Raw genomic sequence first — 55,402 nt, forward strand, 5'->3', positions numbered from 1 at the left:
TGACGAGGTCAAACGCCACGTAGCCGCCGCCCGAGTGGCCCAAGACGTCGAATCCGCCGACCTCAGCGGCGTCTCCGGCACTCCTACTTTCTTCGTCAATGGCCAACGCCACTACGGCGCGTACGACGTAGAAACCCTCAAAACCGCCATCAAAACCGCCCGAGCCCAAGCCAAGATCAAGAACACGACCCTCCCGCCCTTGGTCCGCCGCCGCCGAGCTCCCACCCCCTAACCCCCGAGCCTCCGCCCGCCCCTCAACCTCCGCCCGGCCCTCAACCTCCGCCCGGCCCTCAACCTCCGCCCGGCCCTCAACCTCCGCCCGGCCCTCAACCTCCGCCCGGCCCTCAACCTCCGCCCGGCCCTCAAGCTCGTCCCGTCCCGTCCCGCGGCCGCGGCCGCTCGCACGCCTGCCCCGCCCCCGCCCTCGCGCCTGCATGCACGCTCCGCCCCGCGGTCGCATGCATGCCCCGGCCGCCTGCTCGGTCGCGCGCCCAATCGCGCGCCCAATCGGGCGGCCGTGAGTGGGGCTTGGCGGTAATTGGTTGTGGTGGGTCTTTTCTGCCACTGGTCTGGTGGGGTGGGGGTCGGGGACGCTGGGGGCTCCAGGAGGTTGGGCGACGAGGGGAGTGGAGATGTCGACTGTGTTGGAGACTCCGCCTGCGGTGCAGGACGAGGCGATTGAGTACTTTGCGGGGAAGCTGCGGTTCGAGACGGATCCGTCGGATGTTGCGGCTGATATCGGGGCCGGGGTGACCGGGTGGGTGCTGGTCGACAGCCGGAGTCAGGAGAGCTGGGACCAGGGGCATGTTCCGGGGGCGATTCATCTGCCGACGAGGGAGATCGCGGCTCGGGCGGCGGACGTAGTACCGGCTGGTCTTCCGGTGGTCACGTACTGCTGGGGGCCCGCTTGCAATGGCGGTACTAAGGCGGCGCTGGAGTTCGCCAAGCTTGGTTATCCGGTCAAGGAGATGATCGGCGGCTTCGAGTACTGGACCCGCGAAGGCCTCCCGGTCGAGACGGCAGACGGCATCACCCGCCGCCAGTCAGACCCCCTGACAGCTCCCACCGGCATAGCCTGCGCCTGCTGACCCCACCGGTATCAGGTGCGCATGCTGACCCCCACCAGCCACCACGCCTGGCGATCCCTACGGCTTCCCGTCGACCCGCTCCGGTAAGCCCGTCCACTCCCCACCGAGCCGAACCCGGCGACCTTGAACACGATATGGCGGGCTTGAACATGTCAGAGCTTGTGCAAGGTCACCGCTAGATGTTCAAGGTGTTCGCTTGTTTCAAGCGGTAGCGGGGCGGGGCTCGAGTTAGGCGTGGGGGTTGGCCAGGTATTCGGCGTTGCCTCGGATGGCGGCTTCGTAGCGTTTGAGTTCGGGGGTGTCGATGCGGTCGGCGATGACGAGGAGCAGGGTTGCCAGGGCCTTGTCGTGGTGGCCGGCGGCGTGGTGGGTGAGGGCTTTGAAGACTCTGAGCGAGTCGGATTCGGGGAATTCCTGGCTGGCGGCCTTGAAGACCTCGAGCGACTCGTCGAAGCGGTCGAGGTTGCGCAGCGTGCTGCCGTACTGGAGCAGGCAGCGGCGTTTGATGTCGCCGGTCAGGCCGGGGAGCGCCTGCTCGTAGTACGGGAGTGCCTTCTCTTCCTGGCCGGCCGTGTCGTAGGAGCCGCCGACCTCGTAGAGCACATACGGGTTGCCCGGGTGCTTGGTCAGCAGGTCCTCGAAGAAGTCGATCGTCGGCTGCATGTTGTCCCGGTCCCGCCGGGAGAACGCCTCGTCGATGGTCGCGGCCAGTTCCGGCGTCAGGTCTTCGCTCACCCTCCCATCATGCCGCGCCGGAATGTCGAGCCTCGCGCGGCCGCTCCGACGTGGCGGGCATCGGATCGATCGAGAAGGAGTCAGCGATGACTGAAGCAGCGATGACTGAAGCAGGGTGGCCGCGGGGGATCCAGGCGATCACGGTGTTCGTGGAGGACCTGGCCGAGTGCAAGCGGTTCTTCGGGGAGGTGTTCGGGCTGCCGGTGGTGAACGAGGACGAGGAGTCGGCGCTGTACGCGTTCGGGGAGATATTCGTGAACCTGCTGGTGGCGTCGGCGGCGCCCGAGCTGATCGCCCCGGCACCGGTCGGTGGCGCCGACGCGGGACGGCGCTTCCAGTTCACCATCCCGGTCGATGACGTCGATGCCCTGTACGCCGAACTGGCGGGGCGCGGCGTCAAGTTCCTAAACGGCCCGCTCGACCGTCCGTGGGGAATCCGCAGCGCCGCCTTCGAGGACCCAGCAGGCCACGTCTGGGAACTAGCCGAGCCGAAACCGAAGCCGGAGTAGCTGCCAGGACCTCACCCGACTGCGGCCGGAGCAAGCGCCAGGACCTCGCCCCGCCGCGGCCGCAGTAGGCAGCAGCAGTTGGAGTAGGAGTAGGAGCTCAGAGGTCGAGGACTACCTCGCTGGCCGGTCTTGCGCAGCAGGGGAGGATCTGGCCGGCGGGGGCGGGTTCCAAGGGCTCTGGGCTGTAGGTCACCTCGCCGGAGATCAGTGGGGTGACACAGGTGTGGCAGACGCCCGTTCGGCAGGACCAGCGCGTCGGTACATCGCAGGCGTCGGCCAGGTCGAGCAGAGACGGCTGGCTGTCCGACCACGGCACGGACAGGCCGCTGCGAGCGAACGTGACCAACGGGCCGGTACCGGGCGTGCCCTCAGGTGGATGAGGCGGCACTGCGCGGCGGTCGGTGATGCCGGGGTTGATCGCTGCCAGTGTGCCGAACAGCTCCGTGTGGATCCGATCGCGCGCAATCCCCAAGCCGGCAAGGGTTTCTGTCATCTCGGTCATGAAGCCGGCCGGTCCGCAGATGTACGCCGTCGCCTCAGCCGGCAACCCGAGCTCCGCAAACTGATCAGCAGTCGGCCGCTTGCCCGTTGCCGTGTAGAACACCCGCTGATGCGCCAGCGGAAGACCGCTCAACAGCTGACCCGCCTCCGAGGCAAACGCCTGCTGAGCCTCGTCCCGCGCCACATGAATCCACCAAACTGCCCGGCTGGAGCTGGCTGGGGCGGCTGACTCGGCGGCGGCCTGTGGGTCGGCTTGTTCGGTGGCGAGGGCGTGGAGCATGGCTAGTACTGGGGTGATGCCTACGCCGGCTGAGACGAGGATGACTGGGCCGGGGTCGGCGGTTAGTACGAAGTCGCCGCGGGGTGCTGCTGCGTCGACCGTCATCCCGGGCTTGAGGTGGTCGTGGATGTAGCTGCTGACCAGGCCGTCGCGCTTCACGCTGATCCTGTACTCCGCAGCGCCCGGCGCTGACGACAGCGAGTAGCTCCGAACGGCCGGGAGAGCGTCGGAACCGGCCGCGAGCCGCAGCGTCAAGTACTGGCCGGCCTGGGCGGCAGGCAGCCCACCAGAGCCGTCCTCCGGCTGGAAGCAGACCGAGATGATCGAGCTGCTCTCCGGCACCACCGCAGTCACCCGCAACGGCCGGAACCCCGGCCAACCGACCGAGGAAGACTCCTCAGCCGCAGGCGCAGTGGCGTACTGGGCGGATAGGTCGCGGAAGGATTGTTGCCAGCCGGGGCTTAGGGCGGAGATGTTGAGGGAGCGCTGGAGTTTCGCCTCGTCGCGATTCGGGAGATAGAGCAGCGCATCGACATCCGCGACGCTCAGCGCCTCCGGGCCGACCTGCGTCCGGATGATCTCGTCGCCCGCCTCGACGCGACCCTCCTTGATCACCCGGAGGTAGAACCCCGGCCGGTGATGAGCGACCAGCAGCGACGGCAGCTCAGGCTCGCCGAGACGCATGCCAACGCGATAACACGTCACCCGCGGCTGCGTGACCTCGAACTCCGCCTCGCCGATCTGATACCGGTCACCGATGCAGACCTCGTCATCCGGCAACCCATCCACGGTGAAGTTCTCGCCGAACATCCCGTACGTGAGGTCCTCGCGCCCGAAGTGCTCCTTCCAGTGCGCGTACGAATCGAGCTGGTAGACCAGCACCGCGCGCTGCTCGCCACCGTGCCCGCCGAGATCGCCCTGCCCATCGCCGTCGACGTTCAGTCGACGAACCATCCGCGGCCCATCGACAGGCGCCTTGAAGACACCCGTATAGACCGTCCGGTCGTGCCAAGCCACGTCCTTCGGCAGACCGACGTTCAGAGACCGCAGCGTCGCCATCATCAGCTCCAGCTGTTGAGTACTGACCGAGTCGGATGGAAACGGACCGCCCGGCCCGTCTCGCCTTCCGCGTTCCAGTCGATTGTCGCCGTACCGGACAGATGCAGCGCCGTACCGGTCGCGAAGTCGAGGAAGAGCAACGAGGTAGTCGGGTCGACCGAGATGTTGCCGAGGCTGTTGAACATGTTGTTGCCCGGGAAGTCCGGCCACCACAGGTCCCCACCGTCGATGCGCACGAAGCCGGGTTCGCCGCCCTTGTGTGAGGTGTCAGCGCCGCGCGTGGGGTGCGCAGTACCGAGGAAGAAGGTATCCGCCGCCTCGATCAGAGCCGCCGCAGCCGCACTGAGCGACCCGTCGGTCACGATCGGCAGCGTCGCCGCCGGCTGGGTGACCTCGTGTGGATGGATGTACTGCGGACAGTTCCCGTAGGCCTGCTCCGCCGCTATCTCCAGCTCCCCGTCCGTACTGCGAACCAGCTCCCCATTGATCCGAACCCGTCGCCGCAACGCCAGATCGATCACCAGTACGCCGACCGGCTGCCACGCCGGTACTCCGTGCAACGGATCGCCCGCCCCAGGCGCAGCACCGATCGTCAATGTGCTCCCACTAGAAGCGAGAAACCCAGGCTGCCCGGAAAGACCGCTCGTCCACAGCCGCCCATCGCCGTCGCGCGCCGTGATCGCCACGAAGTCGCGCTGCGCCAGGAACTTCTGAGCGCCACCCTCGAGCGACGCCGGCCGCAGCATTCCCTCCAACCGGGCCGCGTCGTGGGCGACTCCGGCCTTCTCCTGGACCGCCAGCTCACCCTCGTGGAAGCCGATCATGACTGCCTCGTCTTCTCGTAGTGCCTGGCGACCCGAGTGCGGTTGCCGCACCGGCTGCCGATGCACCACTGCCGCCGCTTGTGCTCGGCGAGGAAGAGCATCGAGCAGTTCGGGTTCGCGCATCTCCGGAGCGTCTCCAGCCGGGCCGGATCGGTCATCAGCTCGATCGTCTCGCGCGCCATCATCGCGAGCGCCGCGTTCCCGCCGTACTCCGGATGCCAGCGCGTCTCGGCCTGCAACCCCTCGCCAGAAGCCACCATCCGCAGGCTCTGCGGCGCCCCGGCGACGGCCGCGTTGAGGTCGTCCACAGAGGTTGCCGACGGCAACCGATCGGTCAGGTGCGAGTCGAGCACCTCCCGTACTGCGGCCCGCAACCGGCGCACCGCGGCACCGTCCGGCACCGGTCCAGCCGGGAGCCGGCCCGCCTGCAACGACCACCAGCTCGCCAGCTGCTCCGGCGTCTCGATCAGATCCACCGGCGGACTGACTGCCAGTAGCTGCGTGTCCACCAGGTCGAGCGCCGCCAGCCGCTCGCCGCCCATGGCGAACCCGGCGGCCAACAGGTCGTCAACACTCGGACTCATGCTCATGAGGACATCTTACGCATTAGCTACGCCACAGATCAACCCTGTGCTTGGGGCTTGCGCAAACCAAGCTAACGGTTTTAACTTCATTTCAACATTAGCAACGAACGGAAGTGGAGAGCGATCATGGGACTGTCCTGGCAACAAGGACCACTGGGTGGCGGCGCGGTCGGTCGCTTCCTGACGCCGGAACCGCTGCCCGAGCGGCTGCTGTACGCCGAGCGTCTGCGGCGGCGGATGCGGGTCCGGTTCGGTGGCGAGTGGATCGCGGACAGCGAGGACGTGGTCCTGCTGCACGAGCCGGGGCGCTACCCGGTCGCGTACTTCCCGCGCCGCGACGTTCGCGCCGACGTGCTGTCGGGTGGCGAGCGGACGACGCAGCACCGCGACTTGGGCACGACCGCCTGGTTCACGGTGGGCGGCGGCGGCCGTGAGACGCAGCGGGCGGCTTGGGAGCACATCGATCTGCCCGCGTACGCCGGGGATCTGGCCGGCCGGGTCGCTTTTGCGTGGCGGGCGATGGATGCGTTCTACGAGGAGGACGAGCGGATCCTGGGGCACGCTGCGGACGCTTATCACCGGATCGACATTCGGAGGACGTCGCGGCATCTCGTAGTACGGGATGGGGATCGGGTGATCGCTGAGACGTCGCGGCCGGTGGTGCTGTACGAGTCGGGGTTCGCGCCGCGGTGGTACGTGCCCCGCGAGGACATCGTGGACGGCGAGCTCACGCCGGTCGACGGGCAGACCTTCTGCCCGTACAAGGGGTTGGCTGACTACTACGACATCGGTACTGCGAAGCGCGCGGCCTGGTCGTATCGCGAGGCCTACGACGAGGTCGGCCGGGTGTCGGATTTCGTGTCCTTCGAGGCCGACAAGGTCGAGGTGACGCTGGACGACGTACGGCTGCAGCCGGAGCCGGGGCAACAGGTCAAGCCGCACGGCATCGACCGCGGGCTCGACACCGACGAACTCATCTCGGTCGACTGAAAGGGATAGCGCGATGTCATTGGAAAACAAGACCGTGTTGGTCGTCGGCCGCGGTAGCGGGATCGCCCGGGCGACGGTGACGGCACTACTCGCGGCGGGTGCAAAGGTCGTGGCTGCTGGTCGCGATCAGGAGGTGCTGGCGGCGGCGTACAAGGGAACTGCTGTCGAGACGGCGACGGTGGATCTCAATGACGAGGCGTCGATCGCCGCGCTCGCCGAATCGATCGAGGTCGACCATGTTGTCTCCACTGCGTCGGCGCGGGCTCGCGGGCTGGTCGCTGAGCTGACGCCGGCCGCGATGCTCGGGTCCTTCCAGACCAAGGTGATCGGCCCGATCCTGCTGGCCAAGCACTTCGCGCCGCGGCTGCCGACCGACGGCTCGTTCGTCTTCTTCTCCGGGCATTCCGCACGTAAGTCGCACCCCGGGATGCTCGCGGTCGGCGCGACCAACGCGGCCGTGGATGCGGTCGCCCGATCGCTCGCGGTCGAACTCGCGCCGCTCCGCGTGAACGCCGTCTCGCCCGGCACCATCGACACCGGCGCGTACGACGGCCTCGGCGAGGCAGCCAAAGCCGAGCTCTTCGCCCATCGGGTCGCAGAGAACCCCGTCGGCCGCCTGGGCACCGCGGAAGACGTCGCCGGCGCTGTCATCTTCGCCCTCACCAGCACCTTCGTCACCGGTACTTCGGTAGCGGTCGACGGCGGCGAACCGATCGTCTGAGGAGACCCAGCCATGTCCCACGAACCCGCAGTCATCGTCGGCGAGATGCTCTTCGAACTGGTCCCGTTGCCGGTCACTGACATCGACCGAGCCAAAGCCTTCTACGGCGACCAACTCGGCTTCGAGCTGGACGTCGACGTCAGCCCGGTGGACGGCGTACGGATCGTCCAGTTCACCCCGCCCGGCTCGTACTGCTCGATCAAGCTCTCCACCGGCATCCCCGAGGTCGAGATGCCCGCCGGCTCCCTCCGCGGCTTGCACCTCATCGTCGCCGACATCGAGGCAACCCGCGAGGCGCTGATCGCCCGAGGCGTCGATGTGAAGCCGATCGAAGAGGTGCGCGGCGTCTACTTCGCCTACTTCTCCGACCCCGACGGCAACACCTGGACCCTCCAGCACCTGCCGTGGCGCAAGTGAGCGTCGCGGTGGTCCCGATCGACAGGTAGTGCACCGCCGAGACGCCGTACGCAGCGAGTCGTTTCAGTCTGGGGGTGCACTAGCTGATCGGGACTACGTCCTGTCGACCGGGACAAAGTCGTCCGCCAGCCCGCCCTGTCGCCGAGTCGGGAGCCGGCGGAGAGCCGCGTCAGCTGAGTTTCGAGACCTGGTAGTGGGCGATCTTCCAGGTGTTGTTGTTGCTGTGGGCAAGGATGCTCAGGTTGACGTCTAGTGTGGGGCGGTCGACGAAGGAGAAGGCGACTTTGAGGTAGCCGAGGATGAGGTCGTCTGAGAGTTGCCTGGTCTCGAGGATTTCGTAGTCGGCCTTCATACCGAGGGGTTGTGACGCGTAGTACTCGGCTACGCCGGCGGGACCGACGCTGTACGGGTGCAGGCCTTGGAAGATTGCGTCGTCGGTGAAGACCTTGGCGACGGCGTCCGGGTCGTGGGCGTCTACGCCGGCCTTCCACTGGTCGAGGACGGTACTGAGGATGCTGCTGGTGTTCATGCTTGGAGCTCCTTGAGGTGAACCCGGCTCGGTAGCGGGCCGAGGTGGTGCGGGAAGTGGTGTCTGAGGGCGCCGGCAGCGACTGCTGCCAGTGTGACGATGGCGGCGGCGATGAGTAGCGCCTGGTGGTAGCCGTTGTGGAGAAGTGGTGTGACGGCCAGCGGGCCGATGATCTGTCCGATGCTGTAGCCGGTGGTGAGGATGGCGACGGCGCGTGGAACTTGGAGATGTGCGCCGATGGCCAGAGTCATGCCGCAGATGCCCAGGAAGGTTGCCCCAAACAGCGTTGCTGACAGCAATGCTGGGATCGTGCCGCCGCTCAGGACGGGCAGGGCCAAGCCGATGGCCTGCAGGATCAGAGCGGTGACGAGCAGGGTCGGGCGCGACCAGGTGCGGCTCAGCCAGGCCCAGAGTGCAGTGGACGGTATGGCGGCGAGGCCGACCAGGACCCAGGCGGTGCTGCCGATCGGGCCGGTGGTCGTTTGGTTGATAGCGGCAACCAGAAACGTACCGGCGATGACGTAGCCAACGCCTTCGAGGGAGTAGCTCACGAGAAGCGCTCCGAACCAGCGCGGACTGTTGGCGGCGACCTGTGACGGTTGGGTGGTTTCGCCCGACGGACGGAGTTGCCAGGCCGGAACGGCGATTGCCAACGAAAGTGCTGCGGCTGTCCACCAGGCGTCTTGCCACGTATGGATGATGAGGACGGCAAGGCCCGACAACGCGATCCCTGCGCCGATTCCGCCGAGTGCCCAGCCGATCAGGTGATGCGCCGGGCTGTGGAGGAGTGCGCTGGTGGCGATCACGAAGATGAGGGCACTGGCTATTCCTGCCAGCAACCTCAGTACGAGCCAACCGCCGGCCGGCATCAGGGCGAGTGTTGCGATCAGGGTCAGGAGCGCCAATCGCAGTACGAGCTGGGACCTGGGCACCACGATGGCGATGAGAGCCCCGATCAGGTAGCCGACGTAGTTGGCGGTCGCCAGGTGGGCGCCGGTTGTCGCCGACATCCCCGCCTGCGCCTGCATCAGCGGCAGGATCGGGGTGTAGACGAACCGCCCGATTCCCATCCCGACCGCCAATGCCGCGCCCACCTGGCCCGCCTTCATCTCGCGCTTCCTCTCGAGGTCAGTGTCCGGCGCTCTGGCCGCCGTCGACGTGCAGGATCTCGCCGGTCACGAACGGCGCCTCTTCGAGGTAGGTGACGGCCCCGACGACGTCGGAGATCTCGCCCATCCGGCCGACCGGGTGCAGGCCCGCCAGTACTTCGTGAGTCTCTTCCGGATGCATCGGCGTCCGCATGATGCCGGGGGAGACCGTGTTGACCCGGATACCGCGACCGGCGTACTCGATCGCCAGGGACCGCGTGACGGCGTTGAGCCCGCCCTTGGTCAGCGATGCGAGGGCGGACGGCACGTTGGAGTTGGCGTGGTCGACCAGCGCCGTCGAGATGTTCACGATGTGGCCGCCGTCTCCGGTTGCGAGCATCGCCTGGACAGCGCGCCGGGTGAGCTCGAAGAAGCCGCGCAGGTTCACGCCGGTGACGAGGTCGAACTCCTCGTCGGTGTAGTCGGTGAACGGCTTGGCGATGAAGACGCCGGCGTTGTTGATCACGGTGTCGATCCGGCCGAACGCCTCAAGGCCCTGCTCGATGATCCGGTTGCCGACGCCCGGGGTGGCGATGTCGCCGGCCACGGCCAGTACCAGCGGGTCGTCGGAGGGCTGGATGGAGCGCGAGTTGGCCACCACGGCGTACCCGAGCTTGCGGTATGCGGTCACCAGCCCCGCGCCGAAGCCCTGCGATGCGCCGGTGACGACTGCGACTTTCTGGGTACTCACAGCTTGCTCTTCTCTCTGTGTTCTTCGGGGAGAGCGATCGTTCTCCGTGCCTCGATACTGGCTCGGCGCCAGCGGCGTTTCCACGACTTGTTGCCTCCCTGCTGGGAGGCAACGCCTACGATCGAGGGATGGAACTGCGACAGCTCCGCTACTTCGTCGCGGTGGCCGAGGAGCTGAACTTCGGCCGCGCTGCCGCCACCCTGCACATCGCCGGCCCGTCGCTGTCGCAGCAGATCAAGGCGCTCGAACGCGACCTCGGCATCAAGCTGTTCGACCGCGACCGCCGCTCGGTCACCCTGACCCCGTCCGGCGAGGCGCTCGTGGCGCCGGCCCGGGACCTCCTCAAGCAGGCCGATGAACTCCGCCGCTCAGCTGTCGGCCTGGCCAAGGCCGAACCGGTCCGCCTCGGCTACGTCAGCTGGCATCCGCCGGACCTGATCACCCGCGTCTCCGGCATCGCCCAACTCCGCATCGACGCCTGGGTGCTGCCGTCGCACACGCAGGCCGCCCGGGTCGCCGACGGCAGCGTCGACCTGGCCATCGCCTGGATCAAGACCTCCGCCTTGGCCGAGCTCAACCTCGAGGCCCGCTTCCTCGGCGCCGACCGCCTGTACGCCGTATCGCCAGGCGCCGACGATTCGCCGGTACTCGCGAAGGACGTCATCATCCTGGTGGACTCCGACATCGCCACCTGGTCCTCGTGGAACGACTACGCGGAGGAGCTCGCCCGAGCCACCGGAGCCCGACTCGAGTACGTCGACGACGGTGGGATGACCGGCCCGGCCTTCCACGAGCACGTCCGCCGACTCCGCCGCCCCGTCCTCAACAACCCGAAGCGCACCACCACCCCAACGCCGCCCGACCTCACCGAACGCCCAGTCACCGACCCGGCCCCGTACTGGACCTGGTCCCTCCTGTCCCGCGCGTCCGACCCCCGCACAGCGGTCCAATCCACCATCCACGCGCTGACGGATGACGTCCCACCGCTCTGCGCCGACCTCTCCGCGTGCTGGCTCCCGGTCGAGGATCCCTACCGGTAGGTCCGTACGACGGAGTGGATCTGCAGGATCTCGGTGCCGGGTGGCAGGGCTGTGTGGAGGTCAGGCACTCAGGGTGGGTTCGTCGGGGGCCGAGAGGCTGAGGACTGCGCCGGCCACCGCGGGGGAGGCGCTGATTTTGGCTTCGAGGGCGCGGAGGCGGACGGCTACATGCGACTCGGTGTCGTCGCCGGTGAGGTCGACGTCGCCGATCACCGAGATCATCCGGGGGCCGACGATCTCCAGGCGGAGATAGGTGACCCGGGCAACTTCCGGGGCGGCGAGGATTGCCTGCAGGGCGGCTTGGCGGACCTTCGGATCGGCTTCCTGACCGACCAGGAAGCGGCGGTTGCGGTTGATCAGGAGCAGGGCGACCCAGGCGAGCAGCAGGCCGACGAGGATCGAGCCGATGGCGTCGGGGATGGCTGAGCCGGTCAGTTGGTGCGCGAAGAGGCCGGCGGCCGCGATGACGAGTCCGCCCAGCGCGGCGGCGTCCTCCACGAACACTGCCCTGAGTGTCGGGTCGGAGGTGGCGAGTACGTGCTCGATCAGGTCGCGGTCGAGGGTGGCGGCCTCGCCCTTGGCCTGACGGGCCGATTGAGCGAACGAGATGCCTTCGAGGACGAAGGAGACGCCCAGTACGACGTACCCGATGACGAAGTGTCCGGCCGGTTCCGGCGTGATGAGCTCCTGGACCCCGTGCGTGATCGACACCGCGGCGCCCGCGACGAACAGCCCGAGCGCGGCGAACAGCGACCACACATAGGCCTCGCGCCCATGCCCCAACGGGTGCAGCTCATCGGCTGGCTTGTGCGCCCGCCGATTCGCGATCAACAGGAAGATCTCGTTGCCGGCATCAGCCCAGGAGTGCGCCGCCTCGGCCAGGATCGAGGCCGACCCGGTCGCCAGCGCGGCCACCGACTTGGCGATCGCGATCAGCACATTGGCTCCGAAGGCAACCAATACCGTCGTCAGACTCTCGCCACCACCGGTCGCCGCGCTCCCAGGCACCTCCGCCAGCAGATGCCGCCCGTCCCCGTCTCCATCCACCATGAGGCAGTCGTAGCACATTCCGCTTGCCACAACCTGCAACTCAGGGTGCGTTGACCAGCTCCCAGGTGGTCGGATAGCGTCTGAGGGAGCGTGGTTGGGGCCGCGTCGAGACTCGCCGGAAGGCTGGAAGCCACCCCAGGTTCTCCTCATTGGCTAGGGCATCGTGCTCCTTGTGGCCTGTGCGAGTCCGGGCGCGAGAGGACACGTTGTGAGATTTCTGCCTGACAAGCCGAGCCTGGGGTTCCTGCGCAAAGAGGCGAAAGACCTCTTGGCCGCACTCCGCGAATCCGACCCGACAGCATCCTTGACCGACGCGCAGCGCGCGCTGGCGGTCGAGTACGGGATGCGTGATTGGGCCGAGCTGAAATCCGAGGTCGAGCGGCGGGCTGCCGCAGTACCGGTTGCTCCTGAAGGTCTTGCCGAGGGGCTGGCTGCTGCCTTCGGTCTGGGGGCTGTCGTCGGGGTGCCGTCACCTGTTTCGTTCACGCCGATGGGGCGTTGCTGGTCGATCGCCACCGACCGCGGTCGCTGGCTGGCTGTCACCGTCTACGACTGGATCACCTCCGAACAAGCTGAGGTTGGCTCACGCTTGCGCGAAGCCGCCGTCGCCGCGGGGGTCGCCGCTCCGGCGCCGGTACGCAGTCCTCGCGGCCTCCTGATCGAGCCCGTGCAAGGACAGAACTGGCGGGTCCACGAGTGGCTCGAGGTCGGCCCGGCACCGGTACTCCCGACGCCATCAGCAGTCGCGCGCCAGGTCGGTACGACGTACGGGATCCTGCACTCGCTGGCCATCCCGAGCGAGTCCCCGATGAGCTGGTACCTGACCACGCGCAAGTCCAGCGCCGACTGGTCCGACCTCCTCGCCCGAGCCCGCGCCGCTCAGAAACCGTGGGCCGACCTGCTGGCCGAATCCCTGCCAGCAATAGCCGATCTCAACCGGATCGAACTCGAAGCCGACCCCGCCGACTTCATCCTCTGCAACAGCAACCTGATCCCCGAACACGTCCGCATCGGCCACCACGACGAACTGGTCGTCACCGAGTGGGACTTCGCCGGCTCCATGACCCCCGCCCTGGAAATCGGCGCGGCTCTCGGTCAATGGACCCTCCGCCCAACCTTCAACGAAAAGGCAGCAATCGCCTTCCGCGACGGCTACGTGGAATCCGCCGGCACCTGGCCCAACCTCACCCTCTCCTCCTTCGGCGTAGCCGTCAGCGGCTGGCTCAACTGGACCTACAACTGCATCTGCGAAGCCATAAACCCCTCAGACGCAGACCAAGCAGACACCACCGAACGCGGCACCCTCGACCTCCTCACCTACCCGATGACCCGCGCCTCCCTCGAAGAACTGCTCGCGGTCACGGCCTAGCCGACTGGCCTGTCACACCGGCAAGGCCTGAGCTGTCTGTATTTGGACATCGATCGGTTGGAGGCAGGTATGACGGAGCAGAACGGGTTTCCCGCGCCGGAGCACGGATTGGTGGTGACTCACTTCTTGACCGTGCGCGACGTTCAGGTCTCGCGTGAGTTCTACGCGGAGGTGTTCGGCGGGGAGGTCGTACTGGCCGAGAATCCCGCCACCGTCCGGGTCGCCAACACCTGGATCATCATGAATCCAGGTGGCGGCCCGACTCCTGACAAGCCGGACGTCACCCTCAGGGCGCCCGAGCCCGGCGACCCGGTATCCGCGTTCCTGAACGTCCGAGTCGCCGACATCGCCGCCTTCTACACCGCCGCCCGGGCGAAAGGCGCCCACTTCCTCACCGAGCCCCAGGACCGCGGCGCAGAGATCCGCTGCTACCTCCGCGACCCCGACGGCTACCTCATAGAAATAGGCCAAACCACAGGCCTGCTCCACGGAATCACAGCAACCTAAGGTGGGCTGGGTCGCCGGGAAGGTTCCGCGGCGACCCAGCCTGTCGCGTTAGGCGGGTACTGGCACGTGGGCCTCCAGTAGGGCTTTGTCGAGGGCTGCGGCGAGGGTAGGGACGTTGGGTGGGCGCATGAGGGTGTAGTGGTCGCCGGGGACCGGGTAGTGGTTCAGCGGGCCCATGGCGATCTGGGGCCAGCGGGCGATGGCGGCTTCGGCGTTGGGGGCGTCGGTGGCGCAGAAGACGGCCACTGGGCTGTCGTACGGCTTCAGTCGGTGGTCGCAGACTGCTCTGGCGAAGCTGTCGAAGACCGCCAGGAGTCGAGCGACCTGAGGGCCTGCAGTGTCGGCAGGGACGACTCCCTGGGCGACCGCCTCGGCTAGTACCGCGTCGGCGAGGTCGGGGCCGGTGAGGTGGCGGATCTCGTCCGGGTCGATCTCCAGGTCGCGGTTGACGGCACGGCCGAGTTCCCAGGCGAACCAGGCAGCAGTCGTTGCCTCGTCGCCGTGCTGGACCAGTGCGTCGACATCGGCCGGCCCGCCGTCCAGTGCAGCCAGCAGCGCCACCTCTTGGCCCTCCTCGCGCAGTTGCGTAGCCACGACGGTCGCGATGATGCTGCCGGCGCAGTACCCGGCCAGGTAGTACGGACCCTCCTCCTGGACCGAGCGGATCGCGTCGAGGTAGATGTGGCCCAGCTTGTCGAGGTTCGGCTCGGGGGTGGTACCGGCGTCCAGGCCGGGTGCCTGTAGGCCGTAGACCGGCAGGTCGTCCGGGAGGTGCGCAGCCAGGTCCACGTAGCTGAGCGCGTTGCCGACCGCGGGTGGGAAGCAGAACAGCGGCGGCCGGGTCCCGTTGGCCCGAATCGGCACCAGTGGCGACCACGGGAGCGAGTCCGAGCGCCGGAGTTCCTGGGCCAGCCGCTCGATCGTGCTGCCGCCCGTGAACATCACCGCGACCGGCAGTTCGATCCCGTGGTCGGCAGTGATCCGGCTCAGCAGGCGGATCACGTGCAGCGACGTACCGCCGAGGTTGAAGAAGTCGTCGGTGACACCGATGTTCCGCCGCTCAAGCAGCTCCTCCCACAGCGCGGTCAGGGCCAACTCGAGCCCGTCCCGGGCAGTCACCTTCGGCCCGTCGTCACCCGAAGCCTCGCCAGGTGCTGGCAGCTTCGAGCGATCCACCTTGCCGTTGGCGGACAGCGGCAGCTCATCGAGCCAGCAGACCCGCGTCGGCACCATGTACTCAGGCAGTACTCCGGACAGCTCGGCCCGCAGTTCAGTTGTGGTCACCCCGTCGCCAACTACATACGCGAGCAGCTGGTTGTCCCGGCCAACCACCACGGCATCGCGGACACCAGTCACGGCCCGTACTGCGGCCTCGACCTCACCCAGCTCGATCCGGAACCCACGCAGCTTGATCTGGTGATCCAGCCGACCCAGGAACTCGATCACCCCGTCCCTGCGCCATCGGGCCAGGTCGCCGGTCCGGTAGAGCCGCCCACCGCGCCAGGGGTCCGCCACGAAGTGCCGCTCGGTCAGCTCGGGTCGATTGAGGTAGCCCTCGGCCACCTGGACCCCACCGATGTACAGCTCGCCCGGGACGCCCACCGGCACCGGCTCGCCCCGTGAGTCGAGCACGTACAGCTGTGTGTTGGCCACTGGTCGACCGATCGGCACCATGGCGGCCTCGTCGTCCACACTGCAGGTCCAGTGGCTGACGTCGATCGCTGCCTCGGTCGGCCCGTACAGGTTGAACAACTCGCGGCCAGGCAGAGCTTTGAGAAAGCGACGAGCCACCTCACCGGACAGCGCCTCGCCACTGCACACCACCCGCCGCAGCGACGTGAGACTGCTCAGCTCAACCGCCTCGCTGAACACAGCAAGCATCGACGGGACGAAGTGGAGGGTCGTGACCCCCTCGGCCTGGATCAAGCCGGCCAGGTACGCGGGGTCGCGGTGCCCCTCCGGCCGTGCGACCACGAGTCGCGCCCCGGCCAGCAACGGCCACAGGAACTCCCACACCGACACATCGAAGCTGAACGGCGTCTTCTGCAGTACGACGTCCGAGCCGTCGAGCCGGTACTCGCGCTGCATCCACTCGAGCCGGTTCACGATCGCCCGATGCGTCGTCGGCACGCCCTTCGGCTGCCCGGTGGAGCCGGACGTGTAGATCACGTACGCCCCATCACCAGCCCCGGCAGTAGCAGCTACGTCGGTACTGGCCGGAAGCTCAGCGTCTAGCCGCACCACTGTCGGCCCGGCCGGCACCCGGTCGAGTGTGGCGCCGTGCGCGAGCACCACCTCGATCCCTGCGTCAGCGACCATGAACTCGAGCCGGCGATCCGGGTAGGTCGGGTCCAGCGGGACATAAGCCGCACCGGCCTTCAGAATCCCCAGCAACCCAACCACCAGCTCCACCGACCGCTGCAGACAAAGACCAACGCGCGAACCAACCCCAGCACCAGCTAGCACTCGCGCTACCTCGTCGGCCCGCCGGTTCAACTCCGCGCCGGTCAGCTGCTCGCCCTCGAAGACCAGCACCACCTCGTCGGCCCGCCCCCGCAGCGAGCGCTCGATCAGCTCATGCACCGGTACGTCGTCGTCGAACTCCACCGCAGTGTCGTTCCACCCGTTCAGGATGGTCTCCCGCTCGGCAGCCGACAGCAGCTCGATCTCATCCACCCGGACCGCAGGATCAGCCGCCACAGCAGCCAGCACCCGGACCAGCCGATCGGCCAGCCCCTGTGCGGTATCGGCGTCGTACAGATCGCACGAGTACTCAAGATTCCCGTCGATCCCCGTAGTGCTGCCGTCCGCATCCAGCGACTCCGCGAACGCCGCAGTGAGGTCGAACTTGGCCACGTCGTTGCGTGCCCGCTCTGCGTCGACCTCCAGCCCAGCCAGCTCCAGCCGGGCCGGGGCGTTGCTCTGCAACACCATGCTCACCTGGAAGACGGGGTGCCGGGCCAGCGCCCGCGGCGGGTTCAGTACCTCGACCAGCCGCTCGAACGGCAGGTCCTGATGCGCGTACGCCGCCAGGTCGGTCTCGCGGACCCGGTCCAGCAGCTCAGCGAAGGTCGGGTTGCCCGAGGCATCGGTCCGCAGCGCGAGCGTGTTGACGAAGCAACCGACCAGGTCCTCCAGCCCCTCGTCGGTGCGCCCGGCGATCGGCGTACCGACGACTAGGTCGTGGCCTGCGCCGGATCGGGACAGCACTGTGAGCAGCGCGGCCTGCAGCACCATGAACAAGGTGGCTTGCCGGCTCCGGGCCAGCTCGCGCAGAGCCTGTACCGGACCAGGGCCGAGCTGGAACTCGATCAGGCCGCCCTGGTGTCCCGGCTGGGCCGGACGCGGGCGGTCGGTCGGTAGCGCCAGTTCCTGCGGTGCGCCGGACAGTGTCGTTGTCCAGTACTTCAACTGCTCTGAGATGACACTGCTCGGGTCGTCCTCGCTGCCGAGCAGGTCACGCTGCCAGACCGTGTAGTCGGCGTACTGGACGGGTAGAGGCGACCACTGTGGCGCAGTACCGCCGCAACGCGCCTCGTACGCGCTGGTGAGATCGCGGACCAGCGGGGACATCGACCAGCCGTCGGTCGCGATGTGGTGCAAGACCAACAGCAGAACGCTTTCCGAGGGGCCGAGGACGAACAGCACCGGCCGCAGCGACGTCTCGGTGGCGAGGTCGAACGGCTTGGTGAACTGCTCGGCCATGCGATCGGACAGCTCGGCCTCGGTGCACTGGACGATCGTCAGCGACGGCGCACCGGCCGCTGGGTCTAGGACCAACTGGTGGGCGGTACCAGCGGTCCCATCAGTCATCGGGAAGACGGTACGCAGCGACTCGTGCCGCGCGACCACGTCGTACAGGGCCTGCCGGAGCGGGTCCACCTGGACTTGTCCGCGCAGCCGCAGCGCGAGGGTGACGTGGTACGCGGTCGATCCGCGGTGCAGCTGTTCGAGCATCCAGAGGCGGTGCTGGGCATAGGACAGCGGGATCATGAGGTCTCCTGAGTTCTGGCGCGCGGGCGGAGCGTCGGGCGGGCCTTGGCGGCCTGGGTGAGCCGCTCGGCCAGCTGGGCGACGGTCGGCGCCTCGAAGATGGTGCGGATGGACAGCTCGGCCTGCAGTACCGACCGGACCCGGCTGATCAGCCGGGTGGCGAGCAGCGAGTGACCGCCGAGCGCGAAGAAGTCGTCGTCGATGCCGACCTTGGGCAGCTTGAGCACGTCGGCGAACAGCTCGCACAGGATCTGCTCGCTGGGCGACCTTGGCTCGCGTCCGGCCGCGGTGGGCGTGAAGTCCGGATCGGGCAGTGCCTTGCGGTCGAGCTTGCCGGTGGAGGTACGGGGCAGGGAGTCCACTACGACGACAGTGGCCGGCACCATGTGCCGGGGCAGCCGCTCGCCGGCGAACTGCCGCAGCCCAGCCGGGTCCACCCGCTCGCCCGGCGCTGCTACGACGTAGGCCACCAGGAGGCGACTACCCGAGTGGTCCCGGGCAACCACGGCGGCCTGGCCGACCGCGGGGTGCTCGAGCAGGCTGGCCACTACCTCGCCGGGCTCGATCCGGAAGCCCCGGATCTTGATCTGGTCGTCCGCGCGTCCGGCGAACTCCAGAACTCCGTCCCTGGTCCAGCGGCCGAGGTCGCCGGTCCGGTACATCCGCGCACCCGGTGCCCCGTGCGGGTCGGGCACGAACCGCTCTGCAGTGAGCGACGGCCGGTCCAGGTACCCCTGGGCTAGCCCGGACCCAGCTGCGTACAGCTCGCCGGTCACCCCGACCGGTACCGGCCTCAGGCGCTCGTCGAGGACGTACATCCTCTTGTTTGCAACAGGTTTCCCGATCGGTACCGCCGTCTGCCCGGCCTCGTCGCGGCTGATCTGGTGGGCGGTGGTCAGGCCCATGCTCTCCGCCGGGCCGTAGCCGTTGAGCACGCGCAGCGAGGGGTGCTCGCGCAGCGCCCGGTGGACGTGGATCGGCGAGGCCGCCTCACCTGCCGTCATCGCCCGGCGCAGTCCCTTGAAGACCTGCGGGTGCTCGTCCAGCATCACGTTGAACAGGCTGGCCGACATCTGCAGCATGGTGACCCCGTGCTCGGCGGCCAGCTCAGCGATCGCATGCGGCTCCGGGTTCTGTCCCGGCTGCAGCACACAGGTACCGCCGCACAGCAGTGAGCCGAACAGCTCCAGCACGAACGCATCCCACGACACGGGCGCGCACTGGAGGAACACCTCGTCCGGCCCGAAGTCGACGTACTCCTGGCCGCACACAGTGGCCACGATCGCCCGATGCGGCGCCAGTACTCCCTTAGGCCGGCCAGTGGAGCCAGAGGTGAACATGACGCAGGCAAGGTCGTCCGGCACGACCGGCAGCCCTAGGTCTGAGCTGTCCAGCTCCTCTGTGACGGCCAGGATCACCTGCTTGGACGGCAGTCCGACTGTGGTCGCGTGGCTGTCCGTGGTGACTACTGCGACGGTGCCTTCGGCAGCACGCCGCAACCGCTCGGCCGGGAACGCGGGATCGAGCAGCGTGTAGCCGGCGCCCGCCTTCAGCACGGCGAGCAGTGCAGTGACCAGCTCGGTACTGCGGTCCAGCAGTACGCCGACCAGGCCGCCCGACTGAATCCCCTTGCTACGCAGGTGTCTGGCCATCCGGTTCGCCGCAGCGTTGAGGTCGGCGTACCGGACCCGGCGGTCGCCGTCGATCAGGGCGATCGCATCCGGGGTCTCCCGGGCCCGCTGCTCGAACACCTCGTGCACCGGCCGCTCGGGGACGTCGACGGCGGTGTCGTTCCAACCGCGCAGTACCTGCTCCCGCTCGGCGTTGGGCATCACCTCGATGGACGCGATCGACGCCAGCGGATCGGCGGCCACAGCGGTCAGTACTGCCGTGAGCCGCCCGGCCAGCTGCTCGATCGTCTCCTTGTCGAACAGGTCCTCGGCGTACTCCAGCCAGACGTTGATCCCGCCCGGGGTGCCGTCGGCGGCCTGCTCCTCCTCCAGCGTGAAGGTGAGGTCGAACTTGGCCACACCGAGGTCGACCGGCTCGTCGGTGACCCTGAGCCGGGGCAGCTCCATGCTTGCTGCGGCGTTGTTCTGCAGCACCAGCATGACCTGGAACAACGGCTGGCGTGAGGTCGAGCGGACCGGGTTCAGGATCTCCACGAGCCGCTCGAACGGCATGTCCTGGTGGGCGTACGCGGCCAGGTCGGTGTCCCGCACCCGGAGCAGTAGCTCTTGGAAGGTCGGTTCGCCGGACGTGTCGGTGCGTAGTACCAGGGTGTTGACGAAGAAGCCGACCAGCTCGTCCAGTGCCTCGTCGGTGCGCCCGGCGACCGGGGTGCCGAGCGGTACGTCGGTACCGGCGCCGGATCGGGTCAGCATCAGCGCCACGGCGGCCTGGGCGACCATGAACAGGGTGGCCCGGTTGCGCCGGGCCAGACCGGCCAGCTCGGCGTGCACGCTCGCGGGGATCCGTGCCTCGACCAGGTCCCCGCGGTAGCTGGAGACGGACGGGCGCGGTCGGTCGTAGGGCAGCCGCAGCTCCTCCGGTACTCCGGCGAGCGCCTCCTTCCAGTACGCGAGCTGGCCGGCGGCCAGGCTGTTCGGGTCGGTCTCGTCGCTGAGCAGCTCGTGCTGCCAGGCGGCGTAGTCGGCGTACTGCACCGGCAGCGGCTCCCACTCCGGCCCGTGCCCACCCAGCCTGGCTGTGTAGGCCGAGGACAGGTCGCGCATCAGCGGGCCGAGCGACCAGCCGTCGCTGACGATGTGGTGCAGCACCAGTGCGAACACGTGCTCGGTCGGGCTGACCCGCAGCAGCGTCACCCGGACGGGCAGCTCGCCGGTCAGGCTGAACCGGTACCGAGCAGCCTCGGACAGTGCAGCCGGCAACTCCTCCGCTGTGCAGTCCTGGAGCTCGAAGTCCACCGCTGCGTCAGCGGCGTCGACTATGAGCTGGTAGGGCACCCCGTCGGCCGACGGGAACATCGTGCGCAGGGCCTCGTGCCGCGTGACCACGTCGCCGACGGCGGCGCGTAGTGCGGAGTGGTCGAGCTCGCCGCTCAACCGGAGTACCAGCGGCGCGTTGTAGGTATGGGTCGCGCCTTCGAGCTGGTCCAGGAACCACAGGCGCTGTTGGGCGAACGAAAGCGGAATCATCGGATCTCCTTCGGGGCGGAGCGGGGACGCAGGGGCGGACGCGCCTGCTGGGCGTCGGCCAGTCGTCGGGTCAGATCGGCCACCGTGGGTGCTTCGAACAAGGTGGCCATGTCGATCTCGACGCCCAGCGCCGAGCGGACCTGGCTGATCAGCCGGGTGGCGAGCAGCGAGTGCCCGCCGAGGTCGAAGAAACTGTCGTGGTCGCCGACCGTGGTCACACCGAGCACCCCGGCGAAGATCCTGCGCAGGACCCGTTGCTCCCGGCTGGAGGCCTGCTTGCCTCGCCAGGGGGCGGTACCACCGGCAGCGAACGGATGCGCGGTGGCTGGTTGGGGTCGCAGCGTGTTGAGCCGTCGCTGTGGGTCTGCGGCGACTGCGTTGAGCAGCTTCGCGAACTGGTCGGCTAGTCGGCCTGCTGTGGTGGCGTCGTAGCGGTCGGCGGCGTACTCGAGCCAGCCGGTCAAGCCGCTGGGGGACTCCGTGAGGTCGACGGTGAGGTCGAACTGCGCGGTACCGGTGTGTAGCCGCTCGACTGCTGCGCCTAGCCCTTCAGTAGCGGCATGGACGGCGAGCATGGCCTGGAACAGCGGATGGCGGCCGGCCCGGCGTTCCGGGTTCACCGCTGCCACGACCCGGTCGAACGGCACTGCCTGGTGGTCGAATGCCGCCACGTCCGCGGCCCGGGCGCGGTGCAGGAGTTCTACGAAGGGCGGGTCGCCTGCGGTGTCCAGGCGGAGTACCACGGTGTTGACGAAGAACCCGATCACGTCGTCGAGTGCCTCGTCCGGGCGGTTGGCTACCGGAGTACCGATAGCCAGATCCGTCGTGGTGCCCGACAGGAGTGCGGCTAGAGCGGCGTGCAGCACCATGAAGAGAGTGCTGTCCTCTTTGTGCGCCAGGTCGGCCAGTCTCTGGTGCAGGTCGGCATCGATGGCTAGTGGCACGATCCCGCCGGTAGTGGCACGCCTTGCCGGGTAGGGGCGTGCTCCGGGCAGGTCGGTCTCACCAGGGAGGCCTGCCAGCGCCTCTGTCCAGTACGTGAGGTCGTCCTGGTTGTTGAGTTGCTCCTGCCAGAGGGTGTAGTCGGCGTACTGCGCCGGGAGCGCCGGACGGTCGGCGAGACGTCCGGCGTACGCAGCAGAGAGGTCCTGCAGCAAGGGCGTCATCGACCAGCCGTCGAAGGCGATGTGGTGCAGTACAAGGACTAGGACTGCATCGCCTGTGGACGGGACCAGCAGACTGGCGTGCAGTGGTGGGTCGACGGTCAGGTCGATGGTCCACCGGGCCGCCTCTGCCACGGCTTGGTCCAGCTCTTGCGGCCGTACTACGGGCAGTGGGACCTCTGCTGCGTCCAGTACTTGCTGTGTGGGCTCGTCATCCTCGTCGGCCGGGAACACCGTGCGCAGGATCTCGTGCCGGGCAACCAGGTCGTTGAGTGCTTTGTGCAGCGCCTCCTGGTCCAGCTCTCCGGGCATCCGGATCGCCAGTGCCACGTGGTACGCCGGTCCGCCGCCGGTAGTCCGGTCCAGGAACCACAGCCGCCGTTGGCCGGCGGACAAGGGGAGCTGGTCCGGTCGGTCGACCACTCGCCGCAGCGCGGGAGTAGCGGCCGGTGCGGCGTCGATGCGCTCGTCTAGTCGACGGACAGAGCGGGCGTCGAGCAGTGTGCGCAGGTCCACCTCGCGGCCGAGGGTGGTACGGATCCGGTTCGCCAGCCGCGCGGCCAGCAGGGAATGCCCGCCGAGCGCGAGGAAGTCGTCGTCCAGCCGGATCCGATCTGCGGTGGTTCCGAGGACGTCGGCGAACAGGCCGCGAAGCAGTTCCTGCCTCGGTGTTCCTTTGCTGTCAGCAACTACTTCTACGGGAGTTGGCGCTGGTAGCGCCGACCGGTCGAGTTTGCCGTGGTCGTTGAGCGGAAGCTCGGTCAGCAGTACTACCGCCGCTGGGATCGCGTGCCGGGGCAACACCTTCTCCGCGTGCCGGCGGACGGTCGCCACATCGAGCTCTCCGGCCGGTACTACGTACGCCACCAGCCCTCGACCGCCGGGTGCGTCGTCGCGGACGACCACGACGGCGTGGGCGATCGCGGGATGGCGTTCGAGCGCGAACTGGAGTTCACCGGGTTCGAGCCGGAAGCCGCGGACCTTGACCTGGTGGTCCGCGCGGCCGCAGTACTCCAGTAGTAGTCCGTCCGACCGCCACCGACCCAGGTCACCGGTGCGGTACATGCGATCACCCGGTGCTCCGAACGGGTTGGCGACGAATCGGCTGGCGGTGATGGCCGGCTGGTTCAGGTAGCCGTGGGCCAGGCCGACGCCGGCGATGTAGATCTCACCGGTCGCTTCCGGTGGTACTGGGTTCAGTGCTGCGTCGAGCACGTAGACCTGCTTGCCCTCGACTGGTCTGCCGATCGGTACTACCGGGCTGGTGGTGTCCTGGACGGTCAGTACCTGGGCTGTGGCGACGATCATCGTCTCGACCGGGCCGTAGCCGTGCACGATGCGCAGCGCCGGATGGCGACGCTGCAACTCGGCCAAGTGGCTCGAGGACGCGGTCTCCCCGCCGGTGAGGACCTGATGCAGACCGGTGAAGGTCTCCGGGTGCTCGTCGATCAGGTGGTCGAGCAGGCGGGCCGAGGCGAACATCGCGGTCACCGGGTGCTTGGCGACCAGCCTGGCGATCGCTGCTGGCTCGGGAGATGAGCCGGGCTGCAGGATCGCAGTACCGCCGCATAGCAGGGTGCCTAGGAGTTCTAGGACGAAGCCGTCCCAGGAGACGGGTGCTGACTGCAGTACCACCTCGCCGGGGCCGAAGCCGCCGAACTGCCTGCCTACAAGGGATCCGACGATCGCCCGGTGAGAGGCGAGTACTCCTTTCGGTCGTCCGGTCGAGCCCGACGTGAACATCACGCAGGCTGCAGCGTCTGGGCTGGTGGCTGCGGGCCGTGCTACGGCGTTGGGCTCGGGAGTCTCGCTGAGGTTGAGGGTGGGCCAGTCGCCGACCGCTGGCGTGGCGGCGATCACCAGGGCCGGCCGGACCTCGGCCAGCTCGGCGTCGCGGCGGGCGGTTGGGTAGGCGGGGTCTAGTACGAAGTACCCGGCGCCTGTCTTCAGTACGGCGAGGATGCCGGCTACGAGTTCGACCGAGCGCTCGAGGTGGATCCCGATCAGCTGACCCGGCCGGACCCCGCGGGCGCGTAGCCGGCCGGCGATGCGGTCGGCCTGCGCGTCCAGGTCGGCGTAGGTCAGCCGCTGGTCACCAGCGACCAGCGCTGGTGCCTCAGGCTGCTCGGAGACTCGCAGCTCGAACAACTCGTGTACACGCAGCGAGGTGAGGTCAGGCCGGGTCGTCGAGGCGACGGTCATCCTGCACCGCCGCCGGTCGCGTCCCGGCTCGCCAGGGCGGGCCGCAGGTCGGTCCAGTTCGCCTCGACGTGGTCCAGGCAGGTCTGGCGGGACGCCGGGCCGAGTGCCGACGACCAGCCGGCCGGTACTGCGATCGACGTCGGCCACAGGCTGTGCTGGCCGAGTTCGTTCACCAGTACCAGGTAGGTCGCGTCGGTGTCCTCGAACGGGTTGGTGATCTGCTCGCTCATCGGTCGGCTCCGTCCGTGGTCGTGACGGCTGCATCGATGGTGGCGGCATTGGTGACGGCGTCGGACTCGGCCTCGGGCTTGGCGTCGTCGGCCGGGGTGGACGGGTAGTCGGGGTGCTCGGTCGGCAGGTCGCGGGTGGACTTGAGCGGGCCGATCAGCAGGATCAGCTTGCCGACGCAGCCCAGCCCCAAGACGATGAACAGCGCCTCGCGGACTCCGATCGCCTGGCCGAGGAAGCCGCCGCCCAGGGCGCCGAGCGGGATCAGGCTGAAGCTCACGAAGCTGCCGCTGGTGGCGACCCGGCCGAGCATGTCGGGCGGGCAGTAGGCCTGCCGGAACGAGCCGCCGATGATGTTGTTGGCAACGATGCCGATCGACGGGATGAGCAGGCCTGCGGCGAACAGTGCGACGCCAGTACCGCCAGTAGCCAGGGGGATCAGCAGGCCGAACGGGGTGGTGACCAGGGACCAGGTCAGGAGCGCCCGAGCGGTACCGATCTTCTTTGCCAGCTTGTTGGCGACAGTAGCGCCGAGCACTCCACCCAGGCAGTCGAACGCCATCAGGACGCCGACCACTGTCGGGTGCAGGTCCAGGGTGCGTACCAGGAAGACGACCAGCAGGGCATGCCCGCCGGCGAGGAGCAGGTTGTCCACTGCGGCGCCACCGGTCAGTACACGGAGGTACGGGTCCCGGACGACGAAGCGGATGCCTTGGGCGATCTCCTGCCGCAGTGTGGTGGTACGCGGCTCCGGCTTGGTGGTCTCACGCGGTTCGCGCTTCTTGATCCCCAGCAAGCAGATGAAGGACACCACGAACGTGGCGGCGTCGAGGATCATGCCCAGGATCGGGCCGAAGATCTGGATCAGCCCACCACCGGCACTGCTGCCCGCGACCACGGCCGCCTGCGAACTGCCTTGCAGCTTGGCATTGCCCTCCGGCAGGTCGTCCTTGTCGAGTAGCGATGGGAGATACGCCCCGTACGCCGGGCTGAAGAACACGCTGACCACGCCGCCGAGCAGACAGACCACGATCAGCTGGGTGAGGGTGAGTACCCCGAGCCAGGCAGCCAGCGGCACACTGGCGACCAGCACGAAGAAGGCGATGTCGCAGGCCAGCAAGGTACGGCGGCGCGGCAGCCGGTCGATCCATGCACCGGCCGGCAGACCGACCAGCAGCCAGGGCAGCCAGGAGGCGGCGTTGATCAGGCCCACCGACGATGCACTGGCACCGAGGGTCGTCAGCGCGATCACCGGGACCGCGATCCCGCTCATCGCGTTGCCAAAGGTACTGGTGGTCTCACCGATCCACAGCCGCCGGAAGTCGCCCTGCCTGAGCAGCCCCCAGCGGGACTTCTTCTGGGGCGGGTCACCCGGGTCGCCCTGCCCGTTCGGCTCGCTCGGCTCGTTCGGCGGGGGAGTCTCGCTGAGTACTTCGTTCAGCGGAGCGAGGTCGGGGCGCTCCGCTGCGATCTCTGTGGTCATGCCGATGTCGCCTTCCGTGGGGTTCCAGTGGGAATGTGCAACTGCTGCGCCGGTACGGCCGACGCGATGAAGTCGGTGGTTGCCCCGAGGCCGGTGGCGGCCCAGGAGTCCGTGGGGGCCCAGAGGTCGTCCGGGCTGAGTGCTGCTGGGTGGTAGTGGCCGAGGGCGCTGATCAGTAGGCCTAGCTCGACAGTCAGGCAGTCGACGAGCCGGATGAGGCCCTCATCGCGGTCCTCGTCTACGGCGAGCAGTGCAGCCCGGCCGAGACCAGCTGCCGTGGCACCGAGCGCCAGGGCCTTCACTGCCCGGGTGCCTTCCCAGATCCGGCCAGTAGCCATCAGACAGCCGCCAGGTCTAGCCCATGCGTGGTGCTGTGCGATGCGGTACAGGCATTCGGCGAGGGGTAGGCCGACGTGGTCGAGCGAGGACAGCGGTGCCCAGCCGGTACCGCCCTCGGCGCCGTCGACGGTGACTGCGTCGGCTCCGGCGGCCCAGGCGACCGATGCCGCGTGGGCAATGTCCCGGCCGGGGTGCAGCTTCACCCAGACCCTGGCGCGTGGGTAGTTGTTGCGCATCAGGCGGATCTGCTGCCGGAGGATCTCGTCGGTGAAGGTCCCCGGGCTCGCACTACGCAGCCGGTGGCTGGGGTCACCCAGTACGTCGGAGATCGAGTACCGGTCGGCCAATGCGTCCGCCTGCCCGGTGCCGAGGACAGTCATGCCGCCCAGACCGGGTTTGGCGCCCTGGCCGACCTTGAGCTCGAACGCGAGCCGCCCGGAGTCGAGCAGCCGTTGGGCCGCCGGGTCGCTGTAGGCGAGATTCCACACCTCGGCGTCGGCGTCCTCGGTGCTCTGCTGGACGGCAACCCCGCCCAGACCGTCGGGGACGTTGTCGGCGTACGCCGTGATCCGCGCCAGCAACGACCGCTGAGCAGGAGCATCGCTGTCACGGCCGTACCCGCTGACCGGTACGACGTTCTCGCCGATCACCATCGGGAGGCCGAGCCGCCCGGCCTGACGACTGAGCGCGACGCCCAGTTCCCCGCCGCTGTCCGTCGAGCCGAGCGCCGAACAGAACACCGGTACCGGCGAACGAAACCCGCCGATCGTGGTACCGAGCTCAACGTCACCAGGCATCGGCTCCCGCCCGAGATCGATCAGCTTCTCCAACCGCTCCGGCATGAACACCGGCGGCACCAACCGCAACCGATCAAGCGAATCGTTGCTATTGGCAACCGGATCGGCACCGAAGACAGCCCGCCCGTACGCCCCGACCGGCGGGAACAACTGAGCCGACCCGACGCGGGCCCGAGCGCGTACGGCATCTGCGGGGAACCCGTCGGCGGCCAGCCGGTCGGTCCGCGCATCGGCGTACGGGATCTCGGTGGTCATGCCGACACCACCCCGGGCAGTTTGGGGAAGGCGCTGGCCTGCCAGGCGGTTTCGAGGCCGGCGATGTAGCGGGTCAGCCGCTGCAGGCCGAGTCCGAAGCCGGCGCTCGGCGGGATGCCGTCCTTGGCCATCTGCAGGTACCACTCGTACTTGGCCGGGTTCTCGCCGGTCTCCCGGATGCGGGCGACGATGCGGCGGTACTCGTGTTCGCGCTCGCTGCCGCTGGCCAGTTCGCCGTACCCGTCCGGAGCGAGCAGATCGAAGTTCCGCAGCGTCCCCGGCGTCGACCGGCTCTCGCGGTCGTAGAAGCCGCGTGACCCCTTCGGATAGTCCGTCACGAAGAACGGCCGCTCGGTCGCCTTGGACAGGACCTTCTCGGCCTCCCAGTCGATCTCCGCGTCCGGGCTCTGCGTGTGCCCGGCGACGGCCAGCCGCTCGACCGCCTCGGCGTGACTCATCCGGTCGAACGGACCGTCGAGCAGTGCGCCGAACGCCGCCGGATCGCGCTGGAGGGTGGCGAGGTCGTCGGGCAGGTCGGCAAGTACGCGTTGGGTGGCCGCCTTCACGATGCTCTGCAGGACCTCCATCGCGTCCTCGCGGGTGGCGTTGGCGATCTCGATGTCGAGCTGGTGGAACTCGGCCAGGTGCCGGCCGGTGAAGCGGGTCTCCAGCGGCTCGAGGCGGACGTTCGGCGCGACGCAGAAGATCTTGTCGAACGCGGTCACCGCTGCCTGCTTGTAGAGGATCGCGCTCGTCATCAGCTTGTAGCGGTGGCCGTAGAAGTCGATGTCGACCTGCTTCGACCCGCGGCCGCCGGGGTCGGTGACCGGGCCGATCATGGGTGGCAGCAGCTCGACGAATCCCTGTGCACGCAGCTCTTGCCGGGCGGCGTCGAGGATTCGGTCCTGGATCCGGATGGCGGCCTGGGTGGCCGGCGCGGCCAGGTGGACGGGCAACGCGGGCAGGTCCGGGGTGGTACCGGCTGTACTGGCTGTAGAGGTACCGGCCTCGGGTGCGGCCGGTGCGGGCATGGTCTGGGTCATCGGGGCTCCTGGTGGCCGACAGCAACGGCGTACTGCTGGCTGTCGTAGGTCCTGCGGATGTAGTTGAGTGATTCGAGAAGGTCTGGTGCGGTGGTCCTGCGCCCGGTCGGTCCGGTGGGCCGGATGGGCATCGAGCCGGTACGTGTCCAGCGCAACCGCCCGTCGCCGCCCACCTGGCCGGTGGCTCGGCCGGCGTTGTCGGGGTGCAGGCAGTAGGGGATGTCCAGGTAGCCGCGCTGGAGTGCGCTGATCAGGGCTGCGCCGATGTCGTCGTCGAGGTCTAGTACCGCGTCGACGAGCGCCCGTGCCTCGGCGTAGGTCTCCGAATCGACGTACGGGTCCGGTGTCGCTGTGGGCCCCGCCGCAGCGGCTGCTGTCTCCAGGGCGATCACGTTCTCGGCGATGGTCGGGATGCGGAACGCCTCGGCCGTGGTCTTGACTATGAGCCGGGCAGCGCCGGTACGGGCGGTCAACCGGGCTGCTTCCTGGAGCAGCCTCGTCGCGCCGTCACCTGTCAGCGGGTAGACGCCCATGTAGGCATAGACCACGACATGCGACTGGACATCGGGCAGTAGCTCGGCAATGAGGCGGCGCATCGCTAGTACTGCCTCAGTGTTCTGCTCTGCATGGGTTTGCTGGGCATAGCTCAACGAGATCGACCGCAGCCCGTGCTGCCGGAAGAACAGCGCCTCAAGGGTGCTCAGGGCAACCAGTAGTCCTGGCGGGCAGAGCTGGCCCATCATGCAGCCGCCGAACGTCTCCAGATGGGCCTCCTGCCCGTTCCCCCGGCACAACTCGACCAGTAGCTCGGTACTGCGCTCCCACTCGTGCACGGACTCCCGCACCGGCACCCGGCTGTAGGGGAGGCAGTACGAGATCGGACCGCCCTCTGTGGCGTGCAGGCCGGCTGCGGTGAGCGCCCGGATGATGTGCTCCGGCCGGGCCGATCCATGCCGGACCTGTACCGGAGTACCGGCCTCTCCGATCACCTGCTGGGTGAGCTCGGCCGGATAGGTGGCGATCGGGTAGCCGTTGAGCGCGACCCCTGCGGCCAGCGCCTTGTCGGCGGCCGTGAGGTCGTTGACCCGTGTGTAGCTGTCGACCGTGATCGTGCCGACGGTGGTCGCGGAGGCATGACGAACCGCGGTCAGACCGGCGTGCATCGTCTGCGGATGGGAGAAACCCATCCGCGGCTGCACCACGATCTGCCCCGCCGCCCTTGCCTGCGCGACGAATTCACCGAACGACCACGGAGACCGGGTGATCACCCCACGGCCGCGAGCGAACGCTGCGCGGCCTTCTCGTTCGTGACGGACTCGAGGAATCGGTAGAAGCGGCCCATGTCGGCGTCGTCGTCGAACACGGCATCGAACCCTGCGGCCAGCAGCTCCTCGGCGGCCGCTTTCGAGTTCCCCTCGATGCCAAGCTTCCCCCCGATGACGATCGGTGTGCCGGCCAGTTCCTTCTGTGCACGCAGCAACCTGACGACGCGAGCGCCGTCCTGGGCGCCGTGGCCGTTGACGGTACTGATCACCACGAGATCCGGCCGGTCGGTCCGTGCCCGATCAACCAGCAGCTGGTCGGGCACACACGCGCCGAGATTTCCGACCCGGTACCCGCGGTCCTCGAGCACGAGCTGCAGATACACCAGGTTCCAGGTGTGCGAGTCGGACGAGACGGTACTCAACAGGACGTTGAACACAAGAATCCCCCCAGATTGTCAGCGAACAATGGCGGTATCAAGAATTGGAATCGTTATTCCAATGCCGCCATTTCCCTGGCTGACCATCGAAGAAATCAATGGAAAATAGTCCTCAGGGACCCCGAAGGTGCCTCACATTGCGACCAGGGGCGGCGGCCGAGAAACAGTAAACCCCCGGCTACCTGGCGAAGTCAACGATCGGCCACTACCCAATTTCGCAAATGCAGAATTACCTATAATTACAATATTCGTTACCTATGTTCATAAGCCGCACTACCCACATTCGACCCACATTGACATTTATCAAATCCTGGGGGGCGACCGGGTAAATGTCAGTACCACCTGATTCAAGCGTTCGTCCCTCTACTCAGGGGATGAGCACCCGAGCAACCGGCCAGGCCCCAGGAGAGGTGTTCGACAACACCGTCCAGGTCGTCCCGGACGCCGGCTCATGCACCGACTTGAACGAAACCCCGGCATCGGCCCCGACCAACATCACCCTGTCGGACCGCTCATCCAGCCAAAACCCAAGCCCATACCGCCGACCTTGCTCCAGCACATCCACTCGAGCCCGCACAACCTCGTCCACCGACCCCACGATGCGGCCGCCGAAGAAAGCCCGCCAGAACTTGGAGATGTCCCCGGCCGTGCTGTGGATCCCCCCGTCCCCACTAGCCATCACCGGCAAATGAAACACATTCGACCGATCCACCCCATCGATCGGCAGATACCCCACCGCCGCATCCCCCGGTAACTCATCGGCTCTTAGAAAGTCAGTCCTGTCCATCCCAGCCGGCCGAAGCACCCGCTCCCGCACCAACTCGTGATACCCCACCCCACTGGCCCGCTCCGCCAATAAGGCCAACACCACAAACCCACCATTGCAATAACTGAACCGCTCCCCAGCCCCGAACTTACTGACATGCCCCGCCAACAACGGCAAAAACGCCTCCGTCGACGTCAACTCATGCGCCGCACCGACAAAATAGTCAGTGATCTCCCCGCCTGCATCTTCGTCGAGATAATCCCCGATCCCCGAAGTATGCGTCAGCAAATGCTCAACCGTCACATCATCCGCAATCAACGGCAGATCATCACCAAGCAGCGATCGCGCAGTGGTCCCCAACTCCAGCAAGCCCTCCCGCACCAGCGAAACCACCGCCAACGCAGTAAACCCCTTGCTCCCACTGGCAATCCCGAACCGCGTATCCACGCCGTTGGCAACCCGATAGGCCCGATTCGCCAACCCATAAGCCTCAGCAAACTCGACCTCACCACCCCGGTCGACCCACACCACCCCAGAGAACCCAGTCTCCGCAGCAACCGCATCAATCTCCGCCTCCACCATGGCCGCAGATTAAGCCTCAATCCCAACCATCGACGACGCGGACGCACCGGCGTCTCGTTGACGTGGGTTATTTCTCGAGGGGTGGTGAGTCCGAGCCGATCCTCACGGTCTCCTCGGCGACGACCTCGATGATCCGCCCCCTCACTTCGGGGTCGAGATCAGGGGCCAGTTCGTACTTCACCCGAATGGTCCGGGCGACGACCGGTGCTGGCGGAGCGACGGACTTCTTCCGCAGATCGGTGTAGATGGTCCATCCGAGACCGGCAATGCTGACGATCAGAGCACCGATGGATACCGGGTCGATGTACTGGTCGGGCGAAGTGGACCGGCCGTCGGCGGCCAGGGCCTGCTCGACTTCGGTCACGAGTCGCGGACCCAACGCCTGCTCCTGAGCCAGGCGAAGCGCGGCAGCGCGGGCGATGATCTGCTGGTCGTCAGTCATGGGATAGGTCCTGTTCGTTGTCTTCTAGTTCGCGATATTGACCCACGAGGGCGCGGACTTCGCTGGGAAGGGCTTCTTCCAGCAGGTTCATCCACACTTGTTCGAGCAACGGTTCACCGAATTTCGCGCCAAGATGCCCGAACACGTACAGCGTCGTATGCGATGGGGGTTGGCTGAGCTGAAAGGTGATCGCGAGGCTTCGAACAATCCATTCGAGCGCTTCCTCGGCTCGGCCGTACTGCTCTGCGATCAGCGCGAGTTCCCGATAGGCCGTGGCCACGTCCGGCCAATTCTCCAGACGTTCGTTGATGGCAATCGACTTGAACTGCAAGTCAGCGGCTTCTTCCAGCTGTTGATGCTGGCGAGCGATAGACCCGAGATGGGAGAAGATCGACGCCACACTGGCGTGGTCTTGGAGCGCCTCGTAGAGTGGCAGGCTTTTGAGGATCCAGGCTACGGCGTTCTCGTCATCTCCTTGCTGCCATGCGATGACCCCCAGCTGGCGATAGCAGCGGGCCAAACCTGGGCGATCTCTGAGTTCTTCCAGCAGGGTCAGGGCTTGCCGGTTCCAATGATCGGCTTGGCTGAGGTCGTTCTGCAGAACCGCGAGCGCGCCAAGTTGGTGGTAGGCACGAGCCAGCCCGGGGCGATCGCCCAGACCCGCTTTGATCCTCAGCGACTTGAGAAACCAGTCTTCGGCCTGTGGATAGTCCCCCCGAGCCATAAAGACCAGTGCGAGTTCGTGATAGGTGGAAGCCAGCGCCGGCTGATTCTCCGCGGCCTCCTCGATCGTCAGGGCTCGACGGAGCCACCGGTCGGCTTCGTCGAGGTCGTTCTGCACCTGGGCCACGATGCCGAGTTGGTGGCAGCTCATGGCGACGAGCGTGTGGTCTTCCAGTTCCTCGAAGATGGCCAGCGACTTCAGATGCCAGCTCACTGCTTGCTGAAGGTTTCTTCGGTGCAAGGCGATGATCCCGAGCTCGTGGAACGAGCTTGCGAGGGTCCGACGCTGACTGGCCGAGGGTGGCTGACTCTCGGCCATCCGGACGATGGCTTGGTGGATCTGCTCACCCTCAACGATCTTCCCGTCGTCCATCTGACGGCTGGCCTGCGCCGTCACCACGAACAGCCACAGCTGACCGGCAGCTGTTTCGGCGGCCGGTGGGGAGCCGTCCAGCCCTTCGACGGCCAGCCTTGCCCGATCGATCCAGGTGTTGGCCTCAGCGGCCAATCCACGCTTGGTGAGGTAGAGGTCGAACGGTGCGAGGATCGACTGTGCATCCCCCCATCGCTCCGATTCGAGAGCGACGCCGACCATGGCGCCCAGGGTGTGGCGATGGCGATCCATCATCGCCAAGGACGCTGCGGCCCCCGCCGACGAGATCGCGACGTTGAGCAAGTCGGCCAGCTCGCTGACCACTGACAGCATGCATCTCTGAGCCGCTGCGATCTCATGCTCGTATTCGGAGCCGCTGTCATCACGCCATCGACTGGTCAGATACGCAGGCAAGGCCGGATGGATCTGGTACATCCCCGCACCGAGTGAAGTCAGCAGGCCGACGTCGGTTGCCTCATCCAGCGCCGCGGACCATGCGGCCTGAGTTCGCCCCTGGAACCTGGCCGGAGAGGAATCGTAGGCGCTGACGGCGGCGAGAACATCAGCGTCGGCAACGCCGTAGAACAGCGACACTGCAACCAGCAGTTCACGAGTCGCCGGGCTCAAGTGGTCGAAGGAGTACGAGATGCTGGCGGCAAGAGAGGTCGTACGCCCACCACCAACCAACCCGGGGAGCGGAGTCGTGCCCTTCAGGCCGTCCAGCAGTTCACCGGCTGGGGTGGCCGACAGATGGGGCAGGATCAAGCGCATGCTGAGTGGGTGACCGTCGAGCCACTGGAGAAGCTCACCGAAAGTTCGTTGTGCTCTCCGCTGCACGGATACTGCATACGGCGCGAGCAGATTGTCGGCGTACTCGTTGGCCTCGTCCGGGCTCAGACCGCCGACAGCGACTCGCCGGGTCTCCGCGCCGAGCCAATCCTCTCTGCTTCGGCTCGTGATGAGGACGGCACTCTTTCCACCGGAGGCGACCTGCTGCAGAAAGTCGACGATCTCCTGCAGTTCCTGAGCGGACGGGGGAGGTGTCGCATGCGACGGATCCGGCATGCTGCGCACGGACTCGAAGTTGTCCCAGATCAGCAGGAGTCGCTGTTCGGCTGAGAAGTCGAGGACCACCCGGCGTCGTTCTTCGGGCGGAAGCTGCCCGAACTGGGATCCGAAGACCTGTAGACCGATCGCGTCGACGACGCTGGGCAGGCCGAACGACACGCTACCGGGTTCGAAAGAGTGCCAGACCACCCACTCCGGCTGCTCGACGCCACCGGTGGCCTGCCACCAGCGGCCGAAAGCTTTGGCCAGCTCGGTTTTGCCCGTCCCCGCGGGACCGTTGAGGACGACCACCCGCTGAAGACGAAGAGCAACCTCCAGGTCGTAGAACAGGCCGTCCCTGCCGATGAAGTCGTCGGTGGGAGCGAGGGGATCGGATCGGTCCACGGATACGGTTCGGCGAAGCCGGTCAAGTACTTGGTCCATTGACTCGGCGGGGGTGTGAGTCGGTACCAGCTGGGGGAACACCACCGGCGCGCGCTCGTAGTGCACCGGGACCAGCCAGTCGGACAACGGCATCGGCCCGCGCGGGCTCGGACGCTCCGAGGTTCTGGCCAGCTGGGACCGTCCCGCTGACATCGCGGAACTGACGGTGTCCCCCGCGAACAGACGCTCGTAGAACGCGGTCATGAACTCGGCCGCCGCGATCGCGTACACGCTGTAGGCCATCGCGACGACGGACGCACAGCCGTACTGCAGTAGCTGACCCGCGACGTTGGCCTCGAGCTCCTTGCCGACCGCGCCGGACTGGCAAGCGTTCAGAACGACCAGCGGCACCTGCGCTTCGGCCAGTACCGAGGCGACCGTAGCGGCAGGGACCGGATCGGAGCCGCCGTTCGGCTTCTCGAATATGAGGACTCCGGTATCGCCTCTGGAGTCGAGCGTCAGCGGAACCCCAAGGTCCGGCCGGCGCTTGTTGAGAGCGCCGTGTCCATCGAAGTGGACAATCTGAAACGGGATGCCGTCAGCTTGTGCCTCGGTCAGCCGCAGCTTGAGCGCCTCCAGGGTCGGGGGCCGCAGTACCACCAGCTCGACGTCGCCACGGATCGCCGGCGCCCGGCGGACCATCCGCCGGGCGATCATCTGGTAACCGACATCTGCTGCCCCGGCCGGCCGGGATATGACCATCAGAACGCGGAGACGCTGACCGGAAACGCGGAAGACCTCGCCTGGCCCCGCCGCGGGGATACTCCGGCTGATCGCTACGCCGTCCAGCACCAGCGGCGCCGTTCGATCGGGGTCGTGCATGAGTTCCCATGGTTGCCCGAGTAACTCGGGGGAGCGGGACCGGAACACGATTTCGAGTGGAGTGCCCCGGCTCCGCAAGCGAATGTAGGCGTCGCGGGCCGCACCGGAGCCGAAGACCGCCGCAAAAATATCCTGGCCCCAAGACCGCAACCGATCGGCGATCCGCGGGCCGGCGTCCTCGTAGACACCGAACGGCGTCCGGAGGTAGTCCTCCAGGTACCAGCGAATCTCTTCCAGCGCAGGCTCGTCCACTGGCCAGACCAGCCGCTGACCTGCCCCACCCGCCGGCTCGGGCAGCTCCCCGCCGATCCAGGTGTAAACCCGAACGAGACCATCCGCTTCCAGCTCGACCAGCAAACGATCCACAGACTCCCCCGCCGCACCGCTCCGAACCGAACTCCAAGGATGCCAACGATTCCCATCCAGAGCCAGTCACCACCCGCCACACAGCAGCTCGGCCGGCCTTGTCAGCGGCATGGGGGTCGCGCGCGGGGGCGTGCGTCGTACGAGTACCCGACGTGCGGTCGAAGCCGAACGCATCGTCGCGTTCGGCGTGGCCTGCCGGCATCAAGACTTAGCGAGCCGGCCGTACCCGCAGCCGATGGGTGCTCTAACGGAGAATGTGCTTCGTCGTTCTGACGGCCTCGGCGGTCCCATCTGGGTAAACCGCGAAGATTGCGACCACCACCGAGGTGTATCCACCACGGACACTGTCAACGGAGGTGATCGACCCTTCGGTGTACGCGCCATCGCAGACGGTCGGGGTCTTCGCTCCGGCGTACTCCCTGGTCCCCACGAAGGGGATGATTGCGCCGTACCGGCAGCCGCTTCCGGGTGACGTGCTGATCCGGCCGTAAGCCGAGACCGTTTGGTTGGAGAACGAGACGCTGCCCTTGTACCAGGTGGCGCCGTAGTCCGTGTAGAAGTCTTTCCCAGCCGTCGTGGCCGCCTGCGCCGGCGCTGTGATGCCGATGGTTCCAAGCGCCGCAACAAGACCGATGCCGGCAGTGACAACTCGTCGCATATGTGCTCCTCGAGAGTGTTCGTTGAGTCGCAAGGAGTGTGCCTTAGTTGCATCCGGCAATGAAAGCTTTCTGCAACTTGTGGCAATGTGACGAATCAGTCGCCGAGGAGCGCGAGTCCAACAGCCGGGGGTACGCGAAGCAGATCCCCGACGCCACGCTGCCGAACGTCGGCTCCCACAGCTCAACTCGCAGAGCGTCGGCTGAATCCCAAGGCGCGATTGTTGCGTAGTCATGCCGCTTCGTCCACGGGTGGTGGGCGCCATCCGGCTCAGGCACGGAGACGCCGACGTCGCGCGAAGCCCACCAGGTCGAGCCTGGCTTGTCGGCCGGCCAGCCGCGGGTTTGCTCTCACGGCGGCGGGACGAGCGACGGAGGAGCGAGGTAGCCGGGGGGGTGGGGAGCACGGCGACGGAGGAGCCGCGCGTGGGCAGCCGTCGTACGGGTGGTAGGCCCCGTCGGACTCGAACCGACAACCCGCGGATTAAAAGTCCGCTGCTCTGCCAATTGAGCTAGGGGCCCGGGTGTGTGGGGACAGTCTGTCAGGTGTTGGGGGTGGATCGCGAATGGGTAGACCAGCGGGTCGACTGGTTTCGGAGGGTAGTTAAAACATTACGAACGGTTGAACCGGATGGGGTGGTGGGTCGTTCTGGGGGTGAGGGCATCCCCCGGTGCCGACCTGTGGTGGGGGATGCGTGGACCCGTCCGTTCACCGTGAGGAGCAAGTGATGAGTGTGCTGGAGCGCTGGCAGGACCAGGTACTGGCCGTTTTCCGGATCGTTGTGGGGTTCTTGTTCGCGACGCATGGGATCGCGTCGATGTTCGGCGTGCTGGGGACCAAGCAGGTGGAGGCGTTCGTCTGGCCGGGGTGGTGGGCGTCGGCGATCCAGGTTGTCGCGGGGGCGCTCGTGATGGTGGGGTTGGGGACCCGGTACGCCGCTTTGCTGTGCTCTGGTTCGATGGCCTACGCGTACTTCACCGTGCATCAGCCTGGTGGGCTGTTCCCGGTGGAGAACGGTGGCGAGAAGCCGGCGTTGTTCGCGTTCGCGTTCCTGCTGATCGCGTTCTTCGGGTCTGGTGTCTGGGCGCTGGAGAAGTTGCCGGTGTTCAAGCAGCAGGAGGCGCGGCAGCTGGCAGCTGCGACTGAGTGACCCCGGGTAGGCCGGACGATGAGCCGCACGACGACTGGACGGGAGTGCCGATGGCCGACGACCGCGCGGCGCTGCTGCGGGAGCTGCACGACGTGCATGCGCCCTCGTTGTGGCGGTTCGTCGTCCGGCTGACCGGGGACGACCGGTTCGCCGAGGATGTCGTTCAGGAGACCCTGCTGCGGGCGTGGCGGCGCCCGCAGATCCTGACCGAGGACGAGGCGGGGGCCCGGGCCTGGCTGTTCACGGTGGCGCGCAACCTCGTCATCGACGACCGGCGCAGTGCCCGGGTCACCCGGGAGGTGGCCAGTGACGACCTGCCGGAGAGACCCAGCGCCGACCACGCGAACGCAGTACTGGACGCATGGCTGGTGTCTGACTCGCTGGCCCAGTTGTCGGACGACCACCGGCAGGTGATCGTGCGCGCGTACTACGGCCGGCGCACGGTCACCGACATCGCCAAGGAGCTCGACATACCGGCCGGCACGGTGAAGTCGCGGCTGCACTACGGGCTGCGGGCGCTGAAGCTGGCGCTGCAGGAGAGGGGGGTGACGAAGGAATGAGCGACCCGTACCGGGAGTGGGATGCGGCGTACCTGCTCGGGGCGTTGTCGGCGAAGGACCGGCGGGCCTACGAGGGACACCTGGCCGACTGCCAGGAGTGTTCGGAGGCGATAAAGGAGCTGGCCGGCGTACCGGGGACTCTGGCGGTACTGCCGGACGACCGGGCGCTGGCCACCCTCACCGCCCCTCCGCCCAACCTGCTGCCGGGCCTGGTGCGCAGTGTGCAACGGGACCGGCGGCGCAAGCGGTACCGGCTCGCTGCGGTGGTGGCTGCTACAGCCGCCACCGCGGCGGTCGCCGGCGTGGTGTTCCAGGGGACGCTCGGCAGAGATGAGCCCAGCAGCGACACTGTGGTCCTGGCGCAGACAGTGGCGAGCAAGCTCACCGCCGACGCGAGGCTGGTGGACGAGCCGTGGGGGACCACTATCGAGATCAGCTGCCGCTACGAGGAGCTGGCCACGCCCAGTGAGCGGGCTCGCGGCTACGAGCTGTACGTCACCGACGACAGCGGCAAGGCGACACTGCTGGCGAGCTGGACGGCAGCCCCCGGTACGACGGTGAAGCCGGCCACCACGACCAAGCTGCACCGCGCCCAGATCAAGGGGCTCGACATCCGCGGCGCCGAGTCGGGCCGAGTGCTGCTGGCCGTCTCTTTCTGAAACTGGTTGCCTCCAGCCACCCAGTAGTTGATTGACCACGGTTCGAAAGGGCACCTGTCACTTAGGAGCGACCGGTCGCTCGAGAGATGGGTCATTCCAGGCCCCGGCGTTCAGAGACGTGCGCCGGGGCTGCCCTTTGCACAACACCCCCGGTACGCCGGTACGCGGCGGGGTATGGTTCCTTCCGGTTGGGAAGTCAGCCCGGCGGCGCAGCATGCCGCCCGTGGCGAAGGTACCGACCCCCGAGGACGACTCCCGGTGAGAACATCCCTGCCGTATTCGGTAGTCCCCGAGTGAGCGACGAGCTGGCCCAGGAGCTGGCTCGGATGGCGCAAGACCTGTATGAGCAGCCTGACGTCGAGCACACCGCCAAGCGGTTCCTCGACTACGTGACGGCCGCGATCGGCGTCAGTCACGCGAGCGTAGTACTGGTTCATCGAGCCGGCCGGCTGGAGACTGCCGCCGCCACCGAGGACACCGACCGGCTGCAGCAGTTCGCCGGCGTCCTCACCATCAGCCTTCGTACGCCGACCAGCACCGTCGGCGCCCTCAATCTGTACGACGAGGCGCCGAACCGGTTCACGGATCAGGACGCGCTCCGAGCCCAGCTGTACGCCGACCACGCCGCCCTCGCGATCGCCCGGGCGCGCTCCGAGGCGAGCCTGTGGCAGGCGATCGAGGCGCGCAGACTGATCGGCCAGGCGCAGGGAATCCTGATGGAACGCTTCGAGCTGACCGGCGACCAGGCGTTCGCAGTACTGCGTCGCTACTCCCAGGACTCCAACGTCAAACTCCGCGACGTGGCCCGGAAACTGATCGCCACCAGGAATCTTGGCGAAAACCTGTAACACCAGACCCGTGACGAGCGATACACCGTGTGTAACGCCACTGAGGATCCTGCCCCAGGTTAACCGCCCGAAGGCCTGGGGCGGGGTTCTCGTCGCTCGAGGCGCCCCGACGTCGTTACACACGAAAGCCCCCGGATGCTCCCGGGGGCCTTCCTGTGTTACTCCTCCTCCAAAAGCTTCAGCAAGTTACTGTGCGGACGCTCGCTCAGTCGGTCGGTCCGACTCCGGTAGCGCGATCCGGTCCGCCGGCAGGCGATCCGTGTGCTCGATACCGTCGTCGCCCTCGTACTGCACCACGCCGATCCATCCCGTGTCCTCGTGCTCGCGGCCGATCAGCCAGCCGCGCCGCCACTGGCCGTCCACCTGGACGATCACGTGGCTGGGCAACGAGAGACGGGACACCAGCTCGGTGTCGGGCTCGAACTCAGTCATGCCCGAAGGCTAGGCGGTTCCGCCGACAATTGCCCACTGAGGCGTGTTCTCTGTCACAGGACTCATGATCTGGCGAGCAGTTCTCGCACCACACTGTCACCAAGACCGAAGGTCTCGACCGAACCGGTGACTTTGAGTGCGCGGCCGCCGGAGATGCGCGTCACCCAGCCTTCCCGCAACGCATGTGCGCACATGGCGGCCCCAACAGCGCCGGCCAGATGAGGTCGACGCTCGGTCACATCAAGACATGACCGTACTGCGGGACGCCCATGCCGCCGCTCGACCACGATGCCGAGTTCTGCGAGCCAGTCGGTGCCCTCAGGCGTGAGCGCGACGCCTTCCGACCAGTCGAGCAGGCCACGCTCCGTCATCGCGTCCGTGAGCGCGACGCCGAGCCGGCCGGCGAAATGGTCGTAACACATCCGGGCGCGGGCGAAGGAGTCCCGCTTCGAGGCCCCGGCGAGACTCGTTGCCGTGGCCGGGCGCCGGGGAGCCAACGCCGCAAGGCCTTCCAGCAACTCAGCCGTCTCCGGACCGGCGAGTTTCACGTACCGATGCCGTCCCTGTCGTACTTCGCTGAGCAGGCCGCCGTCGACCAGCACGTTGAGGTGTTCGCTGATCGTCGGCCGCGAAACCCCTGCCAGCTTGGCGAGCTCGGTCGCTGTCCACGCCCGCTGGTCGAGCAGCGCGAGGCACACCGTGGCCCTGGTGGAGTCGGCGAGCATCTTCGCCCAAGCCGCAAGCTCCTGGCCCTCCGTCGACGTGTTCACCCCACCATCCTGCCTCGCCGACGCTTCGGCGCCCACCTAACCGAGTCGCTCCTAGCCTCGCCACCATGACGCATCTGACGATCGAACCGTCCATCCTGTACGTCGGTACGCCGGTCGAATTGATCAGTACGGCCAACGGCGACGGCACCGTCAACCTCGCCCCGATGTCGTCGGCCTGGGCACTTGGCGATGTCGTTGTCCTCGGCATCGGTACGGACGGCCAGACCGCGCACAACCTGCTGGAACGCCCAGAGATGGTGATCAACTTCCCGTCGCCGGAGCTCTGGACGGCGGTCGAGAGCATCGCGGGGATGACCGGCCGGTACCCGGTACCGGAGGAGAAGCGTGATCGGTTCCGGTATGAGCCGGCCAAGTTCGAGGCGGCCGGGCTGACGCCGGTACCGTCCGAGCTGGTCGGTCCACCGCGGGTCGCCGAATGCCCGTTGCAGTTCGAGGCCGTTGCCGACGACATCCGATTGGATGCTAGCGGCAACTTCTTCATCGTCGAGGCGCGAGTGGTACGCGTCCACGCCGACCCGCGCATCGTCGTACCGGGAACCTCGTACGTCGACCCGCGGCGGTGGTCGCCGTTGATCTACAACTTCCGCCACTACTTCGGACTGGGCGAGCAACTCGGCGAGAGCTTCCGCACCGAGACCCCCACTGCAGCAACGTGCAACAGCGTCTCCGGGGTGGGGTGACTGGTGCATGCTTAGCCGGTGAATGGGGTTCGGCGGGGATGGGTCTTGGGACTTGCGGTCACGGTCGTGGCTGGTGGGGTCACCGGTGGGGTGCTTTGGCGGGGGCACGAGAAGGTCGCTCCGGTGGCGAGTAGGCCTACGGCGGTACAGGTTGACGCGGGTACGCAGCGTGCTGCTGTCGACGCGATTCTGAAGCGGCGGGCTTCCGCTGTACTGCGGAAGAATCGGGCACAGTTCCTGGCTGATGTCGATCCGAAGAACGCGAAATTGGTGGCAGCGCAGAAGGTGCTGTTCGGGAATCTGGTGCAGTTCGGGTTCACGAAGTTGAGCTACCTGCGGGGTGAGCCGCAGGTTGAGCAGTGGGTGATCGACGAGTACGGGCCGACGACGTACCTGGTGAGCGCGGCGATGACGTACCAGATCGGTGGGATCGACGATCAGGTGGCGAAGACTGCTGTGGGGTACACGTTCGCGGAGCGTGGCGGACGGTACGTCCTGGTCAACGACACCGATCTGGAGGCCGGCCTGCCTAACGGGTCGCATCAGGAGGCCTGGGATCTTGGACCGGTGCTGGTACGCCGGGGGACGCGGGCGCTGGTGGTTGTCGAGCCGGGCAACGCGAAGCTGGCCGCGTCGATCCTCAGCCAAGCGGAGGTTGCGGTGAAGGCGGTGAACAAGACGTGGTCGGCCAGCTGGCGAGGTGGTGGTCTGGTGATCGCACTGACGCTGAACCACGAGCAGGTGCGCGGTGCCGACTTCAGCAATCCGCAAGTTGAGTCGCTGGCGCTGGCGACGCACGTGTACCGGACCTTGCCGAGTGCAGCAGACAAGTTGGGTAAGTACGGCGGCTCGTACGTCGTGGTGAATCCGACGGCTCGGTACGAGCTCAGCACCCGGATATTGGCGCACGAGTTCACGCACGTCGCCTGCGCGGAGTACGGGCCCTTCGCGCCGCACTGGCTCATCGAGGGCGCGGCCAGATACGTCGACTGGCAGACGATCGCCGGTCCACGCGACCTCGACAAGCATCGCTTGGTGGTCCGCTCCGACTACCTGGCCAAGGTGAATACCCTGCCGTCCGACGAGACCTTCTTCAGGACGCCGGAAAGCTCATACGAGATCGGATGGTTGACGGTCGATTACCTTGTCCGCAAGTACGGTGAGGGGAAGGTCATCAAGCTCTACCAGGAGCTGGCTCTTCGGGGGGCCGATCAGAATCAGCGTGATCGGATCATGGCCGCACAGTTGGGGCGGACGGAGCAGCAGTTGTTCGCCGATCTCAAACGTAGTTAGGACAGATCTTGAGTCAGCTCAGTCATCTGAACCCCGAAGGTGTTGCGCCGGGGAACGGGTACAGCCATGTGGTCAGCGGGCCCGGGCGGTGGGTCGCGATTTCTGGGCAGGTCGCGTTTGATGCCGAGGGCAACCTTGTTGGGGAGGGGGATGCGGGGGCGCAGGCTCGGCAGGTGTTTGCCAATCTCGAGCGTTGCCTGGACGCGGCCGGTGCGACGTTTGCGGATGTGGTGAAGTTGAACTTCTTCGTCACGGATGTGGCGTATCTGCCGGCTATCCGGGTTGCGCGGGATGCTCACATCGACACGGACAAACCGCCGGCCAGTACTGCGGTGCAGGTTGTTGCGTTGTTCCGGCCAGATGTGTTGATCGAGGTCGAGGCGTACGCGGTCGTCGCTGAGTAGTTAGCGCAGTTGGTCGATGGCCAGGCGGGCGGCTTCGCCGATGGCTGCGTCGACGCGGGGGAGGCGGTTGTCGCCTCTTGCTGCGTGGGTGAAGACGGCGATGGCGTAGGCGTCGCCTGCGGGCATCACGATCACTCCTACCTCGTGGCGTAGGGCGCCGAACGTTCCCGTCTTGCCGGCGACGCGCACTCCGTCGTACGGGAAGCCGGAGGCTAGGCGTTGCGTGAAGACCTGTTGCTGCAGGAGGGTCTGGGCGAATGCCGTCTGCTCGTCGGACAGCAGCCGTCCGGACCACAGGTCGGCCAGGAGCGTCGTCATGTCCCTGGCGGAGCTCGCGGCCATCCCGGCGGCGTCGTACACGCCCACTGGGTCCGTCTGGTCGTTGTCAGCCAGTACTGCGAACGCCGCGTCGACGTCACTCGCCCCGGTCCGTCGTCGCAGCTCACGGAGGTTGCCGGCGGCGCCGCGGCGTACCTGGGTGTGCTGTAGGCCGAACGACTGCAGTAGCTCGGCCAGGCGATCCACACCAACCTGGTTGAGCAAGGCGTCGGCGGCGGCGTTGTCGGAGACGGCCATCATCATGACGGCCAGGTCGCGCAGGGACATCGTCACGGGGTCGCGGAGGATCGACAGGCCGGTGGCGCCGGGGATGCGGTCGCCCGGCTGCAGGGTTAGCTGCTCGCGCGGGTCTAGCTCGCCACTGTCCACCAGGTGGCAGAAGGCAACCAGCAGCGGAAGCTTGTAGACCGAGGCAATCGGTACTACGACGTCCGGGTCCAGATCGACAGTCTGCTCCGGGTGCTCGAGCGAGACAGCATGCAACCAACCGCGAGCGCCCGCATCCTCGAAGGTCGCCCGAATCCTGCCCGTCATTGCTGGAGCTCCGCTGGTGGCCGGGAGGGCGCGGTGGCCAGGGCTTGGGTTAGGTGGGGTAGGGCTTCGGGCGGGAGGGCGTTCGGGGTGCCGGGGTGGGGGTGGACGAGGCGGAGGCGGATGGGGAGGGGGTCGTCGACTAGGCGGTGTCTGCCGACGCCTGCTGCTTGGAGGGAGTCGTCTGGGGTGATGACGATCGCTTGTCCGGCTGCGGCCATGGCTAGGGCTGCTCTGTCGTCGGTGACGACTACTGTGCCGCCGCTGGGTCTGTGGAGGCCGAGGGTGTCGAGGAAGAGGTCCCTGGCGGCAGGGGCTTCTGCACGCGGCCGTACTGCGATTGGCAGTCCGTCGAGCTGGCGGAGCGGCAGTGGCTGTCCGTCGTCGGGGTGGAGCGAGGTCGGTACTAGCGCCCAGGTTCTGAGGAGCGTCACTGGCCCTGCCTGGAGGCCATCGAGCACAGCCGGGTGCAGTACTACGGCCAGCCCGAGCCGGCCGGACGATACCTGGTTGACCAGAGCGCTGGTGGGCGCGGAGATAGCGGTCACCCGACTCCCACGTACGGCCTCACCACAGGCGGCAGCAACCGCCGCGCCCACAGCCGCAGGTACCTCAGGAGCCAGCCCGAGTCGAATCTCCGGCCCCTCAGGGTCCTGAGCGACCGCCGCGTGGTGGAACTCGTCGATCGCTCCCAGCGCTCGCCGCGCATACGGCAGCAGAGCTGCTCCTGCTGCTGTGAGTTCAACCCGCCCGAGGCCGCGCTCGAACAGCTTGGCCCCGACCATCGCCTCCAACCGCCGAAGCCCCTGCGACAGCGGCGGCTGGGTGATCCCGACCACCCGCGCCGCATCCCCGAAGTGCTGCTCCTCGGCGAGCGCCACAAAGATCTGCAGATACCGCTCAGTCAGCATGACCCACCTGACCTGCGCTGATATCTCCAGCAACTCGCTTCATATGTAAGAGCATATTCGACATCCCGCTCAGCCCTCGCCTTGACTGGCAGTCCGGTTCGAGTGAGGGAGACGGCGTGACTTTGAGTCGCAGAGGTGTGCTGACAGGGACGGCGGCGGCCGCGGTGGGTGCCGCAAGCGTGGTCGGTTGGCGGAGTACCACCGGCGTTGAAGCGGCAGTAAGTACAACCAGCGTTGTAGCGGGGCGCGAGCCTGTGACGCTCACGTGGTGGGGGAATCACGCTTGGGAGATCAGGTGTGGGAAGTACGTGGTGCTGACTGACCCCTGGTTGACCAGGTTCAAGACTGGGACCTACAGCGCTGAGGGGGCTGATCCCGGGACTCGGGTGGTCAGTCGGCCGGACGTGGTTGATCGGTACGTGAGTGGGGCCGATGCGGTGCTGGTGCATCACGGGCACTACGACCACATCCCCGATGTGCCATATGTTGCACGCAAAACCGGGGCGACGGTGTTGGGGAACGAGTCGCATCTCAATCTGCTGCGGGCGATGCAGGCGCCGGCCGACCAGCTGTCGCAGGTGAGCGGTGGGGAGTACCTGCCGTTCGAAGGGTTCACCATCGAGGTGTTCCGGTCGGTGCATTCGTGTGGTGGGAAGCGGCATCAGTTCGCGTTCCCGGGGACGCGGCCGGGGGCGGTACCGGCGCGGCCGCGGACGATCGCTGACCTGGTGGAGGGTGGCACGCTCGCCTACGTGATCACGATCGGCGGGTTGCGGATCCTCAGCCTCAGTACTGCGGGCTTCGATGCCAATGAATTAAGGGATCTGCAGGTCGATGTCGTGCTCGCGGCGCCCGGCGGCGAGCCCGGCGTGACCGATCGGTTGCTGCAGACGATCAAGCCGGTGAAGACGGTGATCGCCACCCACTGGGACGACTTCGATCAGCCACTGGACAAGTCGGCGGTCGACTGGGGCGGCCTGGCCAAACTCCGCACCTCGGCCGAGGCCGCCGGCTCGACATTCGTCACCGTCGATCACCTGAAGTCGATCACGCTCTGAGCACTCGACCACCGAGCCCGAGCGGCCGGAGCTCGACGTGGGCGGGTCTACCTGCCGATGGTGTCCAGTTCGGTGATCGCGTCGTCGGGGAGGACCAGCGCGGCGGCGGCGAAGTTCTCGCGGAGGTGTGCGACCGAGGACGTACCGGGGATCAGTACCAGCGTTGGCGAGCGCTGGAGGAGCCAGGCCAGGGCGACCTGCTGGGCGGTGGCGCCGACGCGGGCGGCGACCTTCGTCAGCGTCTCCGACTCCAGCGGGCTGAACCCACCGAGCGGGAAGAACGACGCATACGCGATCCCCTCGGCCGCGCACCGGTCGACGAGTGCGTCGTCGCCGCGCTTGGCCAGGTTGTAGAGGTTCTGCACCGTGACGACCGGTGCGATCGCCTGCGCCTCCGTGAGCTGCGCGTCCGAGACACCACTCAACCCGAGGTGCTTGATCAGCCCCTCCTGCTGCAACTCGGCCAGCGCCGTGAACGCCGCGGCGATCGACGCGTCGCTGACCTCCTCGTGCCCCGGCGCGCGGAGGTTGACGACGTCGAGCGTGTCGAGCCCGAGGTGCTCGAGGTTGTCCCGGACCTGGGCCTTGAGGTCCTCGGGCTCCTGCGCCGGGTTCCAGCTGCCATCGGAGCCGCGCCGGGCTCCTACCTTGGTGACGATGTGCAGGTCGGCGGCATACGGGTGCAGTGCCTCCCTGATCAGCTCATTGGTCACCACTGGTCCGTAGAAGTCGCTCGTGTCGATGTGCGTGATGCCCAGCTCGACCGCAGTACGCAGTACGGCGATCGCCTCGTCGTGGTCCTTCGGCGGACCGAACACACCGGGCCCGGCCAGCTGCATGGCGCCGTAGCCCATCCGGCTGATGGTGAGATCGTCCGCAAGCGTGAGAGCCCCGCCGGGAAGGTTTGTAGTCATACTCCGACTCTCGCTCGCCTCAAGCAGCTATGGGGATGCCCCCGCTGTCCTGGGACTCACGGGGCTAGGAAAGCGCAGTACCAGCCGCAGCCGGCGCCAGGCGGTACCCGGTGTGGGCGGAGAACTCAGCAGCCAGAGCAAACCGGTCACCCCGTACTACGGTGTGCCGCCACTCGATCTTGCGGCCCTGGGCGTGCCCTAGCCGGTTGATCGAGAAGGCGGCCGCGTCGGCCGGGCAGTGCAGCAGTGCTCGCTCAGCCGGCGTCGGGTTGACCGCCCGGATGTCCTCCCGGCCATGGTCGAGCCGTAGCCCGGTGCGCTCGGCCAACTCGTTGTATAGGCTCGTATGGCCGAAGTCGGCGTCCAGTAGCCCCGAGGCGAGCGACGCGGGCAACCACACGCGGTCCAGCGCCAGCGGCTCGTCCCCTGCGAACCGCACCCGCTCCAGGTAGACCAGCGGGATCGACGCCTCCAGATCCAGCCTGCTGGCGATCACTCCGTCGGCCCGGACATCCAGAGCCCGTACGACGCTGTGCTGCGGCAGCCCAGACGCCTCGACCGACGAGAAGAGGCTGTAGAGCGCACCCATCGGCTGCCGGATCTCCGGTGAGGTGGCGACTCGGGGCTGGCGCCCACGCTCGGCGACGATCAGCCCGTCGGCCCGGAGCTTGCCGAGCGCCTGGCGGACGGTGTGGCGGCTCACCTGGTACTCCTCCACCAGCGCGAGCTCGCCGGGGAACAGGTCGTCGAACTCGCCGGCCCGCAGACGGCGTACCAGCTCCTGCTGCAGCTGCTTCCACAGCGACTGTCCACCGCTGCGATCCAGCTTGCGCTCGCTCATCCGGACCTCTCCGTCGACGCCGTCTTGCCAAATGTACGGTCATCTCTTAACTTAAATGTACGCACATTTCTGTCAGGAGGACCGGTCGTGGTGCACGTTGAGGTTAGGTCACCGGCTGTGGTCGAGCCTGAGCCTGTCTCGAAGCCGCACTTCATTGAGCGCGTCCCGGGGCTGTTGGTGGTGCTCGCGCTGGCGGGGGCCGCGGTGCCGCTCGGGCGATTGGTGCCGGTGATCGGCGGGCCGGTCTTCGGGATCGTGCTCGGCGTCCTGGCCGGCGTGCTCGTGCCGGCGCTGCGCGGGTCCTGGTCGCGGCCGGGGTATGAGTTCGCGTCGAAGACATTGCTGCAACTGTCGATCGTCGTGCTCGGCACCGGGCTGTCGCTCCAGCAGGTCGTGAAGGTCGGCGGTGAGTCGCTCCCGGTGATGCTCGGGACGTTGACGGTCGCGCTCGGCGGTGCCTGGTTGTTCGGTCGCCTGCTCGGAGTACGCGGTGACACTCAAACCCTCATCGGAGTCGGTACTGCGATCTGCGGGGCCTCGGCGATTGCCGCCGCCACCGCCGCGATCGGTGCGAAGAAGTCGTCGGTCGCCTACGCGCTGGCCACGATCTTCACCTTCAATGTGGTCGCGGTACTCGCCTTCCCGCCGCTCGGTCACCTCCTGGGCCTCGACGCCCAAGCCTTCGGCCTCTGGGCCGGTACCGCCATCAACGACACCTCCTCGGTAGTTGCCGCCGGCTACACCTACTCCCAGGAAGCCGGCGACCAAGCACTGGTCGTCAAGCTCACCCGCTCCCTGATGCTCATCCCCATCGTCATCGGCCTCGTCATCCTGAAGTCGCGGCGGGAGGCGCGGGTGGCCGGTCGTGTGTCTGGGGCGGAGCCGGTTGCTGCGGGCAAGCTGCCGTGGCGACGGATGGTGCCGTTGTTCCTCATCGGGTTCATCGTGGCCGCTGGGCTGCGGAGCGCGGGTGTGGTGCCGGATGCGTGGCAGGAGAGCTTGTCGCTGGTCGGGACGTTCTTGATCACCTCGGCGTTGGTGGCGATCGGGCTGTCTATGCGGCCGAGTGAACTGCGCAAGGCCGGTTGGCGGCCGTTGGCGTTGGGCGCGTTGTTGTGGATGTCCGTAGCACTGAGCAGCCTGGGGCTGCAACTGCTCACCGGCACGTTGTGAAATAAGAAACCTGGAATACCAAATCTCGGGACAGGGCTAGTAAATGTCCCTTCCTAAGTCTTATCTTGCAGATTGACGGCGCCCCCCGTCATGAACGCAAGGAGCTAACCATGGTGGAAACAACGCAGCAGCGCGAAACCTGGATCGCCCCGGACTTCCTGGAGTTCGAGACTCCGACCGAAGTCACCTCCTACGCGGCGCGGATCGACTGACACACCGCCGAACGGGGGCCTGCGCCGCAGGCCCCCGTTTTCCGGGATTTCCCCTGAACAAGTTCCGTCACAGCGCATTTCCGTGCGCCCGAGTTCCATTTGTGACGTTCAATTTAGGCGGAGGCCGTTGTGTCGACCATGAATGCCGAGGAATTCACCGCCGCATTACGCGGGCTGTCGTGCCGGTACTGGGGAACGCACCCGTTCCACCGGCGGCTGCACGCCGGCGACCTGGACGAGCGGGAGCTGCGCCTGTGGGCCGCCAACCGCTGGTACTACCAGAGCATGATCCCGCAGAAGGACGCGGCGATCATCAGCAACTGCCCCCTGCCGCACGTCCGTCGCCAGTGGCTCGACCGCATCACCTACCACGACGGCAAGACCGGCCAAGATGGCAAGGCAGGCGAAGACGGCGGACTCGAGCGCTGGCTGAAGGTCTGCGAAGCAGTCGGCCTCACCCGCGAGGAAGTGCTCGACGAGCGCCACCTCGCCCCTGGCGTACGGTTCGCCGTCGACGCCTATGTCACCTTCGCCCGTACCAAGCCTTGGGTGGAGGCTGTCGCGTCCGGTCTGACCGAGATGTTCTCCGGCCACCTGATGAAGCAACGCGTGGTGGACATGCTCACGGCGTACGAGTGGATCCGCGCCGAGGACCTCGCCTACTTCACCAACCGCATCGACGCGGTCTCCGGCGAAGGGCAGGCGACGCTCGACCTGGTCGTCGAGCACTGCATCACCCGCGAGCAACAGGACAAGGCGATCGCCGCACTCTCCTTCAAATGCGACGTCCTCTGGTCCATGCTCGACGCGATCGAACGAGCCGCGGCCAAGCAATGAGCCTTCAAGCAGGGAAGCCCCGGCTCAAACGAGGTGTGCGACTCACCTACGACCACACCAGAGACCTCCAGGTACTCCTCTACCCCGAGGGCGTGCTCGTCCCCAACCCGACGGCGACCGCCATCCTCCAGCTCTGCGACGGTGAGTCCGACGTCGAGCAGATCACCCTTGCCCTGAGCAACCAGTACGACGGCGTGCAACCCCAGCAGGTCGTCGACGTCCTCGCCCGGCTCGCCGATCGACAGGTGGTGGAGTGGTCATGACGGAGGCGCCTCTCGGACTGACGGCGGAGCTGACCCATCGCTGCCCACTGCACTGCCCGTACTGCTCCAACCCACTCGAACTCCTGCAACGCGACCAGGAGCTCAAAACCGAGCAGTGGAAGGAGATCCTCACCCAAGCACGCGAACTCGGCGTCCTCCAGGTGCACTTCTCAGGCGGCGAACCACTCGGCCGACCCGACCTTCCCGAGCTGATCGAGCACACCGCGAACCTCGGCGCCTACGTCAACCTCGTCACCAGCGGCCTCGGCCTGACCGAGCAACGCCTCAACACCTTGGTCGACAAAGGCTTGTCGCACATCCAGCTCTCGGTCCAGGCCGCGGACGCCGAGCGGGCGAACAAGATCGCCGGTACCCGCGCCCATCACCACAAGATCGTTGCCGCCGAGCTGATCAAGCGAACCGGCCTCCCGCTCAGCGTCAACGTCGTCCTCCATCGCACCAACCACGACCAGCTCGAAGGCATCATCGCGCTCGCCGAGCAGATGGGCGCCGACCGGCTGGAGCTGGCCAACACCCAGTACTACGGCTGGGCGCTGCGCAACCGCGACCAGTTGATGCCGACCAAGGAGCAGCTCGACGCGGCGCAGCCCGTAGTACGGGCAGCCATTGATCGGTTGAAGGGCAGGATGCAGGTCATCTATGTCGTCGCCGACTACTACGAGGAGTACCCGAAGCCGTGCATGTACGGCTGGGGTGCTCGGCAGTTGACGATCGCGCCGGACGGGACGGTACTTCCGTGTCCGGCCGCGAGTGCGATCGAGACGCTGGACCTCGACAACGCGACCGCCAAGTCACTGCACGAGATCTGGTACGGCTCCGAGTCGTTCAACGCGTATCGCGGTGAGGACTGGATGAGCGACACCTGCCGAAGTTGCGACCGTCGCGGACTCGACCACGGTGGTTGCCGGTGTCAAGCATTCCTGTTGACCGGCGACGGCGCCGCGACCGACCCGGTCTGCAAGAAGTCGCCCGATCGCGGGCTGGTGGACCTGATCCTCAAGACTCCCAACAAGACACCGGTCAAGCGGGTCGAGTTCGAGATGCGCGGATGAAGGCGATCCTGCTCGGGACCGCGGCCGGTGGTGGCTTCCCGCAATGGAATTGTGCCTGCCTGACCTGCTCCGACCCTGGTCTCCTACCTCGAACGCAGGACGGGCTCGCGATCAGTGCTGACGGCAACGACTGGTACCTGGTGAACGCGTCGCCCGACATCCGTGCCCAGATCCTTGCCACCAAAGAGCTCAGAGCTGGGCCGGGTCCGCGGGAGACGCCGATCAAGGGAGTCTTCCTCACCGATGCCGAGCTGGATCACACGCTCGGACTGATGATGTTGCGGGAGGGCTCCGGTCTCGAGATCTACGGTCCGCCTGCTGTTCTTCAAGCGCTGAAAGATGTCAGGTCGACGCTGAGCAAGTACGGCGCCTGGACCTGGTCGACGATCGGGTCTGACCAGTACCTGGCCGGCCTGCGCGTCAAGGTGCTTGCTGTCAGCAACAAGCAGCCCAAGTACGTGACCGGCGCGACGGGCGATCCGTGGGTGGTCGCCTACCGCTTCGAGGATCCCGCAACCGGAGGGGTGCTCGTCTACGCGCCCTGCCTGGCGACCTGGCCGGATGGGTTCGACGAATTCGTGGATGGCGCGGCGTACGTAGTACTGGATGGCACTTTTCATGATGGTGGGGAGATGTCGGACAGGGCCGATGCCACCGCCAAGGCGCAGAGCGTGATGGGGCACCTGCCGATCGAGGCCAGTCTCGAACGCATCCGCAAGCTCAGCGCCGCGCAACCCGGCACCGCGTGGGCCTACACGCATCTCAACAACACCAACCCCGCCCTGGATCCGGCGACTTCGCAGTACGCCGGAATCCGGGCGGCAGGTGTGAAGGTCCCACCTGATGGGACAGCCCTTGTGCTGTAGAGACCTACTGCTCGTACGCCGCCAAGCGGACTTGGACTGCCTTGATGCGGGGCACGTCCAGCTTGGTGCTGCGGTCGAAGCGATAGATGCCGTTCTCCTCCTGGAAGACGTCGGTCAGTTGCGTGTAGCAATAGCCGAACATCAACGGGTTGTCGAGCAGTGCGTCGACCAGCCCGGTGAACCGGTCGTAGAACTCGGCCTCGTCCTTGACCCGCTGGCCGTACCCCCACGACTCGGGGTCGTTGCCGGAGGCACTCGCGGCCTGAGGGTTCCACCAGATCCCGCCGAACTCGCTGCAGAAGTACGGCTGCCCGTTGTACTCCTGCGAGATCGGCCGCCCCTCCGGACCGGTGTTCCCGTACGGCGAACCGTCGGCGAGGCCGGCCATCTGCTTGCCGAACTCAACCGGGTCCTGCTCGTAGTTGTGCGAGTCCCAGATGTCCGTCTCCGGCACCCGATGCGAGTAGCCCGACGAGTCCAGTACCGGCCGCGAGGTATCGGCCGCCTTGGTGGCCAGGAACATCGCTCGCGTGACGTCGTCGAGCTGGGTGATCTTGTCGTGCAGCAGCTGGTGCGTCTCGTTGAGCGGGCACCAGCCGACGATCGACGGGTGGTTGTAGTCGCGCTCGACGGTCTCCAGCCACTGCGTCACGAACGACGCGGTCGGCTGCTGGTTGTCGTCCCCGGTGCCCGCGACGCCCGCACCCCAGTCGCCGAACTCGCCCCAGACCAGGTAGCCGAGTCGATCCGCGTGGTACAGAAAGCGTTCCTCGAACACCTTCTGGTGCAGGCGTGCACCGTTGAAGCCGGCGGCCAGACTCAGCTCGATATCGGCGATGAGCGCGTCCTCGGTCGGTGCTGTCATCAGGCTCTCGGGCCAGTAGCCCTGGTCCAGAACGAGTCGCTGGAAGACGTGCTCGCCGTTGATGAGTACCGCTTGGCCGTTGATCGAGATGGACCGCAATCCGGCGTAGCTGTCGGCCGCGTCGACGAGGTTGCCGTCGGCATCGATCAGCTCCAGCCGGACGTCGTACAGGTGGGGATCGGTGGTGTTCCACAGGCGCACCCGATCGGCCGGTACTGCGAGCAGGAGCCGCGGGGCGAGATCGAGATCCGCGCGGACCTCGGCCGACGCGACCTCACCGGCGGCGTCGGACAGTACGGCGCGGACTCGCCAGCCGGGCTTGTTGGCGGAGAGCGGAACCGAGACGTGGAAGCAGGAGCCCGCGACGTCGGGCGTGATCCGCGGCCGGTTCAGGTGGACTGCCGGGACGGCCTCGAGCCAGACGGTCTGCCAGATCCCGGTGGTGCGGGTGTAGTGGCAATCGGCGTTGAAGTACGGCTGCGACTGCTTGCCACGCGCCTGTACGCCGTACCGGCTGTCTCGCGCGCGGACCACGATCGTTGCCTCCTCGCCGGGAGCGGCGACGGCGCTGAGCGGGGCGCTGAACGGGGTGAAGCCGCCGCGGTGCCGGACCACCTCGACGCCGTTGACCCAGATGGTCGCGTCGTGGTCGACGGCCTGGAAGTGGAGGACCGCGTCGCGGCCGGCCCAGTCGGCGGGGATCGTCACCGTCGTCCGGTACCAGACAGCCTCGAGGAAGTCGACGTTCTCGACCCCGGACAGCCGCGACTCGGGCGCGAACGGCACGGTGATCCGCTGCAGCAACTCGCGCTCGCGGACTCCGCGCTCCAGGCCGGAGTCGGACCGGTCGAGTTCGAACTGCCACTCGCCGTTGAGGTTGAGCCAGTCGGGCCGGGTGAACTGCGGGCGCGGATGCTCGGGGCGGGGCTGCTCAGGGTGGCGCTGAGGAGTGGGCATCGAGGGCTCCCGGGAGCTGGAGGGATGCGGGCGGTGACGAGCGTACAACGTTGTAATAGGCCTGGGCAACGGGCGAGCACAGGCCGGGGCGCGATGCAACAACCTGCAATTGTGGTTGAAAGGTGGAGGAGAGCGAACCATTTGCCACCCACAAGCATCATGCTGGTGAGACAGGTGTCCAGCTGGGGAGATCTAGGAGGTTCATCGAGTGATGACCGAGCGCACAGCCGAGATCAAGCGGCTGCGGTTGCGGGTGCCGCAGGCGGAGCTCGACTCGCTGTACCGGCGGTTGCGGACGTTCCGCGACAGCGGCGACTACATCGCGGCCGGGCTCGACCGGATCGTGCCGGCCGCCTATGCCGACGAGCTGGTCGACTACTGGGTCACCGGCTACGACTGGCGTGCGCACGAGAACCGGCTCAACACCTACGACCACTACACGACCGAGATCGCCGGGCAGTTCGTGCACTTCCTGCACCTGCGGGCGGCGAACCCGGATGCCGAGCCGGTGCTGCTGACGCATGCCTGGCCGAGTGGCGTGATGGATGCACTCTCTACTGCGCTCCCGTACGAGGCGCAGGGCCGCTACCACCTGGTCATCCCGTCTGTTGCCTGGACGGCGCTGGCAGGCGAGGGCGAAGGCTCGATGAGTCGGCGGACGGCCGCTGGCTGGGACGAGCTGATGTGCCGGCTCGGGTACCACGACTACCGGGTGGGTGACGACCGCAACGGGTTGGCCGGGACACCGGCGTACACGGAGGTCACCGAACGGCAGGCGCAGGAGCGCGGGCTGGATGCGGTCGAGCTTGCAGAGGTCCGCTGGTTCAACGAGAACCTCACTGCGTTCAACGAGCGGCAGCAGGTCTCCTCGCTGGTGCTCAGTACTGCGCTGCTCGCCTGGCATGCGCAGCTGGTCGACCTGCTCGTCGACCGCGACGAGATCCTGACCGGGCTGACCTTGGCTTGGTTTGCTGCTCACCTACCCACCGAGTAGGCGGTTGCCGTTCTCCCAGCAGACGGCTCTCAGCCAGTCGTCGCCTAGGTCGAGTTGCTCCAGGGCTTCTAGCTGTACTGCGTACTGGTACGGGATGTTGGGGAAGTCGGAGCCCAGGACTACC

At 67.1% G+C, this 55,402-nt stretch carries 53 protein-coding genes and 1 tRNA gene (2 of these 54 running past the window's edge); 24 read left to right on the forward strand and 30 right to left on the reverse strand.

Going from position 1 to position 55,402, the window contains the following annotated elements; all coding sequences use genetic code 11:
- Positions 1-232, forward strand: the end of a protein-coding gene (nhaA, locus tag OHA70_RS16205; protein WP_328333303.1) for a Na+/H+ antiporter NhaA. 1,691 nt of this gene lie to the left of the window's left edge; only the last 232 of its 1,923 coding nucleotides appear in the window; the start codon falls outside the window, past its left edge; it ends in the stop codon at positions 230-232.
- Positions 233-632: 400 nt separating this feature from the next.
- On the forward strand, positions 633-1,088 hold the full coding sequence (locus OHA70_RS16210; RefSeq protein ID WP_328333305.1) for a rhodanese-like domain-containing protein: 456 nt from the start codon (positions 633-635) through the stop codon (positions 1,086-1,088).
- A 228-nt stretch (positions 1,089-1,316) separates the two neighbouring features.
- On the opposite strand, the gene OHA70_RS16215 is transcribed toward OHA70_RS16210, so the two are convergent.
- Positions 1,317-1,823, reverse strand: a complete 507-nt coding sequence (locus OHA70_RS16215) for a tetratricopeptide repeat protein (RefSeq protein WP_328333307.1) — start codon at positions 1,821-1,823, stop codon at positions 1,317-1,319.
- Between the two features lie 86 nt (positions 1,824-1,909).
- On the opposite strand from OHA70_RS16215, the gene OHA70_RS16220 reads away from it, so the two are divergent.
- Positions 1,910-2,332: a VOC family protein gene (locus OHA70_RS16220; RefSeq protein WP_328333309.1), complete on the forward strand. Its 423-nt coding sequence runs from the start codon at positions 1,910-1,912 to the stop codon at positions 2,330-2,332.
- A gap of 97 nt (positions 2,333-2,429) precedes the next feature.
- On the opposite strand, the gene OHA70_RS16225 is transcribed toward OHA70_RS16220, so the two are convergent.
- From OHA70_RS16225 to OHA70_RS16235, 3 genes are read right to left on the reverse strand one after another with little or no spacing between them, the layout of a single operon-like run.
- Entirely contained in the window at positions 2,430-4,172 is a 1,743-nt protein-coding gene (locus OHA70_RS16225) for an MOSC and FAD-binding oxidoreductase domain-containing protein (RefSeq protein WP_328333312.1), read from the reverse strand.
- A 2-nt stretch (positions 4,173-4,174) separates the two neighbouring features.
- Positions 4,175-4,996, reverse strand: coding sequence for a pyridoxamine 5'-phosphate oxidase family protein (locus OHA70_RS16230; protein ID WP_328333314.1), 822 nt, complete (start codon positions 4,994-4,996; stop codon positions 4,175-4,177).
- On the reverse strand, positions 4,993-5,586 hold the full coding sequence (locus OHA70_RS16235; protein ID WP_328333316.1) for a CGNR zinc finger domain-containing protein: 594 nt from the start codon (positions 5,584-5,586) through the stop codon (positions 4,993-4,995). Before OHA70_RS16235 ends, OHA70_RS16230 begins: the two co-directional genes overlap by 4 nt.
- 120 nt (positions 5,587-5,706) lie before the next feature.
- Here OHA70_RS16235 and OHA70_RS16240 point away from each other — a divergent pair, with 120 nt between their 5' ends.
- From OHA70_RS16240 to OHA70_RS16250, 3 genes are read left to right on the forward strand one after another with little or no spacing between them, the layout of a single operon-like run.
- Entirely contained in the window at positions 5,707-6,570 is an 864-nt protein-coding gene (locus tag OHA70_RS16240) for a DUF427 domain-containing protein (protein ID WP_328333318.1), read from the forward strand.
- 13 nt (positions 6,571-6,583) lie between these two features.
- Complete coding sequence (locus OHA70_RS16245) at positions 6,584-7,291, forward strand: SDR family oxidoreductase (protein ID WP_328333320.1); 708 nt, start codon at positions 6,584-6,586, stop codon at positions 7,289-7,291.
- Between the two features lie 12 nt (positions 7,292-7,303).
- The gene (locus OHA70_RS16250) at positions 7,304-7,708 is read left to right on the forward strand and encodes a VOC family protein (RefSeq protein WP_328333322.1); all 405 of its coding nucleotides are present in this window, start codon (positions 7,304-7,306) and stop codon (positions 7,706-7,708) included.
- 169 nt (positions 7,709-7,877) lie between these two features.
- On the opposite strand, the gene OHA70_RS16255 is transcribed toward OHA70_RS16250, so the two are convergent.
- Genes OHA70_RS16255 through OHA70_RS16265 form a run of 3 tightly spaced genes read right to left on the reverse strand, consistent with a single transcriptional unit; the run spans position 7,878 to position 10,076 of the window.
- A complete protein-coding gene (locus OHA70_RS16255; RefSeq protein ID WP_328333324.1) occupies positions 7,878-8,237 on the reverse strand; it encodes a YybH family protein in 360 nt (119 codons plus the stop codon).
- Positions 8,234-9,346 (reverse strand): YbfB/YjiJ family MFS transporter, encoded by a 1,113-nt coding sequence (locus OHA70_RS16260; RefSeq protein ID WP_328333326.1) that lies wholly within the window; start codon positions 9,344-9,346, stop codon positions 8,234-8,236. Before OHA70_RS16260 ends, OHA70_RS16255 begins: the two co-directional genes overlap by 4 nt.
- 19 nt (positions 9,347-9,365) lie before the next feature.
- The gene (locus tag OHA70_RS16265; protein ID WP_328333328.1) at positions 9,366-10,076 is read right to left on the reverse strand and encodes an SDR family NAD(P)-dependent oxidoreductase; all 711 of its coding nucleotides are present in this window, start codon (positions 10,074-10,076) and stop codon (positions 9,366-9,368) included.
- A gap of 128 nt (positions 10,077-10,204) precedes the next feature.
- Here OHA70_RS16265 and OHA70_RS16270 point away from each other — a divergent pair, with 128 nt between their 5' ends.
- Positions 10,205-11,116 carry a LysR family transcriptional regulator gene (locus OHA70_RS16270; RefSeq protein WP_328333330.1) on the forward strand — a complete coding sequence of 304 codons (912 nt, stop codon included), beginning with the start codon at positions 10,205-10,207 and terminating at the stop codon, positions 11,114-11,116.
- Positions 11,117-11,176: 60 nt separating this feature from the next.
- Here OHA70_RS16270 and OHA70_RS16275 read toward each other — a convergent pair whose 3' ends face one another.
- Positions 11,177-12,166 carry a cation diffusion facilitator family transporter gene (locus OHA70_RS16275; RefSeq protein WP_328333332.1) on the reverse strand — a complete coding sequence of 330 codons (990 nt, stop codon included), beginning with the start codon at positions 12,164-12,166 and terminating at the stop codon, positions 11,177-11,179.
- Positions 12,167-12,374: 208 nt separating this feature from the next.
- Here OHA70_RS16275 and OHA70_RS16280 point away from each other — a divergent pair, with 208 nt between their 5' ends.
- Both OHA70_RS16280 and OHA70_RS16285 read left to right on the forward strand, forming a co-directional pair.
- Positions 12,375-13,535 (forward strand): hypothetical protein, encoded by a 1,161-nt coding sequence (locus OHA70_RS16280; protein WP_328333334.1) that lies wholly within the window; start codon positions 12,375-12,377, stop codon positions 13,533-13,535.
- Between the two features lie 69 nt (positions 13,536-13,604).
- A complete protein-coding gene (locus OHA70_RS16285) occupies positions 13,605-14,042 on the forward strand; it encodes a VOC family protein (protein ID WP_328333336.1) in 438 nt (145 codons plus the stop codon).
- 48 nt (positions 14,043-14,090) lie between these two features.
- On the opposite strand, the gene OHA70_RS16290 is transcribed toward OHA70_RS16285, so the two are convergent.
- The 14 genes from OHA70_RS16290 to OHA70_RS16355 all read right to left on the reverse strand — a co-directional run bounded on the left by OHA70_RS16290 (position 14,091) and on the right by OHA70_RS16355 (position 37,148).
- Positions 14,091-18,035, reverse strand: a complete 3,945-nt coding sequence (locus OHA70_RS16290) for a non-ribosomal peptide synthetase (RefSeq protein WP_328333338.1) — start codon at positions 18,033-18,035, stop codon at positions 14,091-14,093.
- The gene (locus OHA70_RS16295; RefSeq protein WP_328333340.1) at positions 18,032-21,193 is read right to left on the reverse strand and encodes a non-ribosomal peptide synthetase; all 3,162 of its coding nucleotides are present in this window, start codon (positions 21,191-21,193) and stop codon (positions 18,032-18,034) included. Before OHA70_RS16295 ends, OHA70_RS16290 begins: the two co-directional genes overlap by 4 nt.
- A complete protein-coding gene (locus OHA70_RS16300; protein ID WP_328333342.1) occupies positions 21,190-24,558 on the reverse strand; it encodes an amino acid adenylation domain-containing protein in 3,369 nt (1,122 codons plus the stop codon). The genes OHA70_RS16295 and OHA70_RS16300 overlap by 4 nt, the downstream gene beginning before the upstream one ends.
- Complete coding sequence (locus OHA70_RS16305) at positions 24,555-24,788, reverse strand: MbtH family protein (protein WP_328333344.1); 234 nt, start codon at positions 24,786-24,788, stop codon at positions 24,555-24,557. Before OHA70_RS16305 ends, OHA70_RS16300 begins: the two co-directional genes overlap by 4 nt.
- On the reverse strand, positions 24,785-26,269 hold the full coding sequence (locus OHA70_RS16310; protein ID WP_328333346.1) for an MFS transporter: 1,485 nt from the start codon (positions 26,267-26,269) through the stop codon (positions 24,785-24,787). Before OHA70_RS16310 ends, OHA70_RS16305 begins: the two co-directional genes overlap by 4 nt.
- Positions 26,266-27,660 (reverse strand): glutamate synthase-related protein, encoded by a 1,395-nt coding sequence (locus OHA70_RS16315; protein WP_328333348.1) that lies wholly within the window; start codon positions 27,658-27,660, stop codon positions 26,266-26,268. Before OHA70_RS16315 ends, OHA70_RS16310 begins: the two co-directional genes overlap by 4 nt.
- Positions 27,657-28,703, reverse strand: a complete 1,047-nt coding sequence (locus tag OHA70_RS16320) for an asparagine synthetase A (protein WP_328333350.1) — start codon at positions 28,701-28,703, stop codon at positions 27,657-27,659. Before OHA70_RS16320 ends, OHA70_RS16315 begins: the two co-directional genes overlap by 4 nt.
- Positions 28,700-29,971, reverse strand: coding sequence for a methylaspartate mutase (locus OHA70_RS16325; RefSeq protein WP_328333353.1), 1,272 nt, complete (start codon positions 29,969-29,971; stop codon positions 28,700-28,702). The genes OHA70_RS16320 and OHA70_RS16325 overlap by 4 nt, the downstream gene beginning before the upstream one ends.
- Positions 29,968-30,405, reverse strand: coding sequence for a cobalamin B12-binding domain-containing protein (locus OHA70_RS16330; RefSeq protein WP_328333355.1), 438 nt, complete (start codon positions 30,403-30,405; stop codon positions 29,968-29,970). Before OHA70_RS16330 ends, OHA70_RS16325 begins: the two co-directional genes overlap by 4 nt.
- 367 nt (positions 30,406-30,772) lie before the next feature.
- A complete protein-coding gene (locus tag OHA70_RS16335) occupies positions 30,773-31,753 on the reverse strand; it encodes a serine hydrolase domain-containing protein (RefSeq protein WP_328333357.1) in 981 nt (326 codons plus the stop codon).
- A 67-nt stretch (positions 31,754-31,820) separates the two neighbouring features.
- Entirely contained in the window at positions 31,821-32,195 is a 375-nt protein-coding gene (locus OHA70_RS16340) for a hypothetical protein (protein WP_328333359.1), read from the reverse strand.
- Positions 32,188-35,604: a CHAT domain-containing tetratricopeptide repeat protein gene (locus OHA70_RS16345; protein WP_328335140.1), complete on the reverse strand. Its 3,417-nt coding sequence runs from the start codon at positions 35,602-35,604 to the stop codon at positions 32,188-32,190. Before OHA70_RS16345 ends, OHA70_RS16340 begins: the two co-directional genes overlap by 8 nt.
- A 610-nt stretch (positions 35,605-36,214) precedes the next feature.
- Positions 36,215-36,628 (reverse strand): hypothetical protein, encoded by a 414-nt coding sequence (locus tag OHA70_RS16350; RefSeq protein ID WP_328333361.1) that lies wholly within the window; start codon positions 36,626-36,628, stop codon positions 36,215-36,217.
- 444 nt (positions 36,629-37,072) lie between these two features.
- Positions 37,073-37,148, reverse strand: a tRNA-Lys gene (locus OHA70_RS16355).
- Between the two features lie 206 nt (positions 37,149-37,354).
- Between OHA70_RS16355 and OHA70_RS16360 the strand changes: the two genes are divergently transcribed.
- The 4 genes from OHA70_RS16360 to OHA70_RS16375 all read left to right on the forward strand — a co-directional run bounded on the left by OHA70_RS16360 (position 37,355) and on the right by OHA70_RS16375 (position 39,844).
- Positions 37,355-37,777: a DoxX family protein gene (locus tag OHA70_RS16360; protein WP_328333363.1), complete on the forward strand. Its 423-nt coding sequence runs from the start codon at positions 37,355-37,357 to the stop codon at positions 37,775-37,777.
- A 50-nt stretch (positions 37,778-37,827) separates the two neighbouring features.
- Positions 37,828-38,337: a sigma-70 family RNA polymerase sigma factor gene (locus OHA70_RS16365; RefSeq protein ID WP_164600137.1), complete on the forward strand. Its 510-nt coding sequence runs from the start codon at positions 37,828-37,830 to the stop codon at positions 38,335-38,337.
- Entirely contained in the window at positions 38,334-38,996 is a 663-nt protein-coding gene (locus OHA70_RS16370; protein ID WP_328333369.1) for a zf-HC2 domain-containing protein, read from the forward strand. The genes OHA70_RS16365 and OHA70_RS16370 overlap by 4 nt, the downstream gene beginning before the upstream one ends.
- A 293-nt stretch (positions 38,997-39,289) precedes the next feature.
- The gene (locus tag OHA70_RS16375) at positions 39,290-39,844 is read left to right on the forward strand and encodes an ANTAR domain-containing protein (protein ID WP_328333371.1); all 555 of its coding nucleotides are present in this window, start codon (positions 39,290-39,292) and stop codon (positions 39,842-39,844) included.
- Between the two features lie 186 nt (positions 39,845-40,030).
- Here the strand turns inward: OHA70_RS16375 and OHA70_RS16380 are convergent, their stop codons facing one another.
- Positions 40,031-40,276 (reverse strand): hypothetical protein, encoded by a 246-nt coding sequence (locus OHA70_RS16380; protein ID WP_328333373.1) that lies wholly within the window; start codon positions 40,274-40,276, stop codon positions 40,031-40,033.
- A 62-nt stretch (positions 40,277-40,338) separates the two neighbouring features.
- Positions 40,339-41,046, reverse strand: coding sequence for a helix-turn-helix domain-containing protein (locus OHA70_RS16385; RefSeq protein ID WP_328333375.1), 708 nt, complete (start codon positions 41,044-41,046; stop codon positions 40,339-40,341).
- Positions 41,047-41,111: 65 nt separating this feature from the next.
- On the opposite strand from OHA70_RS16385, the gene OHA70_RS16390 reads away from it, so the two are divergent.
- The 3 genes from OHA70_RS16390 to OHA70_RS16400 all read left to right on the forward strand — a co-directional run bounded on the left by OHA70_RS16390 (position 41,112) and on the right by OHA70_RS16400 (position 43,444).
- A complete protein-coding gene (locus tag OHA70_RS16390) occupies positions 41,112-41,747 on the forward strand; it encodes a flavin reductase family protein (protein WP_328333377.1) in 636 nt (211 codons plus the stop codon).
- A 123-nt stretch (positions 41,748-41,870) separates the two neighbouring features.
- The gene (locus tag OHA70_RS16395) at positions 41,871-43,040 is read left to right on the forward strand and encodes a hypothetical protein (RefSeq protein WP_328333379.1); all 1,170 of its coding nucleotides are present in this window, start codon (positions 41,871-41,873) and stop codon (positions 43,038-43,040) included.
- 8 nt (positions 43,041-43,048) lie between these two features.
- Positions 43,049-43,444 carry a RidA family protein gene (locus tag OHA70_RS16400; RefSeq protein WP_328333381.1) on the forward strand — a complete coding sequence of 132 codons (396 nt, stop codon included), beginning with the start codon at positions 43,049-43,051 and terminating at the stop codon, positions 43,442-43,444.
- Here OHA70_RS16400 and OHA70_RS16405 read toward each other — a convergent pair whose 3' ends face one another.
- The gene (locus tag OHA70_RS16405; protein ID WP_328333383.1) at positions 43,445-44,317 is read right to left on the reverse strand and encodes a serine hydrolase; all 873 of its coding nucleotides are present in this window, start codon (positions 44,315-44,317) and stop codon (positions 43,445-43,447) included.
- Positions 44,314-45,225 carry a LysR family transcriptional regulator gene (locus OHA70_RS16410; RefSeq protein ID WP_328333385.1) on the reverse strand — a complete coding sequence of 304 codons (912 nt, stop codon included), beginning with the start codon at positions 45,223-45,225 and terminating at the stop codon, positions 44,314-44,316. The genes OHA70_RS16405 and OHA70_RS16410 overlap by 4 nt, the downstream gene beginning before the upstream one ends.
- Before the next feature lie 254 nt (positions 45,226-45,479).
- Here OHA70_RS16410 and OHA70_RS16415 point away from each other — a divergent pair, with 254 nt between their 5' ends.
- The gene (locus tag OHA70_RS16415; RefSeq protein ID WP_328333387.1) at positions 45,480-46,283 is read left to right on the forward strand and encodes an MBL fold metallo-hydrolase; all 804 of its coding nucleotides are present in this window, start codon (positions 45,480-45,482) and stop codon (positions 46,281-46,283) included.
- 47 nt (positions 46,284-46,330) lie between these two features.
- On the opposite strand, the gene OHA70_RS16420 is transcribed toward OHA70_RS16415, so the two are convergent.
- Positions 46,331-47,197, reverse strand: a complete 867-nt coding sequence (locus OHA70_RS16420; protein ID WP_328333389.1) for an oxidoreductase — start codon at positions 47,195-47,197, stop codon at positions 46,331-46,333.
- Between the two features lie 64 nt (positions 47,198-47,261).
- Positions 47,262-48,038, reverse strand: a complete 777-nt coding sequence (locus OHA70_RS16425; RefSeq protein WP_328333391.1) for a GntR family transcriptional regulator — start codon at positions 48,036-48,038, stop codon at positions 47,262-47,264.
- Between the two features lie 117 nt (positions 48,039-48,155).
- On the opposite strand from OHA70_RS16425, the gene OHA70_RS16430 reads away from it, so the two are divergent.
- The 6 genes from OHA70_RS16430 (at position 48,156) to pqqB (ending at position 52,462) form a co-directional block, all read left to right on the forward strand.
- The gene (locus OHA70_RS16430) at positions 48,156-49,211 is read left to right on the forward strand and encodes a YeiH family protein (protein WP_328333393.1); all 1,056 of its coding nucleotides are present in this window, start codon (positions 48,156-48,158) and stop codon (positions 49,209-49,211) included.
- 110 nt (positions 49,212-49,321) lie between these two features.
- On the forward strand, positions 49,322-49,423 hold the full coding sequence (gene pqqA / locus OHA70_RS16435; protein ID WP_328333396.1) for a pyrroloquinoline quinone precursor peptide PqqA: 102 nt from the start codon (positions 49,322-49,324) through the stop codon (positions 49,421-49,423).
- A gap of 138 nt (positions 49,424-49,561) precedes the next feature.
- Positions 49,562-50,260 (forward strand): pyrroloquinoline-quinone synthase PqqC, encoded by a 699-nt coding sequence (gene pqqC / locus OHA70_RS16440; protein WP_328335142.1) that lies wholly within the window; start codon positions 49,562-49,564, stop codon positions 50,258-50,260.
- A complete protein-coding gene (pqqD, locus tag OHA70_RS16445; protein ID WP_328333398.1) occupies positions 50,257-50,523 on the forward strand; it encodes a pyrroloquinoline quinone biosynthesis peptide chaperone PqqD in 267 nt (88 codons plus the stop codon). Before pqqC ends, pqqD begins: the two co-directional genes overlap by 4 nt.
- A complete protein-coding gene (gene pqqE / locus OHA70_RS16450; RefSeq protein ID WP_328333400.1) occupies positions 50,520-51,596 on the forward strand; it encodes a pyrroloquinoline quinone biosynthesis protein PqqE in 1,077 nt (358 codons plus the stop codon). Before pqqD ends, pqqE begins: the two co-directional genes overlap by 4 nt.
- On the forward strand, positions 51,593-52,462 hold the full coding sequence (gene pqqB, locus OHA70_RS16455; RefSeq protein WP_328333402.1) for a pyrroloquinoline quinone biosynthesis protein PqqB: 870 nt from the start codon (positions 51,593-51,595) through the stop codon (positions 52,460-52,462). The genes pqqE and pqqB overlap by 4 nt, the downstream gene beginning before the upstream one ends.
- 4 nt (positions 52,463-52,466) lie before the next feature.
- Here the strand turns inward: pqqB and OHA70_RS16460 are convergent, their stop codons facing one another.
- The gene (locus tag OHA70_RS16460) at positions 52,467-54,284 is read right to left on the reverse strand and encodes a glycoside hydrolase family 2 protein (protein WP_328333404.1); all 1,818 of its coding nucleotides are present in this window, start codon (positions 54,282-54,284) and stop codon (positions 52,467-52,469) included.
- 211 nt (positions 54,285-54,495) lie between these two features.
- Here OHA70_RS16460 and OHA70_RS16465 point away from each other — a divergent pair, with 211 nt between their 5' ends.
- A complete protein-coding gene (locus OHA70_RS16465) occupies positions 54,496-55,278 on the forward strand; it encodes an epoxide hydrolase N-terminal domain-containing protein (protein ID WP_328333406.1) in 783 nt (260 codons plus the stop codon).
- Here the strand turns inward: OHA70_RS16465 and OHA70_RS16470 are convergent.
- A protein-coding gene (locus OHA70_RS16470) for an amidohydrolase family protein (RefSeq protein ID WP_328333408.1) crosses the window boundary here: on the reverse strand, positions 55,264-55,402 show its end. It continues 731 nt past the right edge of the window; 139 of the gene's 870 nt are visible here — the last part of the coding sequence; the start codon falls outside the window, past its right edge — the gene reads right to left on this strand; the stop codon is at positions 55,264-55,266. The two genes, OHA70_RS16465 and OHA70_RS16470, sit on opposite strands and share 15 nt — an antisense overlap.

Source organism: Kribbella sp. NBC_00382, assembly GCF_036067295.1.
Lineage (GTDB): Bacteria > Actinomycetota > Actinomycetes > Propionibacteriales > Kribbellaceae > Kribbella.

What these genes read in the sequence shown, in the direction of transcription:
- OHA70_RS16295 (WP_328333340.1), bottom strand. Translation starts at nt 21,193, where the DNA reads ATGATTCCGCTTTCGTTCGCCCAACAGCGCCTGTGGTTCCTGGACCAG.
- OHA70_RS16305 (WP_328333344.1), bottom strand. Translation starts at nt 24,788, where the DNA reads ATGAGCGAGCAGATCACCAACCCGTTCGAGGACACCGACGCGACCTAC.
- OHA70_RS16300 (WP_328333342.1), bottom strand. Translation starts at nt 24,558, where the DNA reads ATGACCGTCGCCTCGACGACCCGGCCTGACCTCACCTCGCTGCGTGTA.
- OHA70_RS16365 (WP_164600137.1), top strand. Translation starts at nt 37,828, where the DNA reads ATGGCCGACGACCGCGCGGCGCTGCTGCGGGAGCTGCACGACGTGCAT.
- OHA70_RS16420 (WP_328333389.1), bottom strand. Translation starts at nt 47,197, where the DNA reads ATGACTACAAACCTTCCCGGCGGGGCTCTCACGCTTGCGGACGATCTC.
- OHA70_RS16425 (WP_328333391.1), bottom strand. Translation starts at nt 48,038, where the DNA reads ATGAGCGAGCGCAAGCTGGATCGCAGCGGTGGACAGTCGCTGTGGAAG.
- OHA70_RS16250 (WP_328333322.1), top strand. Translation starts at nt 7,304, where the DNA reads ATGTCCCACGAACCCGCAGTCATCGTCGGCGAGATGCTCTTCGAACTG.
- OHA70_RS16380 (WP_328333373.1), bottom strand. Translation starts at nt 40,276, where the DNA reads ATGACTGAGTTCGAGCCCGACACCGAGCTGGTGTCCCGTCTCTCGTTG.
- OHA70_RS16465 (WP_328333406.1), top strand. Translation starts at nt 54,496, where the DNA reads ATGACCGAGCGCACAGCCGAGATCAAGCGGCTGCGGTTGCGGGTGCCG.
- OHA70_RS16370 (WP_328333369.1), top strand. Translation starts at nt 38,334, where the DNA reads ATGAGCGACCCGTACCGGGAGTGGGATGCGGCGTACCTGCTCGGGGCG.
- OHA70_RS16285 (WP_328333336.1), top strand. Translation starts at nt 13,605, where the DNA reads ATGACGGAGCAGAACGGGTTTCCCGCGCCGGAGCACGGATTGGTGGTG.
- pqqE (WP_328333400.1), top strand. Translation starts at nt 50,520, where the DNA reads ATGACGGAGGCGCCTCTCGGACTGACGGCGGAGCTGACCCATCGCTGC.
- OHA70_RS16315 (WP_328333348.1), bottom strand. Translation starts at nt 27,660, where the DNA reads ATGACCACCGAGATCCCGTACGCCGATGCGCGGACCGACCGGCTGGCC.
- OHA70_RS16245 (WP_328333320.1), top strand. Translation starts at nt 6,584, where the DNA reads ATGTCATTGGAAAACAAGACCGTGTTGGTCGTCGGCCGCGGTAGCGGG.
- OHA70_RS16220 (WP_328333309.1), top strand. Translation starts at nt 1,910, where the DNA reads ATGACTGAAGCAGCGATGACTGAAGCAGGGTGGCCGCGGGGGATCCAG.
- OHA70_RS16270 (WP_328333330.1), top strand. Translation starts at nt 10,205, where the DNA reads ATGGAACTGCGACAGCTCCGCTACTTCGTCGCGGTGGCCGAGGAGCTG.
- OHA70_RS16350 (WP_328333361.1), bottom strand. Translation starts at nt 36,628, where the DNA reads ATGCGACGAGTTGTCACTGCCGGCATCGGTCTTGTTGCGGCGCTTGGA.
- OHA70_RS16275 (WP_328333332.1), bottom strand. Translation starts at nt 12,166, where the DNA reads ATGGTGGATGGAGACGGGGACGGGCGGCATCTGCTGGCGGAGGTGCCT.
- pqqD (WP_328333398.1), top strand. Translation starts at nt 50,257, where the DNA reads ATGAGCCTTCAAGCAGGGAAGCCCCGGCTCAAACGAGGTGTGCGACTC.
- OHA70_RS16240 (WP_328333318.1), top strand. Translation starts at nt 5,707, where the DNA reads ATGGGACTGTCCTGGCAACAAGGACCACTGGGTGGCGGCGCGGTCGGT.
- OHA70_RS16235 (WP_328333316.1), bottom strand. Translation starts at nt 5,586, where the DNA reads ATGAGCATGAGTCCGAGTGTTGACGACCTGTTGGCCGCCGGGTTCGCC.
- pqqA (WP_328333396.1), top strand. Translation starts at nt 49,322, where the DNA reads ATGGTGGAAACAACGCAGCAGCGCGAAACCTGGATCGCCCCGGACTTC.
- OHA70_RS16210 (WP_328333305.1), top strand. Translation starts at nt 633, where the DNA reads ATGTCGACTGTGTTGGAGACTCCGCCTGCGGTGCAGGACGAGGCGATT.
- OHA70_RS16390 (WP_328333377.1), top strand. Translation starts at nt 41,112, where the DNA reads ATGACGCATCTGACGATCGAACCGTCCATCCTGTACGTCGGTACGCCG.
- OHA70_RS16320 (WP_328333350.1), bottom strand. Translation starts at nt 28,703, where the DNA reads ATGACCCAGACCATGCCCGCACCGGCCGCACCCGAGGCCGGTACCTCT.
- OHA70_RS16360 (WP_328333363.1), top strand. Translation starts at nt 37,355, where the DNA reads ATGAGTGTGCTGGAGCGCTGGCAGGACCAGGTACTGGCCGTTTTCCGG.
- OHA70_RS16340 (WP_328333359.1), bottom strand. Translation starts at nt 32,195, where the DNA reads ATGACTGACGACCAGCAGATCATCGCCCGCGCTGCCGCGCTTCGCCTG.
- OHA70_RS16260 (WP_328333326.1), bottom strand. Translation starts at nt 9,346, where the DNA reads ATGAAGGCGGGCCAGGTGGGCGCGGCATTGGCGGTCGGGATGGGAATC.
- OHA70_RS16255 (WP_328333324.1), bottom strand. Translation starts at nt 8,237, where the DNA reads ATGAACACCAGCAGCATCCTCAGTACCGTCCTCGACCAGTGGAAGGCC.
- OHA70_RS16310 (WP_328333346.1), bottom strand. Translation starts at nt 26,269, where the DNA reads ATGACCACAGAGATCGCAGCGGAGCGCCCCGACCTCGCTCCGCTGAAC.
- OHA70_RS16290 (WP_328333338.1), bottom strand. Translation starts at nt 18,035, where the DNA reads ATGATCCCGCTGTCCTATGCCCAGCACCGCCTCTGGATGCTCGAACAG.
- pqqB (WP_328333402.1), top strand. Translation starts at nt 51,593, where the DNA reads ATGAAGGCGATCCTGCTCGGGACCGCGGCCGGTGGTGGCTTCCCGCAA.
- pqqC (WP_328335142.1), top strand. Translation starts at nt 49,562, where the DNA reads ATGAATGCCGAGGAATTCACCGCCGCATTACGCGGGCTGTCGTGCCGG.
- OHA70_RS16230 (WP_328333314.1), bottom strand. Translation starts at nt 4,996, where the DNA reads ATGATCGGCTTCCACGAGGGTGAGCTGGCGGTCCAGGAGAAGGCCGGA.
- OHA70_RS16460 (WP_328333404.1), bottom strand. Translation starts at nt 54,284, where the DNA reads ATGCCCACTCCTCAGCGCCACCCTGAGCAGCCCCGCCCCGAGCATCCG.
- OHA70_RS16405 (WP_328333383.1), bottom strand. Translation starts at nt 44,317, where the DNA reads ATGACGGGCAGGATTCGGGCGACCTTCGAGGATGCGGGCGCTCGCGGT.
- OHA70_RS16335 (WP_328333357.1), bottom strand. Translation starts at nt 31,753, where the DNA reads ATGGTGGAGGCGGAGATTGATGCGGTTGCTGCGGAGACTGGGTTCTCT.
- OHA70_RS16345 (WP_328335140.1), bottom strand. Translation starts at nt 35,604, where the DNA reads ATGCACGACCCCGATCGAACGGCGCCGCTGGTGCTGGACGGCGTAGCG.
- OHA70_RS16410 (WP_328333385.1), bottom strand. Translation starts at nt 45,225, where the DNA reads ATGCTGACTGAGCGGTATCTGCAGATCTTTGTGGCGCTCGCCGAGGAG.
- OHA70_RS16225 (WP_328333312.1), bottom strand. Translation starts at nt 4,172, where the DNA reads ATGGCGACGCTGCGGTCTCTGAACGTCGGTCTGCCGAAGGACGTGGCT.